Source organism: Gluconobacter sp. P5B12 (genome assembly GCF_018812035.1).
Classification (GTDB): Bacteria; Pseudomonadota; Alphaproteobacteria; order Acetobacterales; family Acetobacteraceae; genus Gluconobacter.
Map to the genome: position 1 here is coordinate 1 of NZ_JACRVV010000005.1, position 55,975 is coordinate 55,975.

Annotated in this window: 56 protein-coding genes and 2 tRNA genes (1 of these 58 cut by a window edge); 27 read left to right on the plus strand and 31 right to left on the minus strand. The window is 55.7% G+C overall.

The features are described from left to right. A partial coding sequence (locus tag KP702_RS16180; protein ID WP_252348652.1) for a VOC family protein occupies positions 1-384 on the plus strand: 384 nt, incomplete at its 5' end. Between the two features lie 86 nt (positions 385-470). On the opposite strand, the gene KP702_RS09755 is transcribed toward KP702_RS16180, so the two are convergent. Beyond that, positions 471-845 (minus strand): VOC family protein, encoded by a 375-nt coding sequence (locus KP702_RS09755; RefSeq protein WP_211569102.1) that lies wholly within the window; start codon positions 843-845, stop codon positions 471-473. A 237-nt stretch (positions 846-1,082) separates the two neighbouring features. Then, a complete protein-coding gene (locus KP702_RS09760; RefSeq protein WP_215768832.1) occupies positions 1,083-1,886 on the minus strand; it encodes a helix-turn-helix domain-containing protein in 804 nt (267 codons plus the stop codon). Positions 1,887-1,962: 76 nt separating this feature from the next. Between KP702_RS09760 and KP702_RS09765 the strand changes: the two genes are divergently transcribed. The 4 genes from KP702_RS09765 to KP702_RS09780 are packed head-to-tail and all read left to right on the plus strand — an operon-like array spanning position 1,963 to position 6,531. Further along, positions 1,963-4,035 carry an FUSC family protein gene (locus KP702_RS09765; protein ID WP_252348653.1) on the plus strand — a complete coding sequence of 691 codons (2,073 nt, stop codon included), beginning with the start codon at positions 1,963-1,965 and terminating at the stop codon, positions 4,033-4,035. Beyond that, entirely contained in the window at positions 4,032-4,247 is a 216-nt protein-coding gene (locus KP702_RS09770) for a DUF1656 domain-containing protein (protein WP_015075069.1), read from the plus strand. The genes KP702_RS09765 and KP702_RS09770 overlap by 4 nt, the downstream gene beginning before the upstream one ends. Continuing rightward, positions 4,244-5,140, plus strand: a complete 897-nt coding sequence (locus tag KP702_RS09775; protein ID WP_215768833.1) for an HlyD family secretion protein — start codon at positions 4,244-4,246, stop codon at positions 5,138-5,140. Before KP702_RS09770 ends, KP702_RS09775 begins: the two co-directional genes overlap by 4 nt. Then, positions 5,137-6,531 (plus strand): TolC family protein, encoded by a 1,395-nt coding sequence (locus KP702_RS09780; RefSeq protein ID WP_373687842.1) that lies wholly within the window; start codon positions 5,137-5,139, stop codon positions 6,529-6,531. Before KP702_RS09775 ends, KP702_RS09780 begins: the two co-directional genes overlap by 4 nt. 134 nt (positions 6,532-6,665) lie before the next feature. Here the strand turns inward: KP702_RS09780 and KP702_RS09785 are convergent, their stop codons facing one another. Beyond that, a complete protein-coding gene (locus KP702_RS09785; protein WP_015074028.1) occupies positions 6,666-6,917 on the minus strand; it encodes a hypothetical protein in 252 nt (83 codons plus the stop codon). Positions 6,918-7,074: 157 nt separating this feature from the next. On the opposite strand from KP702_RS09785, the gene KP702_RS09790 reads away from it, so the two are divergent. The 4 genes from KP702_RS09790 (at position 7,075) to KP702_RS09805 (ending at position 12,660) form a co-directional block, all read left to right on the plus strand. Then, on the plus strand, positions 7,075-7,761 hold the full coding sequence (locus KP702_RS09790) for a LexA family transcriptional regulator (RefSeq protein WP_234931101.1): 687 nt from the start codon (positions 7,075-7,077) through the stop codon (positions 7,759-7,761). A gap of 242 nt (positions 7,762-8,003) precedes the next feature. Beyond that, positions 8,004-8,543 carry a hypothetical protein gene (locus KP702_RS09795; RefSeq protein WP_215768834.1) on the plus strand — a complete coding sequence of 180 codons (540 nt, stop codon included), beginning with the start codon at positions 8,004-8,006 and terminating at the stop codon, positions 8,541-8,543. A gap of 176 nt (positions 8,544-8,719) precedes the next feature. Further along, positions 8,720-9,043, plus strand: a complete 324-nt coding sequence (locus tag KP702_RS09800) for a hypothetical protein (RefSeq protein WP_215768835.1) — start codon at positions 8,720-8,722, stop codon at positions 9,041-9,043. Between the two features lie 89 nt (positions 9,044-9,132). Beyond that, positions 9,133-12,660 (plus strand): Hint domain-containing protein, encoded by a 3,528-nt coding sequence (locus KP702_RS09805; protein ID WP_252348654.1) that lies wholly within the window; start codon positions 9,133-9,135, stop codon positions 12,658-12,660. A gap of 86 nt (positions 12,661-12,746) precedes the next feature. On the opposite strand, the gene KP702_RS09810 is transcribed toward KP702_RS09805, so the two are convergent. From KP702_RS09810 to KP702_RS09820, 3 genes are all read right to left on the minus strand, one after another. Next, the gene (locus KP702_RS09810; RefSeq protein WP_211569094.1) at positions 12,747-12,980 is read right to left on the minus strand and encodes a hypothetical protein; all 234 of its coding nucleotides are present in this window, start codon (positions 12,978-12,980) and stop codon (positions 12,747-12,749) included. A 207-nt stretch (positions 12,981-13,187) separates the two neighbouring features. Then, entirely contained in the window at positions 13,188-13,883 is a 696-nt protein-coding gene (locus KP702_RS09815; protein WP_215768837.1) for a hypothetical protein, read from the minus strand. Then, positions 13,880-14,524, minus strand: coding sequence for a hypothetical protein (locus KP702_RS09820; protein WP_215768838.1), 645 nt, complete (start codon positions 14,522-14,524; stop codon positions 13,880-13,882). Before KP702_RS09820 ends, KP702_RS09815 begins: the two co-directional genes overlap by 4 nt. A gap of 639 nt (positions 14,525-15,163) precedes the next feature. Between KP702_RS09820 and KP702_RS09825 the strand changes: the two genes are divergently transcribed. The 3 genes from KP702_RS09825 to KP702_RS09835 all read left to right on the plus strand — a co-directional run bounded on the left by KP702_RS09825 (position 15,164) and on the right by KP702_RS09835 (position 17,368). Continuing rightward, positions 15,164-15,643, plus strand: a complete 480-nt coding sequence (locus KP702_RS09825) for a hypothetical protein (RefSeq protein WP_215768839.1) — start codon at positions 15,164-15,166, stop codon at positions 15,641-15,643. Positions 15,644-15,833: 190 nt separating this feature from the next. Further along, positions 15,834-16,652 carry an AAA family ATPase gene (locus KP702_RS09830; RefSeq protein WP_215768840.1) on the plus strand — a complete coding sequence of 273 codons (819 nt, stop codon included), beginning with the start codon at positions 15,834-15,836 and terminating at the stop codon, positions 16,650-16,652. Then, entirely contained in the window at positions 16,649-17,368 is a 720-nt protein-coding gene (locus KP702_RS09835) for a hypothetical protein (protein ID WP_215768841.1), read from the plus strand. Before KP702_RS09830 ends, KP702_RS09835 begins: the two co-directional genes overlap by 4 nt. A 51-nt stretch (positions 17,369-17,419) precedes the next feature. Here the strand turns inward: KP702_RS09835 and KP702_RS09840 are convergent, their stop codons facing one another. Continuing rightward, positions 17,420-17,884 carry a helix-turn-helix transcriptional regulator gene (locus KP702_RS09840; protein ID WP_215768842.1) on the minus strand — a complete coding sequence of 155 codons (465 nt, stop codon included), beginning with the start codon at positions 17,882-17,884 and terminating at the stop codon, positions 17,420-17,422. 219 nt (positions 17,885-18,103) lie between these two features. On the opposite strand from KP702_RS09840, the gene KP702_RS09845 reads away from it, so the two are divergent. Then, the gene (locus KP702_RS09845) at positions 18,104-18,289 is read left to right on the plus strand and encodes an AlpA family transcriptional regulator (protein ID WP_211499001.1); all 186 of its coding nucleotides are present in this window, start codon (positions 18,104-18,106) and stop codon (positions 18,287-18,289) included. A 16-nt stretch (positions 18,290-18,305) separates the two neighbouring features. Here the strand turns inward: KP702_RS09845 and KP702_RS09850 are convergent, their stop codons facing one another. Then, the gene (locus tag KP702_RS09850; RefSeq protein ID WP_215768843.1) at positions 18,306-19,514 is read right to left on the minus strand and encodes a phage integrase central domain-containing protein; all 1,209 of its coding nucleotides are present in this window, start codon (positions 19,512-19,514) and stop codon (positions 18,306-18,308) included. A gap of 336 nt (positions 19,515-19,850) precedes the next feature. After that, positions 19,851-20,450 carry a recombinase family protein gene (locus KP702_RS09855; protein WP_215768844.1) on the minus strand — a complete coding sequence of 200 codons (600 nt, stop codon included), beginning with the start codon at positions 20,448-20,450 and terminating at the stop codon, positions 19,851-19,853. A gap of 1,289 nt (positions 20,451-21,739) precedes the next feature. Here KP702_RS09855 and KP702_RS09860 point away from each other — a divergent pair. The 3 genes from KP702_RS09860 (at position 21,740) to KP702_RS09870 (ending at position 24,074) form a co-directional block, all read left to right on the plus strand. Next, complete coding sequence (locus KP702_RS09860) at positions 21,740-22,366, plus strand: hypothetical protein (protein ID WP_252348655.1); 627 nt, start codon at positions 21,740-21,742, stop codon at positions 22,364-22,366. A 356-nt stretch (positions 22,367-22,722) separates the two neighbouring features. Beyond that, positions 22,723-23,361 carry a hypothetical protein gene (locus tag KP702_RS09865; RefSeq protein ID WP_215768845.1) on the plus strand — a complete coding sequence of 213 codons (639 nt, stop codon included), beginning with the start codon at positions 22,723-22,725 and terminating at the stop codon, positions 23,359-23,361. Between the two features lie 266 nt (positions 23,362-23,627). After that, positions 23,628-24,074, plus strand: a complete 447-nt coding sequence (locus KP702_RS09870; protein WP_215768846.1) for a hypothetical protein — start codon at positions 23,628-23,630, stop codon at positions 24,072-24,074. Here the strand turns inward: KP702_RS09870 and KP702_RS09875 are convergent. From KP702_RS09875 to gatC, 5 genes are all read right to left on the minus strand, one after another. Then, complete coding sequence (locus tag KP702_RS09875; RefSeq protein ID WP_252348656.1) at positions 24,071-25,642, minus strand: site-specific integrase; 1,572 nt, start codon at positions 25,640-25,642, stop codon at positions 24,071-24,073. The two genes, KP702_RS09870 and KP702_RS09875, sit on opposite strands and share 4 nt — an antisense overlap. Before the next feature lie 93 nt (positions 25,643-25,735). Then, a tRNA-Ser gene (locus tag KP702_RS09880) sits at positions 25,736-25,827 on the minus strand. 92 nt (positions 25,828-25,919) lie between these two features. After that, on the minus strand, positions 25,920-27,377 hold the full coding sequence (gene gatB / locus KP702_RS09885) for an Asp-tRNA(Asn)/Glu-tRNA(Gln) amidotransferase subunit GatB (protein WP_202207515.1): 1,458 nt from the start codon (positions 27,375-27,377) through the stop codon (positions 25,920-25,922). Continuing rightward, complete coding sequence (gatA, locus tag KP702_RS09890; protein ID WP_064275349.1) at positions 27,374-28,861, minus strand: Asp-tRNA(Asn)/Glu-tRNA(Gln) amidotransferase subunit GatA; 1,488 nt, start codon at positions 28,859-28,861, stop codon at positions 27,374-27,376. Before gatA ends, gatB begins: the two co-directional genes overlap by 4 nt. Further along, a complete protein-coding gene (gene gatC / locus KP702_RS09895; RefSeq protein WP_064275348.1) occupies positions 28,861-29,148 on the minus strand; it encodes an Asp-tRNA(Asn)/Glu-tRNA(Gln) amidotransferase subunit GatC in 288 nt (95 codons plus the stop codon). Before gatC ends, gatA begins: the two co-directional genes overlap by 1 nt. Before the next feature lie 67 nt (positions 29,149-29,215). Here gatC and ruvX point away from each other — a divergent pair, with 67 nt between their 5' ends. Further along, positions 29,216-29,701, plus strand: a complete 486-nt coding sequence (ruvX, locus tag KP702_RS09900; protein ID WP_202207516.1) for a Holliday junction resolvase RuvX — start codon at positions 29,216-29,218, stop codon at positions 29,699-29,701. Positions 29,702-30,069: 368 nt separating this feature from the next. Here ruvX and KP702_RS09905 read toward each other — a convergent pair whose 3' ends face one another. Next, positions 30,070-30,297, minus strand: coding sequence for a hypothetical protein (locus KP702_RS09905; RefSeq protein ID WP_202207518.1), 228 nt, complete (start codon positions 30,295-30,297; stop codon positions 30,070-30,072). A gap of 105 nt (positions 30,298-30,402) precedes the next feature. Between KP702_RS09905 and KP702_RS09910 the strand changes: the two genes are divergently transcribed. Beyond that, positions 30,403-30,645, plus strand: a complete 243-nt coding sequence (locus tag KP702_RS09910) for a hypothetical protein (protein WP_202207519.1) — start codon at positions 30,403-30,405, stop codon at positions 30,643-30,645. 505 nt (positions 30,646-31,150) lie between these two features. Here the strand turns inward: KP702_RS09910 and KP702_RS09915 are convergent. Further along, a tRNA-Val gene (locus KP702_RS09915) sits at positions 31,151-31,225 on the minus strand. 122 nt (positions 31,226-31,347) lie between these two features. Here KP702_RS09915 and KP702_RS09920 point away from each other — a divergent pair. Next, positions 31,348-32,490 (plus strand): acyltransferase, encoded by a 1,143-nt coding sequence (locus KP702_RS09920; protein WP_202207520.1) that lies wholly within the window; start codon positions 31,348-31,350, stop codon positions 32,488-32,490. A gap of 81 nt (positions 32,491-32,571) precedes the next feature. On the opposite strand, the gene KP702_RS09925 is transcribed toward KP702_RS09920, so the two are convergent. The 3 genes from KP702_RS09925 to KP702_RS09935 all read right to left on the minus strand — a co-directional run bounded on the left by KP702_RS09925 (position 32,572) and on the right by KP702_RS09935 (position 36,546). Continuing rightward, entirely contained in the window at positions 32,572-33,528 is a 957-nt protein-coding gene (locus KP702_RS09925) for a glycosyltransferase family 2 protein (protein WP_215768847.1), read from the minus strand. Positions 33,529-33,727: 199 nt separating this feature from the next. Then, positions 33,728-35,602 carry a hypothetical protein gene (locus KP702_RS09930; RefSeq protein ID WP_215768848.1) on the minus strand — a complete coding sequence of 625 codons (1,875 nt, stop codon included), beginning with the start codon at positions 35,600-35,602 and terminating at the stop codon, positions 33,728-33,730. Between the two features lie 11 nt (positions 35,603-35,613). Then, positions 35,614-36,546 (minus strand): mitochondrial fission ELM1 family protein, encoded by a 933-nt coding sequence (locus KP702_RS09935; protein WP_202207523.1) that lies wholly within the window; start codon positions 36,544-36,546, stop codon positions 35,614-35,616. Between KP702_RS09935 and KP702_RS09940 the strand changes: the two genes are divergently transcribed. Next, positions 36,530-37,768, plus strand: a complete 1,239-nt coding sequence (locus tag KP702_RS09940; protein WP_202207524.1) for a DEAD/DEAH box helicase — start codon at positions 36,530-36,532, stop codon at positions 37,766-37,768. The two genes, KP702_RS09935 and KP702_RS09940, sit on opposite strands and share 17 nt — an antisense overlap. On the opposite strand, the gene KP702_RS09945 is transcribed toward KP702_RS09940, so the two are convergent. Both KP702_RS09945 and KP702_RS09950 read right to left on the minus strand, forming a co-directional pair. Continuing rightward, positions 37,765-38,832 (minus strand): glycosyltransferase family 4 protein, encoded by a 1,068-nt coding sequence (locus KP702_RS09945; RefSeq protein ID WP_215768849.1) that lies wholly within the window; start codon positions 38,830-38,832, stop codon positions 37,765-37,767. The two genes, KP702_RS09940 and KP702_RS09945, sit on opposite strands and share 4 nt — an antisense overlap. Then, complete coding sequence (locus KP702_RS09950) at positions 38,829-40,025, minus strand: glycosyltransferase family 4 protein (RefSeq protein ID WP_215768850.1); 1,197 nt, start codon at positions 40,023-40,025, stop codon at positions 38,829-38,831. The genes KP702_RS09945 and KP702_RS09950 overlap by 4 nt, the downstream gene beginning before the upstream one ends. Positions 40,026-40,194: 169 nt before the next feature. Between KP702_RS09950 and argE the strand changes: the two genes are divergently transcribed. Further along, on the plus strand, positions 40,195-41,370 hold the full coding sequence (gene argE, locus KP702_RS09955; protein ID WP_202207613.1) for an acetylornithine deacetylase: 1,176 nt from the start codon (positions 40,195-40,197) through the stop codon (positions 41,368-41,370). Further along, positions 41,367-42,410: a succinylglutamate desuccinylase/aspartoacylase family protein gene (locus KP702_RS09960; protein WP_202207527.1), complete on the plus strand. Its 1,044-nt coding sequence runs from the start codon at positions 41,367-41,369 to the stop codon at positions 42,408-42,410. Before argE ends, KP702_RS09960 begins: the two co-directional genes overlap by 4 nt. A gap of 3 nt (positions 42,411-42,413) precedes the next feature. On the opposite strand, the gene glyA is transcribed toward KP702_RS09960, so the two are convergent. Continuing rightward, entirely contained in the window at positions 42,414-43,718 is a 1,305-nt protein-coding gene (gene glyA / locus KP702_RS09965) for a serine hydroxymethyltransferase (protein WP_202207528.1), read from the minus strand. A gap of 92 nt (positions 43,719-43,810) precedes the next feature. Between glyA and KP702_RS09970 the strand changes: the two genes are divergently transcribed. The 3 genes from KP702_RS09970 to KP702_RS09980 are packed head-to-tail and all read left to right on the plus strand — an operon-like array spanning position 43,811 to position 46,636. Continuing rightward, positions 43,811-45,244, plus strand: coding sequence for an APC family permease (locus tag KP702_RS09970; RefSeq protein WP_202207529.1), 1,434 nt, complete (start codon positions 43,811-43,813; stop codon positions 45,242-45,244). 25 nt (positions 45,245-45,269) lie between these two features. Continuing rightward, a complete protein-coding gene (gene hemB, locus KP702_RS09975; protein ID WP_167626891.1) occupies positions 45,270-46,268 on the plus strand; it encodes a porphobilinogen synthase in 999 nt (332 codons plus the stop codon). A gap of 56 nt (positions 46,269-46,324) precedes the next feature. Next, on the plus strand, positions 46,325-46,636 hold the full coding sequence (locus KP702_RS09980) for a YraN family protein (RefSeq protein WP_255494186.1): 312 nt from the start codon (positions 46,325-46,327) through the stop codon (positions 46,634-46,636). 2 nt (positions 46,637-46,638) lie between these two features. Here the strand turns inward: KP702_RS09980 and KP702_RS09985 are convergent, their stop codons facing one another. From KP702_RS09985 to purB, 9 genes are all read right to left on the minus strand, one after another. Beyond that, complete coding sequence (locus tag KP702_RS09985; protein WP_215768851.1) at positions 46,639-46,938, minus strand: hypothetical protein; 300 nt, start codon at positions 46,936-46,938, stop codon at positions 46,639-46,641. A gap of 192 nt (positions 46,939-47,130) precedes the next feature. Continuing rightward, positions 47,131-47,466, minus strand: coding sequence for a Grx4 family monothiol glutaredoxin (grxD, locus tag KP702_RS09990; RefSeq protein WP_046901638.1), 336 nt, complete (start codon positions 47,464-47,466; stop codon positions 47,131-47,133). An 88-nt stretch (positions 47,467-47,554) separates the two neighbouring features. Then, the gene (locus tag KP702_RS09995) at positions 47,555-47,785 is read right to left on the minus strand and encodes a BolA family protein (RefSeq protein WP_046901639.1); all 231 of its coding nucleotides are present in this window, start codon (positions 47,783-47,785) and stop codon (positions 47,555-47,557) included. Positions 47,786-47,788: 3 nt separating this feature from the next. Continuing rightward, positions 47,789-49,993 (minus strand): phosphoribosylformylglycinamidine synthase subunit PurL, encoded by a 2,205-nt coding sequence (gene purL, locus KP702_RS10000; protein ID WP_215768852.1) that lies wholly within the window; start codon positions 49,991-49,993, stop codon positions 47,789-47,791. After that, on the minus strand, positions 49,990-50,691 hold the full coding sequence (gene purQ, locus KP702_RS10005) for a phosphoribosylformylglycinamidine synthase subunit PurQ (RefSeq protein WP_215768853.1): 702 nt from the start codon (positions 50,689-50,691) through the stop codon (positions 49,990-49,992). The genes purL and purQ overlap by 4 nt, the downstream gene beginning before the upstream one ends. Then, a complete protein-coding gene (locus KP702_RS10010) occupies positions 50,688-51,077 on the minus strand; it encodes a Rap1a/Tai family immunity protein (protein WP_215768854.1) in 390 nt (129 codons plus the stop codon). Before KP702_RS10010 ends, purQ begins: the two co-directional genes overlap by 4 nt. Further along, the gene (purS, locus tag KP702_RS10015) at positions 51,074-51,316 is read right to left on the minus strand and encodes a phosphoribosylformylglycinamidine synthase subunit PurS (RefSeq protein ID WP_046901643.1); all 243 of its coding nucleotides are present in this window, start codon (positions 51,314-51,316) and stop codon (positions 51,074-51,076) included. Before purS ends, KP702_RS10010 begins: the two co-directional genes overlap by 4 nt. Then, on the minus strand, positions 51,316-52,077 hold the full coding sequence (gene purC, locus KP702_RS10020) for a phosphoribosylaminoimidazolesuccinocarboxamide synthase (protein WP_046901644.1): 762 nt from the start codon (positions 52,075-52,077) through the stop codon (positions 51,316-51,318). The genes purS and purC overlap by 1 nt, the downstream gene beginning before the upstream one ends. Before the next feature lie 143 nt (positions 52,078-52,220). After that, complete coding sequence (gene purB, locus KP702_RS10025) at positions 52,221-53,552, minus strand: adenylosuccinate lyase (protein WP_202207531.1); 1,332 nt, start codon at positions 53,550-53,552, stop codon at positions 52,221-52,223. 81 nt (positions 53,553-53,633) lie between these two features. Between purB and KP702_RS10030 the strand changes: the two genes are divergently transcribed. Together KP702_RS10030 and KP702_RS10035 are read left to right on the plus strand one after the other, a co-directional pair. Beyond that, entirely contained in the window at positions 53,634-54,245 is a 612-nt protein-coding gene (locus KP702_RS10030) for a YjbE family putative metal transport protein (RefSeq protein ID WP_202207532.1), read from the plus strand. Beyond that, positions 54,226-55,975: the 5' portion of a lytic transglycosylase domain-containing protein gene (locus tag KP702_RS10035; protein WP_202207533.1), read on the plus strand. It continues 125 nt past the right edge of the window; 1,750 of the gene's 1,875 nt are visible here — the first part of the coding sequence; it begins with the start codon at positions 54,226-54,228; its stop codon lies beyond the right edge, outside the window. Before KP702_RS10030 ends, KP702_RS10035 begins: the two co-directional genes overlap by 20 nt.

A 55,975-nucleotide genomic window follows, 5' to 3' on the forward strand; every position in this document is an offset into this window, starting at 1 on the left:
CTCTACAGCCACGATACTGAGGCTGATCGCGTAATGTTCGAACAGTATTTCGGCCTGCGCACTCTCGTTGTGCGTGGGATCAAAATGGCCATCATGCAGGACAATGATGGGCTGGTTCTGATCGTCAATCATTTCGATAACAAGCTCGAAGGCTTTGATTACCCCAGGCAATTCGACGTCCTGCACATTGGTTTCATCCAGAAGTCTCGCGAGGACGTCGATGCTCTCTATGAGCGCCTAAGCGCCGATGGCTGGGAGGTGAAGGCTCCATGCAACGCACATGGCGCGTGGTCCTTCTACTTTCGAACGAAGGGTGGTTATTTCATCGAAGTGACGACATTAACGCCGGTTCGCCCCGAAGAACCATATCAGAAAAACTCATAATAATGCCCGCCATGAGCAGCTGAGTAATTGGCCGAGCTTCATCAACGATACGGATTATACGCCCCTTAACCCTAACGGTCAGTGAACTAGGTGGTGGGCTGGGTACGAGCCGTAAGCTTGTTTCCATCTGGATCGCGAAGGTAAGCAACGAATGCTCCGTTTGGGCGCTCAATGGGCGGGCTTTCTATGCTGGTTCCGCCATGGGCGATACCGGCGTCATGCCACGCAACAACATGGCTGGGACTGGCGGCGGCAATGCCAATGGTCCCGCCATTGGCAGCCGTCGCGGGCTCTCCGTTTATTGGCGTTGTGATCATCAACCGTCCCCCATTGTGTCTGTAGATGAGACGACCTCTGGAATCCATTTCGCCAGGGACGCCCCCTAAGGCGGCAAATGTTGCGTCATAGAAAGCTCTCGCCCGTTCGAGGTCATTGCTGCCAATCATCACGTGGGTGAACATGACTCTACTCCTGAACTGAAAATAACAGAATATCCGATATCAGTCCGCCAAAGCATCCTTAATAGATGGATGTGCCATTTCTGGGTGACAGGATCGAGGAACTATCAATGGGACTTTTTGAGGCCTGTTTTTTGACTTAAAAAAAAGCCTTCATGGTTTTGGTTGGTAAGTGCAGTCTTTGTTTGGGTAAATCCAAAATATGACTGGTAACCTGATCAAAATTCAGTTCTCCTGCGATCAGGAAAAGTGCTCGCGACCGTTTGCACTAGGCAAATACCGCGAGGGCGTACTGCCAACAGCCTTTCGAAACATCGTAATAAACGCATTGACGGACTCATAACCGAGCATGGCCGCGACCCGCTGCACGCTCGTGCCGCTCGCCAGTTCACGGAGCGCGACGACAAGATGAAGCTGTTGTCGCCACCGACCAAATGTCAACCCGGTTTCCTGAACCATCAGTCTGGCCAGAGATCGTTCGCTCATCGCAACACGTTGTGCCCAGTCGGCTACTGTACTGCGATCTGATGGCCTGGCGGCCAGCGCGTCAGCAATGGCACGAATTTTGGTATGCTCTGATACGGGCAGGTTAAGACCCTGTCGTGGCATCTCGGCCAATTCATCGAGCATGACGCGCGCCAGCCGGGCGGCATGACTATCCGGAGGATAATCTTTCGACTCAGCAGCCAGACGATCAATCATCGTCCGGATCATCAACGTGATCTCCAGCGCACAGCAATTATCGGGAAGGCTACTCGCACCACTTTCAACGAAGAGATAATCGACCCGGGCGTTCGCAGTCGCCCGGGCACTATGCGGCACCCCGCCCGGAATCCAGATTCCGCAGTTCGGGGGAACGATCCATACATTTTGAGCGGCGGTGCAGGTAACGGCGCCATAAGATGCCAGAATCAGCTGTCCTTTTCGATGGATGTGCGTCGGCACTTCGGATGCATGATCAGCAAAATCGAGCCTGTGGGCGATTGCGGTTGCATCTGAGGTGTCCGGGTCCACGGAAGCGATAGCTGAGGAGCGGTACGGCATCGGATTGGCAGCTTTCAGGGATTGATTGTCTGGATACCTAATTTACCCTGTTGTTGCAACTTATTATCAACAAGGCATGACATTCAGGCCCTTCTGGCAGGACGGGTGGATCAGACCCGCGTTGATTCTGCCGCAACTCATCGCCCTGCTTCGTAACCCAACCCTCAGGGCGGACGGTGAAGCACTGCTCTTTTCCGCCAAGAGTTTCGCTGCCGCGATGCTGGCTTATTTCATAGCGCTTCGCATTGGATTGCCGCGCCCTTCCTGGGCGATCGTCACCGTTTATCTCGTGTCGCAACCCACGGGGGGCGCCTCGCTCAGTCGTGGTCTCTACCGTCTGATGGGCACTCTGGCCGGGGCGCTCGCGACCGTCACAATCGTTCCGACCTTCGCCAACGAGCCAGTGGTGTGCAGTGCGGTGCTCGCAGGATGGATCGGTCTCGGTCTGTTTCTGTCGCTACTCGACCGCACGCCGCGCTCTTATGCCTTCGTGCTATCCGGATACACCACCAGCCTGATCGGCTTTCCTGCAGTTGCGGCGCCTGGCGCAGTCTTCGACACCGCCATCGTGCGCGTACAGGAGATCGCACTGGGCATTTTGTGTGCAGTGGTGATCCATCGCTATGTGGTCCCCCGGCCGATGACCGGCCAGTTTCAGGCCAAGCTGGCAGCGACGCTGCATGATGCCCGAAGACTGGCCTGCGATGTATTGAACAATGTCTCGGAAAGCTCATGTCGCGATGATCGCTACCGAATGGCTCTGGATATGCTTGCGCTCCGAGGACTGGCGACGCATCTTCCTTATGATCCGGTTACAACACGTCTACGCGGCCCAACGTTGCGCGCTTTACATGATCGTCTGGCTCACCTGTTGTTGCTCCTTGCCGATGTTGAGGAACGGATTTCCCTTATTCATGCGCCTGGAATGCCTGAGGAGCTAGCGCAGCTTTTATACAGAGTTCGCAGATGGATCAGTCTGGACACGCCGAATGATCGCGGAACAGAAGCGCACAGATTGTTCCAGAATGCCCGTTCGCTCGACCATGCCGATGACGCCACCTTGATCAATGGCCTTGTCGCCAACATAGCCCGTCATCTCGCCGAGCTCGTCGGTCTCCTTCATGATATCGAACGGCTCGGCGCCGAAGCCAGCGCAGTAGAGTGTGCAACAGAGTCATTTCAGGGCGCGGAGAAAACGACGGGCTATATCTTCCATCGCGATCCGATGATGGCGGCGCGGGCAGGTCTGGGTGCCGCTTTGGGAATCCTCCTCGGTTGCTTTTTTTGGATTTGGTCTGCGTGGCCCGATGGAGGGCTGGCCGTATCGGTATTGGGTGTCACGTGTGCCCTGTTCGGCAATGTGGACGCACCGGTGCCGTATGTCCGAAAATACATGCTTGGCTCGGTCTATGGTATCGCGATCAGCCTGATCTACAGCTTTATCGTCCTGCCGCGTGTCTTCGAGTTCTCGGTGTTGATCGCGGTCCTCGCACCGGCGCTTCTATTCGGAGGATCGTTGCAGGCTCGGCCGTCGACCGCCTTCATGGCGCTCGGCATCACGCTGACTGTCCCGATCCTCGTCGGGTTGGGTCCTGTTTATGGCGGAGACTTCGCTGAAGCCATCAATAGTAGCATCGCTCTGTTGATGGGAGTTGGTTTCGGAGCGGCAACTATGACGTTGTTCCAGACCGTCTCCCCAGATACCGCGATCAACCGGTTGCTGCGGCTCGGCCGCCGAGACGCGGCCTATCGCGTCCGAAGCAGGGTTTCCACCAAAGCCGTCTGGACCAATCTGACAATCGATCGCATCGCCCTGCTGCGACCCCGTCTAAGTCTTTCGGCGCGGCCGACAACGGAGACGATCGACATGATCGTGCGTGACCTTCGCATCGGTCACGCAGTGAGCCGTCTTCGCGAGCAATTCGACCAGTTGGAAAGTGAGCCCCTCAGTGCCATCCAGGTACTGCTGCTCGATCTCGCGCACCATTTCGACAGAGGTTCACCATCGGTCGACGAACTGAATACGCAGGTTGAAGAGCTGATCGCACGCATTGTCGTCGGAACGGGCGCGCACCGTCACCTGCTTGATCCACTCATCGACCTGCGTTTCGCGCTTTCTTCCGTCCAAAACAGCGAGGCCAGAGCATGATTCCGGACCTCTGCATCAGTGGCGTCTTTGTTCCCGGCTTGTTGGGAGGCGCCTTCATCGCCTTGGTAACCACCGTTGCGTTGCTACGTCTGCTCACCGTCCTCGGCGCGTGGAGAGTGTTTTCTATCCGGCCGCTCGTCGAACTTGCCGTCTTCACCATTCTGTTCAGCCTGCTCGCGCAGGGTCTCTCCACCATCGGATCCCTCCCATGAAATTCCTGCTCACCTTTCTGGGGCGCCATGCCTTGACGCTTGGGCTCGTCGTCATCGCCGCTGCCGTCGCGCTTCATCTGTGGGAACGCAATCAGCACACGCCCTGGACCCGTGATGGCCACGTACGGACTGACGTCGTACGGGTTTCGACCGATATTGGCGGTCTCATCACTCAGGTTCTGGTCCATGACAATCAGGTGGTGCGCCCTGGACAACTCCTGATCGTCCTTGATCGACCGCGTCGGGCCGCGGCGCTCGGACGTGCAGAAGCCGCCATAACGGAGGCAAGGGCGCAACTCGATCTGGCGCGCAAGGAGGAACGACGCGACTTGGCCTTACGCGATCTCGTCGCGACGGAGGCTCACGAGCAGAACATCGCAAAGGTCCGGACGGCAGAGGCAGCGCTGACGCGCGCACTCGCTGACCGGGACGTGGCCCAGATCGATATGCAGCGCAGTGAAATCCGCGCAACAGTCGGGGGCACCGTCACCAATCTCGACCTTCATCCTGGTGATTATCTGGCCGTTGGCGTCCAAGCCATGGCACTGGTGGACGCCGAGACGTTGCGCGTGGAAGGATATTTCGAAGAAACCAAACTGCGCAGTGTCTCCATCGGCGATCGCGCGCGCATCCATCTGATGGGAGACGATGCCGATATCGTCGGTCATGTCGAGAGTATTGCCGCCGCAATCGCCGACGACCAGCGCGACAACACCGGAAATCTTCTGCCCAAAGTCGCGCCAACATTCTCATGGGTGCGGCTCGCTCAACGCATTCCTGTCCGTCTGCACATAGACCGCGTACCAGCGGGCACGAAGCTAATTGCAGGACGAACAGCGACGGTGGAAATCCTGCCCTCTACCCCCTTGAGCGTGGTTGGGAGGCACCTGTGAGATCTGTTTTTGCCCTATGTATGGCGCTTCTGATGACGGGCTGCGTTGCTGGGCCGGATTATCGCGTTCCCGACGTGGCCATTGCCAATCGTCCTGGAGTGACGCAAGCGCTCCTTGGCGGCAGGAACGATGGCGTGGTCCCGGCGCCCCTGCCACCGCATTGGTGGCATCTCTACGAGGATGCCCGGCTCGACGCTTTCGTTGCCGAGGCACTGGCTACAAACACTGATCTTCGCATCGCAGAGGCCAATCTCGGGAGAGTTGACGCGCTTGTACGCGAAGCAGAGGCAGCACACACTGTAACCACGGATCTCAGTGGGCAAACTACTGGCTCGCGGATCGGAGGTCCGACCCGGTTTCTACCAGCGCCTTTCAGCTACGCGTTGGGTATGAACGTCAGTTATCCTCTCGATCTGGCGGGGGGCATCCGTCGCGCAATCGAAGAGGCTCACGACCAGTCAGAGGCGGCGCAGGCAGCACGCGACCAGGTACGTGTGATCGTAGCTGCCACTGTCACGCGCAATTATGCTCGCGTTTGTGCTGATGGCGTAGCGCTGGCCGCCGCGAGACACGTTGTTGCAGTGCAACGCGCGACACTTGATGTCGCGTTGCGTATGGCCAGCGAGGGGCGCGGCACGCGCTTTGATAGTGAACGCGCGCGAACGGCAACATTCGCCAGCGAAGCAGCCATTCCAGACATCCTCGCTGATCAGAAAACAGCGTTATTCGCATTGGCAGCTATCATGGGGCGCATTCCATCGGACTATCCGCGCGATCTGGAGGCATGCACTACTATTCCGTCGCTTGCCCTGCCGCTGCCGGTTGGCGACGGAGCCGCGCTATTGAGGCGTCGCCCAGACATCAGAAAGGCAGAACGCCTTTTCGCAGCAGCGACGGCCGGCATCGGCGTCGCCGTAGCCGATCTCTATCCCCAGGTCAGCCTTGGCGGCTCGGTGGGGAGTACCACGTCGATAACGCATGCCTTGACGTTCTCGTCGTTCGGTTTGAGCGTCGGTCCATTGGTCTCATGGTCGTTCCCTAACCGGGTATTGGCAAACGCGCGTATTGCGCAAGTCGGCGCAGAGGCCCGTGCTGCGCTTGGCACGTTTGATGGAACGATTCTACTCGCATTAAAACAGACTGAGACCGCCCTGTCTGTCTACATGCAAACACGTAAGCGTCTGGGAGACCTGGAGCGGGCGGCGAATTCCGCCGGCAAGGCGAGCGCCGATGCCGAAACACTGCAACGCTTCGGCCGCACGCCATTCCTCGATGTCCTTAACGCGCAGGCAAATTACGCCGACGCGCAGGCACACCTGTCATCCGCTCGGATCGAGCTTGTCGATCGGCAGATTGATCTGTTCCAGGCGCTCGGTGGTGGTTGGGAGTGATAGTGGTCTGTCTGGACATTATGTGCCGCGTTTAGAGCTCCCGTTGAGGACAATCGATGTCTTCTTCTGAGCATTCCTGCGCTGGAAGCGGACAGACCGTTCCCCGACGAATCTTTGCTCTCGTAGCGCAAGCCTCACAACCGCCCGACCTCCCGGCATATCCCCAGAAGATGCGCGAGCTTCTGATTGAGCACAGCGCCCAGAACAATGACGCCTTCCAGAATATGGGCCGCCTCACTCTCGGCCTTCAGACCATCAAGCCGCCCTCGAAGCAGATAATGCTCGAGTTCCACCAGTCGCACCACCTCATGCAACCCTGCGTGCAACTCTTCCAGTCGAGGGTCCCGGTGAGAGGACAGGGACAGGCCATGCGCATCGTCGGTCATGAAAACCCCTTGGACAGAACAGTCGGGATATGCGAGCATCCCGCGATGACCTACGAGGCTCCGCGTCACCGTTTGATGCAGAAATATACGTTTATTCGACTATATATTCAAGCGTATTTTCGCCTAAATACAGCCATCTCTGTTTCAGGATGTCTGCATGGCCCGATCACGTCCCCGAAAGCGCCCCCTCATGGATGACCAACTCACCCTCCTCCGCGAGCGCGGCGAGCGCCTGCGTCAAGCCGCCCAAAGCATCGGCATCACCCACGCAGCCAAGGCCGCAGGCGTCCCCTATACGACCCTGCGGGATTATATGGGCGGTAGCGAGATGAAGCTGTCCGCTGTCGCCTCCCTCGCCCGGGTTTGCGGCGTCTCCCTGGACTGGCTTGCTTTCGGCGTTGGGGATGCCCCCATCACAGCGCCTCATGCAGCAGGCTCCTCTGAATCCCCGACGCGTGGTGGCCACCAGACTGTCATCCCCTGGATCGATGATCGCGATGAGGGTCTGCGCGTCAGCAAAGCCTGGCTTGAAACAACCGTCGGACGTGAGACGACCGGATTAAGACTGATCAGCGTGACAGGCGACGCCATGACACCCACCCTGCGCGAGGGCGACCTCGCCATGATCGATACGTCCAGCATCAACGTTCAGGGCGGCGCTGTCTTTGCCTTACGGGTCGAGGGCAACATCCTCATCCGTCGCCTTGAACGACGCCTGGGCGGCGGGATCCGCGCACTCGCCGATCATGATCGCTACCCCCCGCAGGATCTCTCACCAGACGAAGCGCAGGCCCTGACACTTCTGGGGGAAGTGATCTGGTCAGGCGGACCGCTGGTCAGTTAGGCTTGCCCAGGCAGACATAAACGCTTTGTGCGATTTATCGCGCCATTCTATATACGAATAATCATTGACTAAGACGATTCGTCGCCTATTATGGCCTGAGATTCACCACCCTATCGGGTATCTCAGGAGGCTGCCATGATCGTTATCCTCTCTCTCCCCTGCCCGCTGACCGAGCTGTAACGCTCCGCCTGCCCTTTCGCTATTTCACGAGAGCATGTGGAACGTCTGTTTCGGAGAGCGTCATGGACCAGAAAGATATCGACTTCGAGAAGATCAAAGAGCGGCTTGTGCTCTTTGCACGACGGCCTGAAGAGCTCCTGATCGCCTCCGTGATCTGTGTCATTCTGGCCGGACTTCTGCCCTGTGCTCACCGCCATGTCGAACGCGATATGGCGTCCTATCAGCAGATTGGCTTCAGCGGCTTTCATGTTCTTGGCTTCCTGCTCTGGATCACGATTGCCGCCTTCGCAGCATCCACCCTCAGCCGGATGCGGGCAAGCTTCAATGTCCCGCGTCAGTACTGCGACCGCGCCTGCTATGCGCTGTCCCTGTTTTGCCTGGTCAGGATCTACATCTTCCTGCAATCCGTCCAGACGACCACAAGCGGATTTTTCTTCTTCTTTTCGACCTTCCAGCTTTATTTCACGCCCGCCATCGGTGCTGTGTTTCTCCTGATCGCCCCGGCCCTGCTCTGGCGGGCCACGCATCTCGAGAACGAACAGGTGCAGGCGATCTCGCAGGATCAGGCGGAGACGTCGCCGCCCGAAGGCCCTGACATCTGACCTGACGCTTTTCGACCCGTCAGATCTCAAAAACCCCGAATTTCCAGACACAAGGATTGGCAGAGCTGGCTCCTTCCCAGGGCCTGCTGCCTGAACGCACCTACACAGCCAAATGGTCTGATTTCGAAATGATTTCCCTCATTTCTGTTCGGACATAAGTAAAGGAACACACGATCATGAAGACACCCTCAAAATATCCCCTCGCACTGTCAGGTTTGCTGATGATGGCAGGCTGCACACAGATGCAGCCCAATGACGCGATCGTGCCGCTGCAGGCGGCAACAGCACAGATGATCGGACTGGCCTCTTCCGATGAACTGACGATCAGCAATGTTCAGGCCACCAGCCCCGACGGACTGGGCGGGCAGCAGCTGTCCTATACAGCCACAACAGTGCGTGGGCGTGTCTTTTCCTGCTCTGCGCTGATGACGCCAGGCCTGCTTACAGAGCCACCCAAAATGTCAGCCCCCCACTGCACACCTGTCCTCGTCCATCAATAATCCGGCGCTGAACCGCATCGGACGACGTCTGATCACATCCCTCCCCTGAAACACGACGCCTTCACGCCCCAGATGCAAGGTTGCTCTCCATGTCCGATACCTTTCTGTCCTCAGGTCAGTCTTTGAACACTGTCACGATCGGTGATGGTGACAGCGTCTATGTCGGTTCCGGGGCCAGCACCTCGGATCTTGAACTGGAGCCTGGTGGCAACGAATATGTCATGGCAGGCGGGCGGGCCCTTGGGACCGTTGTAAGCGCAGGCGGCTTCCTTTTTGCAGCAGGCGGAACCGACGCAGCATCAGCCATCGTCTCCGGAGGCACAATCGACGCAGACGCCGAGGCCGTGATCAGCGAGAACGGTGTTGCCTCGTCCGTACATGTGCAAAGCGGTGCCCTCCTCAGTGTCGTCAGCGCGGGGATCACAACCGGCAGCATTCTCTCCTCTGGCGCTTTCGAGACTGTCGCATCTGATGGGACAGCCAGTGCAACCGACATTCAGGACGGAGGAACTCTGGTTATCACCCCGGGAGGAACGGTCACGGACACAATGCTTGCCCCGGGCGGGCACGTTGTTTCGAAAGGCATTTTCTTCTTTTCATCAACCAACCCCGTTACCGTCTCCGGTATGTCCACCACGGATCAGCCCGTAAGCGGAGCCGTCCTGAGCTCCGGCGCGCACGCCATTTTACTCCCAGAGGGCGTTCTCACGGATGCGGACATCCAGTCAGGCGGAGCCGTTGCGGCCCTCACGGGAGGCACCCTCTCCGGCGGGACGATCGAGGCGGGAGGTTCGGCGATTATCGGTGATGGGGCCTCTGCGACCGATGTCACTGTCGCTAACGGAGGCTGGCTGGTCCTGTCTGGACAGACGGAGGCTGCCGGCCTTCCAGAAGAGACGACACTGAAAGGCATAACGATCGAGAATGGCGGCGCGATTGACGTTGAAAACGCAGATGTTTCTGCGTCTCTCTCGGGGGATATTCTCACCCTCACGTCCGGAGCCCTGACGACAAAGATTGAACTGACAGGCGATTATGACCATGCCTCCCTGACGATCTCAGGGGACAATAATGAAGGCACCCTCATCACCCTTGAAGACGGAACGCCCTGCTACGGCCGTGGCACGCTGATTTCAACGGCAGACGGTGAGACCTCTGTTGAAGACCTGAACATCGGTGATCTCGTCCGAACCGCGTCTGGCGCCCTCCGCCCTGTCCGCTGGATCGGCCGACGGTCTTATTCCGGCCGGTTTGCGTCAGGCAATCGTGACGTTCTGCCTGTGGTCTTCAAGTCAGGAAGTCTGGGGAACGGCCTGCCAAGACGGGATCTGTCCGTCTCACCGCTTCATGCGATGTTTCTCGAAGGCACGTTGATCCCGGCCGTTCTTCTCGTCAACGGCGTGAGCATTCTTCAGGCGCAGGCCATGGACGAGGTCAGTTATTTCCATATCGAACTGGACAGCCATGACGTCCTTCTTGCGGAAGGTGCGCCGTCAGAAAGCTTCATCGATGATGGCTCCCGCGTCATGTTCTACAATGCCGCCGAGTATCAGGCTCTGTATCCGGACGCTGCACAGTCCCTGCCCCAGTACTGCGCCCCACGCCTGGAAGAAGGGCAGCCTCTGGAGGAGATCCGCTCCCGCCTGAACGCCCATGCAGGACTGAAAACGCTTCCGAACACGGATCATGGTCCCATTGAGGGCTATCTCGATACGGTCACACGAACAGGGCTGACAGGCTGGGCGCGCAATCCCCTGTCAGATACTCCCGTGCGGCTGCGCCTCACCGATAACGGGATCACACTTGCGGAGATTATTGCGGATCAGCCTCGCCCCGATGTCGGTGGCCCCTGTGGGTTCAGCATCACCATACCCGGTGGCTTCTCCCCGAACGAACGCCATGTCCTCGACATACAGCCCGTGGGCAGTCAAGCAAGGCTGGGCCATACGCCCTGGATCCTGGATCTCCAGCAGGAGGTCCCCACACTATCGTCAGAGGCGTTGCCGCCTCGAGGCTGGATCGATATCGCCTCACGCGACAGGATCTCCGGCTGGATCTGCACTCCGGATGATCTGGCCACACCGGTGGCCATCCAGATCATCGTGAATGGTCAGCTTGCCTCTCGCACCGTCGCGAATGCCAGACGTCCGGATGTTGTCCAGACGGGGCAGGCTTCAGAGTTCTGCGGCTTTGACGTGCTGTTCAGTCCCCCGCTCCCTCCTCATCGCCGTCATACTCTCGAAGTGCGCCGTGAAACCGACGGCTATCGCCTGTCCTCACCCGTCGTGATCGAAGCAGCGAACCGGTTTGATCCCGCCGTGGCACAGCTGCTCCGTCAGGCGGTGGCCTCGGCCGAAGATACCCAGACGCAGGCCAATATTCTGTCCTTTCTGCTCGCACAGACAGAAACACTGAAGCAGGCCCAGGCCGAACGTGAGTCCGGTCGCGCGCGGATCGAACTGACAAACCTCAAAGCACGCCGTGGTCTGATCACAGCCGAGTTGCCTGTTCTACGCGCCCTGATCATTGACAGCCGTATTCCTGATCAACATCGGGATGCCGGTTCGGTGGCCATCCTGTCTCACATGCGTGCCCTGATCCGACTGGGTTATGCGGTCTCGCTCGTCAGTGCGGATGGCTCCGCACAACAGGCCCAGTCTCTGGCGTCTGACATCACTGTTCTTGGCCCTCCGTTCGTCTCATCCGTCGAAGACGTTCTACGCCGGCAGGCTGACAGTTTTGACGTCGTGTATCTTCATCGCCAGGAGATCGCCACCGCGTACCTGCCCCTTGTCCGCCGTTATCAGAGACGGGCCCATGTCCTCTACGGCGTTGCGGATCTTCATCACCTGCGTCTCAGCCGACAGGCCATCCACGAAGACAGGCCCGAGCTTTACGCCCGGGCGTTGCGTGTCCGGGCAGCGGAATATTCGGCCGTCCGTCAGGCTGATGCCGTGCTGACGCATTCCAGCGTCGAAGCCACGCTCCTGCGCCGCGACCTGTCAGGCGTCAATGTTCATCAAGTGCCCTGGGACGTTCCGACACGGGGATGCGTGCCAGGTTTTTACCACCGTCACGGCATCGCGTTCATCGGAAATTTTGCGCATGCTCCAAATATCGATGCAGCCATCTGGCTGGTCGAAACCATCCTCCCCCTGGTCTGGGAAACCGCTCCCCACATCTCCTGCGTGATTGCCGGAGCGGAGATGCCAGACCGCATCACGCGTCTGGCTGCTGGACCGAATGTTGAGGTCATCGGCGCTGTTCCCGATCTGGCAGACGTGCTTGATCGCGTACGGCTGACCGTCGCCCCTCTGCGCTATGGTGCGGGTGTCAAAGGCAAGGTTCTGGACAGTCTCGCAGCCGGTGTGCCGTGCATCATGACGCCCATAGCCGCTGAGGGTCTTGATCTTCCGGAGGCCTTGTCTGGACTCATCGCGGACACTGGAGCGGATATCGCGGCACGCATCATCCAGCTGCATAAAACACGCAGGCTTCATGCCGCAGCGGCGCGTTACGGCAAGGCCTATATTCAGGATCATTACACTGAAAGCTGCGTCGATGAGCGCTTGCGCTCTGCGGTGACGCCTGCGGCCCGGAGACAATCCGCAGGCTAGTCGCGCTTCTCTCCTGATGGAGACGACGCTCTCTCCCTGCAGAAAAAGACACAGGCAGGCGCTCCTCCCGGAGCGCCTGCCTGTCCTCAGAAACGATTTTGAAAACAGCTGACGGCACGCTCAAGGCGCAGCAGCGTATCTTCCAGAACAAGCGTGAGGCCCTCGAGTGGATGACTGAGGGTGTCATCCTCCTGATACACCTCGTCCATTGCGCGTTTGACGCACGGCAAAACCACCTGCCGCACCAGCAGCTGCGCCTCAACCACATGATTGAAACCGGCTGAGAATGATGTCTGCCCGGATGATCCAGAGGGTGTCATGATGTCTTTCCTTACAGCCCCCATCCAGAAGGGTTTGGCGTCCGCAGAGCGTCAGAAACGATCTGGGAACCACGCACCGTCTTTGTCCTGATGGGGAAATTTGGTCCCATGGCCCGAAAAGACCGACCGGACTTTCAGGGACATTTGAGACACGGAAAACGTAAAAGCCTGCACACAGCTGATGCGCAGGCCAAGACGTCGATAGGCTTAGTCAAAGTCGTGGAAGAACAATCCGTCCATATCGTCGTATTGCACCACATCCCCCAGACAGCCAACGCGTTCGGGCGGTGGGACAATGGCCGCTGACACTGCGACCATCATGTTGGGACGGCACCGATGCAGGAGATCCGTGGCCAAGGTCTGCACGGCCCAGAGCCGGGCGAACTCATGCGTCGAGAAAAACGTCTCCATCTCCCGAGGCAGGATATCGCTGGCAAGATTGGCCAGCCCATAACTCTCCCGCTCCGGACACAGCAGACGCGCGTTTCGGTAGAGACAGAGCCAATGCGGCGGGCTGTCGCACACCCCTCCCAGCAGCCGCTTCACAAAGGCCACATGATAGGCCGCCATAACCAAGGGCGGTGGGACATCCGGTGGCATGACGGACTGGAAGGCTTCGTCGCTGACAACCAGTGCTGGCCTCCCCTGATCATCCAGAGTCTGCTCAAGTCTGCACCGGGCGATCCGGATCTGGGCACACCACCAACTCAGCGCAGAAGTCTCATCAACGCTTTCAAAAAAGCCATCCCGTGACGCCACGATCACGTCACGCCCGGCCACCAGGGGACCTGCTTCACAGGGGACGATATCGACGATGCGGATCCGGCCCATGGGCCAGCGCGGCAGAGACGCCGGCCGTTCTGCACGGCGACAAAAAGCTGCAGGAAGGGACACCCCGCTCATGACCGTGCCTCCCCGCGGCGAAGAGACTCGATTACCCTGCGATACTCCTGCTGCAGTCCGTCCAGATCCATCAGATGGTCCAGATAGAGGCACATCGGCTCAATGCCGAGTTCCGCATAGAAGTCCAGGCGGCGATCCAGCCGGTCGAGCCATTCTTCTTCCAGAGGGTTTCGGACAATGCGGTCAGAGCCACACGCGCCCACCACTTCGAGATAGGCCGCAGAGCGCTTGAAGCGGATTGTCAGATCAGCGCGATAGTCTCCGTCTTCCGGGCTGATCGGCTGATGCAGGTCGAGTTGAAGGCCCCGTACCATGAGCGGACGCAATTGCTCATACGCCAGACGCTCGGGCAGAGAGTCCAGCACCGTGCCGTCTTCTGCGACAGGACCACCGACCGGGAGGTCGGGCCAACGCGTATAGACTTTGCGGAGGAAACGCGCCCACTCCGATGTCCCGCTCTCGCCGATGAACACGAGGTGGTCGGCTTGCGGTCCGACATAGCGCAGCATTTCGGAATTCGGGGGGACACCGAGATCCAGTGTCAGGCGTCGATAGAGACGCAGGTCGGCTTCGGTGGCATGATAGGATGATGAGACCGATCGCTTTCTGGGCGAGTAGGAATGAACACTTAACGTGGCCATACGAGAGTAATCCTGGGCGTGAGAAACTCCCCCTGACGCAGACGCGGCTCAAACCCTGATCAGGGCGCCATGCTGAGACATCCGGCTGCAAGCTGCTTGATGGGGAGAGAGGTCAATGGACCTCACCTCATGCCAAACTCTTCTTGGTCCTCTTTACAGCTGACTGAAAGCCGACGACATCCTGAAAAAGCAGTGATGCACCGACACGGAAACAGTGTCGCGATGGCAACGCCAGCGCGTGCATAGATATAAATAATATATCCATTTCTCAAATTGTTAGACTGTTTTCGCCCCCTGGCTGGCATGCCTCACGCGTGAGGCATACTCCCAAATTTCTGTGCCTGCACAAAATTTGCGGTATCGTGCCTTATTTGTTTCGAAAGTGCATTGTAAATGCTTGGTTTTTAGGGTTTTGGAGCTGTTTTTGGGCGTTAGAAAAGGCTCATCGAACAAGAATATGTCACGTTTTTGTCCGTAATTCAGGTCTATTTTGTCTCGCTTTTGGGTCTATCTCGTCTTCCAATCGTCTCATGGATTACTCGTTTTCAAGGCACTATTTTCTCGTCTCCTGATCCCCGTTATGTGCTAGTCCACGAGCTGGGTACATCAATAAGATGATGGTTTTTTAGGGAGTCAGCCATGACCGGGTCAGAGCAACCGTCTCTAACGTTGCTGTTTGAACAGGCACAGCAACGTCTGGATCGTCACTACCTGACGGAGTGGCTGGACCATCATCATGATGAACTGGTGGATCGTCTTGCAGGCCGACGGGTCAACTGGCCTCTCTGGCTTGAGGTTTTCAAGGGGCAGCATCTTGTCGATCGACGTGGCAATCCGCCGACAGTCCATACGGCCCGTAAAGCCTGGTTGCGCGTACGGTCCAGACGCGCGGGCGCAAACAAGGCCCTCAGTCATCAAAAGGATCACGCGAAAGCATTGTCGCGGGTCAACACTCAGCCCCACTCGCCTGAATCTCTGGCACCCGCCCCGCAGCGGCCTTTATCAAGTCCTCGCAAAAGGCAGCCGGGGGATATGACAGGGGCTTTAGAGATTCTCAAAAAACGGGACACACCGATGCCGGATATTCTCAATCCACGTGGTACACGAAAAAGTGATTGAAATGAATTTCAGATCAATTCTATGCCTCTAAAAGTATCATGGAGCATCATAGAGCTTTATGGAGATATGTTATCTCTGAGTAATTTAACTAAAAACTTTAAAAACCAGTGATCCTAAGAAGATAATTTTATTTAATTATTATAAAATAAGTGTCTTTGCTGTTCCTGTTCTCAATATCGAGGATAAGGACATGATAGAGACAACCCAGATTCAGGCGCTCCCCAGTGCAAACCTGACACACCCCACAATCGTCTTTTTTAACGGAAGAGGAGGCACGGGCAAAACGACACTCGCGCGTCTTCATGCAGAATGGGCCATCCAGCAGGAAACTGATTTCCGGATCCTTGATCTGGACCGCACAAATGCAACGTTCAGCGCCTTCTTTCCTGAACACACAGATCGGCCACCAAGCGCTGACGATAACGACGTGATGAACTTCCTGCAGAAGGCTATTGATGAGCAGACGGCAAGACGTCATCATCTGATCGTCGATTTTGGCGGTGGTGACCTCATTCTAAAAGCCCTAGCCAGGCGCGTCAGACTTGTGCGCTTCTTTGAATCTTATAACATTCGTCCGGTCATGGTTCATCATTTTGGCGCGGACCCTGATTATCTCGCCTTCATGAAATATTTCGAAGACGGGGAATTATTGGCGCCTGAAGCTACAATTTTGGTTCTGAATGCGCATGTAAAGCCCCAGCGCTTATCAGTAACTGCAGCTTTCGAGCAAACTATTGAGCCTCATGAAATATTTTGCGGAGCTATAAGTCGCGGAGCAAAACTCGTAGCAATGCCTGATCTGCCGTGTGCTCATCAGATCGATCGTTATCGGCTTATGTTTTATGAGGCATATGCGGGCCGAGATAATGTCAGCAACTGTAGGCCACCTGCGTTGTCGCCATTCGATAGGGCAGAATTGGGAATGTGGTTGGAGGACCTGGAAGCCCAGTTCTCCAAATTCTCAGACTGGCTTCCCTGGCTCCCCGTGTCAGGAGGTCTCCTGTCATGACAACGCAAAATGTGCGGCAGGCGCGTGGACTGAAATCGAGGGAGCAACAATTCCTGCAAAATACGTCCAGTGCATATGAAAAGAGTATTTTGCAGGCAGGCTTTCGACAGGGGGAGCCTATTACGCAGATGTTGATTGAAATTGGCAGACTGGTCGAAGACTTTGATGCTCGGCTGGATGCGCACGAAAGCCACATATCAGGGCATCACCAGTTGATGGTCGCTTGTATTGAGCGGGCTCGCAAACAGATAGCCTCACCGTCAGAACCGGCTCAGGAAAACCCAAAAAAAATTGCGAGTGAAGCGCCGCCACCTGGTTTGCTCGACGACGTTGTTGCGCTTTTCTGGCGTTTTTTACGTGATTGGCAGCGCCCACTCCTGTGGTTGGTGATTATTCTTGGAATAGTGATGGTCTTGGATCATTATCATTTACAAAGTCAGTTACAGTTCAAAGACGCGGCTTTGGCACAGAAAGAACAGTTGTCGCATCAACATAACGTGGAACTTGCAGAACTGGAGGCCTATTTGTCCGCGCACCCAGAAGAAATCAGAGCGGCAAAAATTGTCACCAAAGACAATATTTTGAACGGTCAAGAATTTATAACAATATGTAACAAAACGATAGCTATGGAAGCTTCATCCCTTAGACGTTTTTGTCGACCAAAAATCTATATTGATGCCCCCACGCCCGCTACAAGGACAAGAAACAATGACTGAAGAGGCCCTTGGCGGTGCCCCGATGTGAAGGCACCGCCAGAGTCTACTCGCTCACGGCAATAGACGATAGGTGACCTCGCTGACACTGCCGCGTCGCTTATCCTCCTGCGACTTTATTAGCGTTACAATTCCCTGATCCCCAACCTGGCCGTAGTTATAGGTCCATTGGCCGTAACGCGGCGGCTCTGCGGCTTGTATTAGTGCCCCCCGGGTAAGGTCCGCACATTTCAGCGTGCCATCATGATCTTGCAGCAGAGAGATCTTGCTGCCGACTTCAAGGGAGAGGTGCGGAGCTGAGATCAGGACGACCCAGCGCGTCCAATCGACAACGCTGCGATTTCCCCGGGCATCTGTGCAAAAAACGAGGCCGGCAGTCTCAAAAACCCTGCGAAGCATTTCGAGTGTTCTCTCTTCTGGCAATACGCTGGATTGTTCAAGGCGGGCGATCGTAACGCGGAGAACGTCACTCCGCTCTGCGAGTTCGGCCTGGGACCATCGGAGAATCGCTCGAGCCACCCGGCAGTCAGCCGGTGTTAGAATCGTTGTTTCAGGGCCCGATATACTTTTCCGCATACGGCAGATCATCCTCCTCAAAAAAAAGAGAGAAAAACTCCTAGGGAATTCCCTTTGATTTTTTCTACGCTTTGTACGGTATATCGAACAGAGATTTTTTTTCTTGCACAAACAAAAAATAAATAAATATGATCTATGTGTATAGAGAAAAGGACAAAAACCATGCCTGAAAAATTACTCACACTTGCGATGGTCTGCGCGCGCGTGTCGCTCTCCCCCTCTTATGTGCGCAAGCTGATTCAACAGGGAAAATTTCCACGTCCCTCCCATGTTTTTGGGGCGCGTGCCGTTCGCTGGAGCGAAAGCAGCATCAACGACTGGATCGAGAAACACTGTTCTGAAACATAAAGAGAAACAGTTAGGTCTAACGTTTTCTGTGCTGCAAAAGGGTGGCGGTATCCTCTAGTCCCTCCATTAAGAGATCCGCCCAGATCTGGGCCAGCACTCTTCGACGCTCCATATGAAGAGCGCGATTATAAGCTCCTTCCACCCGGTCTTTATTGATATGAGCCAGCATGAGATCGATGATTTGGCGGTCACCGGGAAAACGTTCGTTCATGATGGATGAAAAAGACGCGCGAAATCCATGGGGCACCTGCCGTCCAGCATACCCGGCCCGCTGCAGGAGATATCCCAGTGCGTTTTCGCTCATTGGGCGATGAGCCCAACGGGCATTTGGGAAGACCAGTGGTCCCCGACCTGTCACCGTCGAGACGGCGCCTAGAATATCCTGTGCCTGGGTCGAAAGGGGCACGACATGCTCGCGCCGCATTTTCATCCGCTCCGCGGGGATGATCCACATCCGTCGATCTTCTGAAACTTCATGCCAGGCCATGGCATGCACTTCTCCGGGCCGCACAACCGTCAATGCCAGAAATCTCATGGCGAGAAGGGTCACGGGATGCGCGGGGATCGCTTCGACATCCCGAAACAGCGTCCGAAGTTCATCGAGGTTGATTAGCGCGGGTTGGCGTCCCTTTTTTAAAGGAGCGAGCGCTCCTTTGATAATAGCGGCAGGATCGTGACTTCCCAACCCATGGGCCATCCCAAAAACAAAGATGGCACTTAGTCTTTGCCGAACCCGCCGTGCCGTTTCTTTTGCACGTGCGGCCTCGATCCGACGGATGACCTCCAGCACCATGGGAGGTGTGATGTCATCAAGATTGATCCGGCCAAGTGTCGGCCATACGAAACGTTGCAGGCTGGTTGCCACATCGTCTCTATGGCGCTCCGTCCACTGAGTGCATTGAATCGAGATCCACTTTTCTCCGACACTTTGTAGCTGCCGGTCTGCTCGCTCTGCTTCAGCCTGACGCTGCTTCCTGGTCAGGGCAGGATCGCGATCGGCTCGGAGCTCGCTTCTGGCTGCGTCCCGAGCATCGCGGGCCGCTGCCAGACTGACTTCCGGATATGCGCCAAAAGAGAGCAGCTTTTCGCGACCGCCGAAGCGATACTTCATGCGCCATAGTCGCGAGCCGTTGGGCTGTACGAGAATGAACAGACCCCCCGTATCCGCACGTTTGTAAGGCTTTTCTGCTGGCGTAAGGCGGCGCAGCTGAACATCCGTCAGCATCGATACCCCCACGCGTAAAATGATACCCCCATATATACCCCGAGGCTGCATGAGCTTGAAGGACCATCACAGAGCATTATAGAGTGCACAAACAGCAGAAAACTGCCAGATCTATGACACTAAAAGCACTATGAATTGTTATGGGTTATATATAATGGCGGAGGGGATGGGACTTTCCGCTATAAAGATCAAAAACCGCAGAATATCAACAAAAATTAGTCAAAAACCACTACCGGCAGAGCCTCTTCCGTGTTGGTAGTACCGACAACCGAAGTCCAAACTATCTCAGCAGGATAGTGAGGAACGCAAAACAATCAAAGACTTTGCCTCCTGCCCCTATGCTTCTTTCACGGTGTTTGTCTGTTTGTAAGGCTCCTTTAGCTTCCCAAGGCACCGATAGACGCTCGTGCGGCCCATCCCGAGCTTCTCAGCGATCTTTGACGGACTCATGCCTGAGGCTGCCAGAGCCTTCACTTCCTCTGCCTGATTGCGGGCTGTGGGCTTGCGTCCAAGGTATTTGCCATCAGCTTTTGCTTTGGCGATGCCTTCAGCCTGCCGTTCCTTCATCAGATCCCGCTCGAACTCTGCGACCGCTGCAAGCATGGTGAGCATCAGCTTGGATGTGGGGTTGGTAGTATCGAGTGTCATGCCGGACATGGACAGGATCACCAGACCACAGCCCTTTGCCTTCACCTTCTCCACATAGCCCAGAAGGTCCGAGGTCGAGCGTGCAAGACGGTCTGGCTTTGTGACCACCAACACGTCACCTTCCCGCATGTGGTCCAGAGCGGCTTCTAGCTGGGGCCTGTGAGTGGATGCACCGGACACCTGCTCTGAGAAGATGCGTTCACACCCATGATCTGTCAGGTCACGGCTCTGGGCTTCCAAACCTGCAAGCTGCTCAGTCGTGCTGGTGCGGGCATATCCGATCTTCATGGTCAGGTGTCCATATGTTCCAAAAGGTCTAGACCCTTTAGCGGGATCGTTCCAGAACGTCAATATAGACCCTAATGGAACACATAACTGTTCCACGCCCATCGTTCCGATAGACCTTGCCCTATTGGAACATAAGCAAGCTGAATAGAGCCGGTTGATAGATGCGGATACTCATACCCTGAGATGCCTAGAAGGGCTTACATAGGTCCCAAGGTGCTTCATAGCGCCCATTTTCCACGGACCCTTCCACTCTTGGGACGCTCATAGCACCTTGGGGCGTCCAGACGCCTTGGGACTCCAAAACGGGCCACCGCGAGCCATTTCAGCACCTGATTGACCTTCAAAAATTAGGGCCTAAAGCTCATGATGTTTTTGCTGTTGAGCTGAACCTAGCGGTGTTGGTCCCTGAGAAAATCCCAATGGTTTCTACCCCGCTCCGCCCAATGTTTCACGAGTGTTTCACAGGGTCCCATAAGGATAGTTTGTGTTTCGCTAGGATTGGCAGTTTTCTGAGGGTTCCAGAGAGGTTTTCGTCTAAAACGTCCAGCTCTCGGATAATCAGCCCTCCCCGCCCCTTAAAGATCCCTGAGCAGGAGGAGTGCGGAAGCACTTCCCTATAAGGATACTATAAGGACCTTTAAGGCTCTATAGGACCTAGTGCTCCCTCTTATGTTTCACAGGGCCTACTAGGGTCCCATAGAGGATAGTTTGTGTTTTGAGATTATTGGCAGTTTTCTGTGGGTTCCAGAGCGTTTTCCGTCTAAAACGAACACCTCTCGGATAATCAGCCCTCCAGCCCTATAAGATCCCTGAGGAGGAGGAGTGTGCGGAAGCACATAGAACAGGAGACCTAAAGATCCTTTAAGGTCCTTTAAGGGAAGAGGCTACCGCCTCACACACCTAATCCTAGCAGCTCCTATAGTATCCCTCTCTGGAGCTTGGCTTTTGCCAGCATTTATCCATCCGCTCCGGGGGCGCTTCCAGCGCTTGGTGACCAAAGGTGCTTTCAGTTTCTTTGTTCAACACACGTCCCTGAGAACTCAATAGCCGTTTATTAGGACCTATTTGGTACTAATTATTCATCACGGCATATGAACGCCTCCAAGCACTTCCTCAAAATAAATGACTGCCCAGCGGTGAGTCCGCTTTTCCTCCGTCCATCGACAGGGCGCAGGGGTGGTCGTTCCTTTGAGGCTTAGGCAGCCCAGCGCTTAGAGCCCCACGTCACCTAAGCGCCCCGAGCGTCACTCGCATCACAACCCCAAAACTTCAAAAGGAACCAAATCACTATGACACCCGCATCAGCGGACGATTTTGCACGTCCAATGCCGATCCCATCGACTATCGCTCCAACCGCTCCGAGCCTTCCCGGTCTCTCTCAGTCACCTGCACCTCAAGCGTTGAAATCGCCTCGTAAGGTGAGATCAGACAAAGGTATTCTCAAAGGGCCATACAAACCCCGTCAGCCCACCAGAGGCACTCTCAAGGGCGATTACTGGGAGATCCCGCTCCGAGGCGTTCATGGAGAGGGCAAAGTCCTGAAGGTGAACCCAGAAGACTATGAGCTTCTGATGGAAATGTCCGAGAATGGGACACGTCTTTATGTGGTGCCTGATGCCTCAGGATGCTTAACGGTCCGCCTGCGAGGACAAAGTGCTGCATGTTTTGCGGATAACTCTAACCCAGATCATTGCCTCCCAGTCACTCGGTTCTTGACCGGAGAACGACATGGCGGCCTTGTGCTTCGGCACATCAATCATGATCCGATGGATTGTCGCCGGGCAAACCTCATCCATGAAGTGAAAGCCAAGAAGACACGTCACCCTATCGACTGGGAGAAGGCCCAGCGAAAGCGTGAAGAGCGCATGGAAGTGGTCAGAGCGGCTCAGGCACCCCAAGCTCCCCTCTTCTCTTGACCTTCTCACCAAGGCGTCTGGACGCCCCAAGCGATTACATCGCCCCAAACAAAGCTCAGTCGCCTCAAGAGACCCGCATCCGTCTCTCCATCATGGACCTGATTAGGGACGGAAAGGCCTCACTCAAAGATGCTCAGGACGCCCTTTACCGGGAGGACCCTGAGCTGGTCTCAAGGCTCCACAAGGCCGTCACAGAGAGTCGCTGGGGCCGTTCAAGGCTCACTATGGGTCGCATGGCTTTATATGAGGACCTCTCTTTCCCGAGGTTCTCTAGTGGCTCTGATAGGCCGCGCCCCAAGCGATTGCATGTCAATGAGCTTGACCCTCGCCCCAAGCGGAAGGAACGTGGCGTCACTGTGAAGGAAATGGCCTCAGATGTTTCTCTCTGGGGTGCTTGTGCAGTTATGCCGGACAGAGAAGCCCTCACCCGGCTTCTTCAGTTCCATGGCTGGATTGAATGGGCTCCTTTCGGACGTGACCGTTCCCGTTGGTTTGCCTCTGATGAAGCCGTTGAGGGCGATTATGGGCAGACCGTCGATCCGTCTGAAAAGAGGAGCTTCGCAATCGGAGGTCCAGAGAGCTGCTTTCCTTTTCCTTCGTTCTATCAGAACAAGGTGAAGGATATTGTGTGGACGCTGGGCTGGGACACAATACTCGACCACCTCGGAACTCTTGCCACCAAGAAAGATCGTCTTGCGTGGCTGATGGCACAGCACGGCTATCTCCCTGCCAAAACCATTTCAGAGCTTGCAGGCGTGGGGATAGCCACAGTCAAACGATGGAAGGCTAAAAATGATACTCAGGGGTTATATAAAGAGAAGACTTCCAGCGCTTCAAAGGTCACTAACGCTTCCAGTGTTCCGATGAGAGTGAACTTCCGAACACCTTCCCCTTCAGTGCCCTATGATCCTGCTATGCTCATTCATCCAATCCTCTCCTCGCTTGTGGAGGAAGAGTGTCAGTGTCTAGAGGCAAAAACTGAAAATGATACCTAGCGGTTATAGATAGAGATCTCTGAGGAGTTCCCAAGCGCTGGAAGCGCCCCAGAGCGGATACCTTCAGGTTCTTTAGGATAGTCTGAAGAAGAGGGAGTGTGCGGAAGCACCGATAGAAAGGAAACCTTTCAAGATCCTTGAAGGCAATCCTGAGCGAGATGTGCTCCCGCACACTCCACCTTCCTTCAAAGTGCCGTCCAAGGTATCCGCTCTGGACATTCAAAGACCTCTAACAGCTCCCAACATGAGAAAGGAACTGGTCAGGCATGGCAAAGCCAAAAGCCCCCAAAGTGAAATGGAGACTTGAAGATGCTGAGAACCGCCTCTGGGAAGTGGGGATAGAAGTCTCCACTATTGAGAAGATGCCCAGCGGCTGTGGTTCAATCATCAGGACCCGTGATGGCCGGATAGTGTGTGTCTATGACACGGGCTCTCTAACCTGTCAGGGCAAGCTGATGGCTGATACGAAGCTCCTTTTTGAAGATCCTCCTTCAAGTCTCCTGAACGCCTCCATAGGAGCTCCCTCAAAGTCTGTGGAGAGCTTGCCGCCGTCTGCCTGCACCAACCCACTTGAGGGGCCTATAGCGCCTTCCAGCCCTCTTGGTGAGGCGTATTCCAAGGCGTCTGGATGCCCCAAGCGAGACACTCGCCCCAAGAGTCGGGTCATCACCTTGGAGGGAGCAGACCCTGACGAAGTGATGCCTTGGGACTAGAGAGCGCCTCTCACAGCTTCAGGTATTCCCTTCTCCACCATGCCCAGAATTGCCCGGCTATAAAGGTTCCACCCAAGATCCTTTGCGGCATAGGTGTTTCCGGCAAGTGATTTGGACTCATGCCCGATCAGGCGATCCCGAACCATCTCTGTGCAAGCTGCTGCACCATTGGCATTGGCCTGCTCAAAGAAGGTGATGAAGCTCCGCCTGAAGCTATGGAAGTTTACAATCTTGTCAGACTCTCTCCCCAATACCCATCGGCGAAAGTCAGGAAACCTCTTGGCGAAATAGTAGCCACGTTTCATCCCCGGTCCGCCGGGCACGCAATCCGGGAAGAGCGGAGCGTCTATGTTCTCCTCTCCAGCCTCTCTGAGACGCCTTGCAATGATGGGCTGCACAAGGGGATGGAGTGGGATGCGTCTGACAGAGTTCTTCGTCTTGGCCTCCTCATCAGTCACTTGGATGCCCCAAAGCTCCCCTTCAGCCCCATCGCGGTTGAGGATGCGTCCCACAGTGAGAGTGGCGAGTTCGTTCTGTCTTGCGCCTGTGAAGAGAGCGAGACGCATCATATCGCTGATAGCCGGACCCCATGCCCATCTCTTGCACTTGGAAGGATCGGCTTGCAGGAGCTTCAGCAGCTCTTCTTCAGTGAAGGGGCGAACGTCAGGCTTCTGCTTCCCGGCCTTCCTCTTCAGCCCGGCGGTAGCACCTACCCATGGGTTCGGACCTTTGAGGATATGCTTCTGGATGGCGAAGTCCCACATGACCTTCAGAGGCGTGATGCGGTTCCCTGCGGTCTTGGCACTCAACCCTCTGTCATCCATTAGCCACTCAGAGAAGCCCCCCAAGACCATTTCAGGCACCTCTTCGACTATCTGGGCACGAAGGAAGCCTATGAGATCGTCAGGCTCTCCAAGGCCCTGAGAATGAGCCAGATAGCGGGAGAAGTGATTTAGGGTGGCGCGGTCTAACGATATGATAGAGTGAGACGCATAGCGTTCTCGATCCTTCATCCAACGGTCCAGAAGCAGGGAGAAAGGTGTCTGGTTTCCCAGAGCGATTTCCTTGAAGCGAACCCGGTAGTGATCTCCGTCTTTCCCTGCCCGTTCAAGCTCCAGAGCCCGGTCTTCAAGCATACTATCCATGCTCTCGATAACCCGATCTCTAGGGCTATCAGAAGCACCTGTCTGATTGTCGTAGAAGTCATCGCTATCGGAGACAGAGTCAATCTCTCGCCGGGCTTCTAACGCCTCAGTGAGCAAGCGGTCTTCATTCATCCAATCGGGCTGCCAATGGCCGTGGATAGGCAGGAAGCCAGCCTTCACCAGCTTGGCGTCCAAATCCTCTCGCATCGCTGCAAGGGCCTTGTCGCGCCTCTTGATGGCTTCTTTAGCATCTTGGGTTCCGAGAGACCGGATAACTTCCTGCTTGATGCCTGATGTGGTCCCGAAAGCCTTCCCGGCATCCGCCCAGCGATCACGCGGAATAGACAGTCGAGCAGACCATGTGCGGCCACCTGTCCGCCTCAAGCCGTGCATATCATCATCTTGTAGAGCCTTCTTGGTCATGGAAGGACTACCGACGAGGTGCTACCAGCATGGTAGTGGACTACTACCGGCATGTGGTCATAACTGACTGATTTCATTGATATTTTTGAAAAGTGGCGGAGGGGATGGGATTCGAACCCACGATACGACTTACATCGTATAACGGATTAGCAATCCGCCGCCTTCAGCCTCTCGGCCACCCCTCCGCGTGGAAAGCAGTTTTTATACTGCGTTCGTGAAGGCGTTCTTAAGGGGGAACGGCCTCGCCGTCAAACCCCTTAAGAACAATTTTTTTATCTCATTCGGAAAGAAGCTTTTTCAAGGTTTCATTCACCAGAGCCGGGTTCCCTTTACCCTTCATGGCCTTCATCGTCTGGCCAACAAAGAAGCCGAAAAGCTTGTCCTTGCCGGATTTGAATTCAGCAACCTTATCCGCATTTGCTGCCAGGATATCGCGGATGGAGCTTTCGATGGCTCCTGTGTCAGTCACCTGACGAAGACCTTTCCGCTCAACAATAGCAGAAGCCGATTCGCCAGTTTCTACCATGTCTTCAAGGACTTCCTTCGCAATCTTGCCGTTAATCGTCGAATCCGAGATCAGGCTTAACAGCTCACGCAGTCCTTCTGCACTGACTGGACTGTCTTCAATTGAGCGACCAGTGCGGTTCAGGGCAGCAAAGAAGTCTCCGAGCATCCAGTTGGTGGCAAGGCGCGCATCGGCGCCCTTTGCAACGGTCTCGTAGAAGTCTGCGACAGCTTGCTCTGCGGTCAGGACACTCGCTTCATAGCGACTAACGCCGTATTCGCGTTCCAGGCGGTCCCGCTTGGCTTCTGGCAGTTCGGGAAGAGCAGCTTCTAGTTCGTCAACCCAGGACTGCTCGATGATGAGCGGAAGAAGATCCGGGTCCGGGAAGTAGCGATAATCGTGCGCGTCTTCCTTGGACCGAAGCGAGCGTGTTTCGCTGCGGACATGATCGAACAGGCGCGTTTCCTGATCGACTTCGCCGCCAGCTTCCCAGATCTCGATCTGGCGCTGTGCTTCTACTTCAATCGACTGCATGACATAGCGGATCGAGTTGACATTCTTGATCTCGCAGCGGGTCCGATATCCCTCCTCGCCCGGCTTGCGCACGGAGACGTTCACGTCAGCGCGCATGGAACCTTCTTCCATGTTGCCATCGCAGGTGTCGATATAACGCAGGATCTGACGGAGCTTCCGCAGGTAGGCTCCGGCTTCTTCCGGTGAGCGGATGTCTGGCTCACTCACGATTTCCATGAGGGCGACGCCCGCACGGTTCAGGTCAATGAAGGAACGCGTTGGGTCCTGATCATGGATGGACTTGCCTGCATCCTGTTCCAGATGAAGTCGCGTCACGCCGATTTCACGTGTGCTTCCATCTGCGAGATCAACCAGCACCTTGCCCTCACCCACGATGGGATGAGCAAACTGGCTGATCTGATAGCCAGTGGGGAGATCGGCATAGAAGTAGTTTTTGCGATCAAAGCGGCTGAAAAGATTGATCTGCGCGTTCAGGCCAAGGCCGGTACGCACTGCCTGCGCAACGCATTCCTGGTTCAGAACCGGGAGCATACCCGGGAAACCCGCGTCAATCAGGCTGACATGCGTATTTGGCTCGCCGCCGTAAGAGGCGGAGGCGCCAGAGAACAGCTTCGCTTTGCTGATGACCTGGGCATGAACTTCCAGCCCGACGACAATTTCCCATTCGCCGGTGTTGCCGGTGATACGATAGCTCATGCCGACACTCCTGCATGGATGGCGGGTCTGTGGGTGAAGGACGCAGCCTGTTCGATGACGTGCCCTGCTGCGATCAGTGTTTCTTCGTCAAAGAACTTGCCAATGAGCTGAAGGCCGAGCGGAACGCCCTGTGCGTCCAGACCGGCTGGAACAGAGAGCGCAGGAACGCCTGCCATGCTGGCTGGAACAGTGAAGATGTCATTGAGGTACATCTGCACCGGGTCTGTCGGCTTTTCGTCCTGAGCGAAGGCACTGGACGGCGCCGTTGGCGTCAGAAGGAAATCCACCTTCTCGAAGGCATTCAGGAAGTCCCGCTGGATCAGTGTACGGACCTTCTGTGCGCGCAGGTAATAGGCATCGTAATAACCCGACGACAGAACATGTGTTCCGATCAGGATACGGCGCTTCACTTCTTCACCAAAACCTGCGGCGCGGGTGGCTTCGTACAGTGCATCAAGGGAATCCCCCTTCACACGTTCGCCGAAACGCACGCCGTCATAACGGGCAAGGTTTGAAGATGCCTCTGCGAGAGCTGCGATGTAGTAAGTTGGAAGGCCGTACTTCGTGTGCGGAAGAGACACTTCCACCACTTCTGCGCCTGCGGCCTTCAGCCAGTTGATACCCTGCTGCCAGAGGGCCTCGATCTCGGCTGGCATGCCTGGGGCATGATATTCCTTGGGAATACCAACGCGCAGGCCTTTGACGCCTCGCGTCAGCGCTGCTTCGTAGTTTGGAACAGGGGTATTGACGCTTGTGGAATCCCGCTCGTCGAACCCGGCCATGGATTCCAGCAGGATTGCGCAATCCTGAAGGTTGCGGGCCATCGGGCCAGCCTGATCCAGCGAGCTTGCGAAAGCGATTGTGCCGAAACGGGAGCAGCGGCCGTAGGTCGGCTTGATGCCAGCAATGCCGGTGAAGGCGGCCGGCTGGCGAATGGAGCCACCCGTATCCGTACCGGTCGCGCCCAAGACCAGACCTGCGGCTACGGCAGCGGCAGAGCCACCGGAAGAACCGCCCGGAACCAGCTTGGCGTCAGAGCCATTGCGCTTCCAGGGGTTTTCTACCGGGCCAAAGGCTGAGTTCAGATTGGCGGAACCCATAGCGAATTCATCGAGGTTCAGCTTGCCAAGGAACACGGCGCCGTCACGCAGAAGGTTGGACGTCACCGTGCTTTCGTAAGGCGGGACAAAATTGCCGAGAATCTTGCTGGCCGCCGTCGTGCGGACGCCGTTCGTGCAGAACAGATCCTTGATGCCGAGCGGAATGCCGGTCAGTGCGCCGCCCTCACCTTTCGCCAGAACGTCGTCCGCAGCCTTTGCTGCTACGCGAGCCTGATCGGGCGTACGGGTGATGAAACTGTTGAGGCGGCCATCCAGACGCTCGATGGCATCCAGGTGGGCGTTCGTCAGTTCAACCGCGGAAATCTTGCGAGCCTTAAGGGCATCCCGGGCGGAAGCCAGCGTAAAATCGTGCATGCCGGACATTATTCGACCACCTTCGGAACCGTGTAGAACGGACCTTCACGGTCCGGAGCGTTTGACAGCACGTCATCGCGGCGATTGCCGTCCGTGACGCGGTCTTCCCGCAGGCGTGGCGTGGCGAGGCCTGTGCCAATCATGGGAGGGACATCTGTGACGTCCACTTCATTAAGCTGTTCCACCCAATCAATGATGGAACCCATGTCCTTCCCGAGAGAGTCTACCTCCCCCGGTTCGAGACCAATTCTCGCCAATCTGGCGATGCGCGTGACCGTTTTCGCGTCGAGCGACATGAACATTCCTGAAAAAGAGGAAATTATGGTAGCTTTTCAGCCGTCAGACAGATCATAACGCCGGGTTATGTCCCTGTTCAATCCACAAGACCTCCGTAATGTTCTTCAAACTGATCAGCGTATCCTTGGGCTGGACCCAGGATCGAAGACGATCGGCGTTGCCCTGACAGATGTTTCCCTCATGCTCGCCTCACCATTCATGGGGTTGAAACGGCGGAAATTGGGGGAAAATGCCAAGGAGTTGGCAGAGATCGTGACGCGTCAGAATGTTGGGGCGCTGGTGGTTGGCTTGCCCCTGTCACTGGATGGATCTTTTGGCCCAGCAGCACGTGCAGCATCGGATTGGACGACTGCTCTCTCGGAGCGATTGGGTATTCCGGCATGTCTGTGGGATGAGCGGCTTTCTTCCAGCGCTGTTAATCGCTTCCTGATTCAGGATGCAGATATGACGCGCGGGAGGCGAGCTGAAGTCGTGGACAAGATGGCCGCAGCCTACATGCTGCAAGGCTGGCTTGATGCAACGAAACCCGATCTTGAGAAGAAATATTTATAAAGAAAGGCAATTGGCTGAGCTCACATGAAACTCACGCCAATCAGAATCCCGAGAATAGAAAGCCCAACCAAAATACACAAAGGCAACATAAGGGTGGAGAGTAGAGACTCTCCCTCTTGCGTTGCATCCAAAGCAATTTCGTCTTCGGTATCATCGATGTCTGTCTGATCAGTCATGATCGGACAGTACGATATCACGCCGGTACAGGCGAGAAAATTATCTCATTACTCCATCAAAAGCTAAAGTCCGAAGAGGTGGATTTATGAAATGGAAAATTTTCAAAATCTGTTTGAGGGGCTGATATTCACCTCTCAAACAACGTTGAAAAGATCAAACTTTGTGGTTTTTATATATTTAACAGAAAAAAATCAGATGTAATTTTTATTATACGTTATTTTTAAGGCTTCAATCCGAAGATTTATTTCCTGTTTCGGATTTTCTTTCATTATTTTACATGGAATATTAATGGGAACATCACGTTTTTGTTGGGAAATCATCATATCTGAATGTCGCGTGCAAACTTCGAGTGTTGCCGCTTTCATGGAAATGCTCACGCGATCATGTAGTGAAGGGTTTCTTGATGAAGGGTCAGACATGAATTCGGTCCTTCCTTAATTCGGACTGAATTTATCCTGTTTTTCCGACTGTGGCAATTGATACTGTTTTCAAATAAGCTTTTCTCCTCACAGGAGGGCCCTAAAATGGCTGATGAAGAAATTGCTGGCTATCTTATTCGCCGTGAACTTGAAAACGGGGACGATGAATTCTGGAACCCTACAGAAAAATGGGTTTCTGATCCGGGTGACTCAGAGCTTTATGAAGACGAAGATGAAGCGAATGCCGTTGCTGATCTCCTGAGCGAAAATGACTCATTGGCGATTACCGTCGAAGAAGTATATTTCGATGACGGAGAAGAGGAAGATGAAGCCACAGACGGAGAATAAAATTTTCTCTTAAATGGTGAAGGCCGCACTGCTTTTTGTAGTGCGGCTTGTTTTTCGTATTTCGTCCTTAATTCGATAGTATTTTCTAATTTTTGGTATATTTCTTTTTTATATTTTAGAATACCAACAACCCAAAGGGCGTTGGATCAGAAATGCGCAAATCAATAAAGAACTTCAACACGACGCTGAGCGTCTGAATCTTTTAGCTAGCAAATCATCAATACCGGATGATATCAAATATATACTTGTGGCTCGAGCCAACAAATTGGCGGGTTACCGTCCTTGTTTGATTGGTTTCAGGCTTCATCACAAGAACAGGTTGAGCTCGAGAAACTTTCGACTTTAAGCGAGGTATTTGTAGAGGTCATTCCTCATGACCCGGCAGGCATCCGAAGTTTCCCCCCGAACATGCCGAAAATCGCATGTAAAGAGCGACATTGATTTATAGAAATTATACTCTGCTCTACAGCAGCATTAAAAAATAAATCTTTTCAAGGACTTAGAATGGTGGGCGCGACAGGGATTGAACCTGTGACCCCTGCCGTGTGAAGGCAGTGCTCTACCGCTGAGCTACGCGCCCATTCATTGAGCGGGCTTTTAACAGCGGCTGTACAGTCTGACAAGACGCTTTTTTAAACACCTCTTCGCCTTTGTTTGAACTTATTGCGCTTCCAGAAATACTTTGTCTGACTCGGAGCGACAATGAAACGGAATGCTGCCTTGGATTGCTTGCGAGGAGCAGCAATCCTTCTTGTGATCAGTAATCACATCGGAATACGTATTCCTCTCCTCCACACCGAATTAGCGAGCTTTCTGCCGCACCAATTTCTGGTGAGTGTGAACTATAACGGGGGGGAAGCCGTAAGCATCTTCTTCGCTTTATCCGGCTTTCTGATCACTACCAGAGTTATGCAGGTCTTTGGAGCACTTGATCGGATCCAACCAGCTACATTTCTTATTCATCGCGCCATTCGTATTGTTCCCTGCCTTGTACTCCTGGTGTGCGTTCTGGGAGTTCTCGATTATATCGGCTTTGAGGATTATCGGTTCTCCAAGCCGGGTCAGAGTTTTATCGGTGCCGCGATGGCAGCTTTCGGGCTTTACTTCAATATTTGGCAGGCGCGGCATGGATGGAGTGTTGCAGGCTGGACGGTTCTGTGGTCGCTCTCGATTGAAGAGCTCTTTTATCTGCTGTTTCCGTTTCTCTGTCGGCTGAATGCCCGGCTGCGCATAGGGCTACTTGTTATCCTCGCCGCTGCAGCGCCAGTTTATCAGGCGACACTTAAAGGCAATGAAATCTGGAAAGAGCAAGCCACTCTGACTGGGCTGGGGACGATAGCCTTGGGTGTTCTTATGGCCATTATAGCAGCACGTTATCGTCCAATCGGACGTTGGCCTGTCGCTATGGGGCTGGCGGGCATGGTGATGATGCTGTTGGAGATGTGTGGCCCCTCATCATGGTGGCCTCTGCTGTCCGATGGCTGGTTTGCTGTCCTCTATTTGGGCATTGCCATGTTGGTTCTGGCGTGCGGCTGGCGTTCCTTTGAGGGGGCTCAATGGAGTTGGTGGATCCGCAGAATGGGGCAACTGTCATATGAGGTTTATCTGTCTCATATGTTTGTTGTCATGGCAGTCGTTCGGATCTGGAGACATAACCACTGGCCTCAAAGTCTGGGGTGGATCGTTTATCCAGTTTGCCTGATGGTGATCTGGGGTTTGGGTGAAACTGTTTCGCGGTTGTTCACCAAGCCGATCTCTCGAATTCTGGAGCAGGCACTAACGTCTCATATTTATCAAAAATCCCCTGCCGTTAACTCGGTCAAAATATCTGGGGTACAGCCTTAAAATACCTCTTCTCTCGCCGCCGATATTCCATTGCCAGCATGAGTAGACTGCATGGTGATTTCAGAATTCTCGATATTTTGACTACTCCCTGAGCAAGGGAGGCGCTGGCAATGAGAGGTAATGCATGCGTTTCTGTTCGCGTCTGCCTAATGTGATGCTATCCAGAATCAGGCCGCACACCAGTGAAAGTGCCGCAAGGATCATACTGCCTGTGGCAAGGAGTGCTGTAGGGAGGCGCGGTACCAGTCCTGTGTGAAGATAGGTCAAAACGACAGGAAGCCCGAGACTTAGGCCCATAATGGTAAAGAGGGATGCGAGGGCTGAAAAGAACATCAATGGGCGCTCCTGCTTCACCAGATTGATAATGGTTTTCAGAATTAGCAGCCCATCTGAGTAGGTGCGCAGCTTGGAGGCAGAGCCAGGTGGGCGCTCAATATACGTTGTCGCAACTTCCCCGATGGGCATCCCTAATTCAAGGGCATGGACTGTGAATTCGGTCTCTGTTTCAAAACCGGCGGAAAGAGCAGGAAAAGACTTCACGAAACGACGTGAAAATACTCGATATCCGGACAGCATATCACTCAGACGCCGACCAAAAACAAACGTTACCAGGCCTGTAAGCACTTTGTTGCCCAGTACGTGGCCGCGCCGATAAGCCGCTTCCCGGTCTGTCACGCGGGCTCCATTTACCATGTCCAGCCCTTCTGACATGGCGGCCTTGAGCATGATGGGCGCTGCGGCGGCTTCGTAGGTGGCGTCTCCGTCGACGAGAATATAGTAGTCTGCATCGATGTCTGCGAACATGCGGCGGATGACGTGCCCTTTGCCTTTCATCCGTTCTGTACGGACAATTGCTCCGGCGGCTTTGGCGATTTCCTTGGTGTCGTCTGTTGAGTTGTTATCATACACATAAATATTGACGCCCGGCAGTGCCGCACGAAAATCATGAATAACCTTTTGAATGGTCACTTCTTCATTATAGCAGGGTACAAGAACAACAATGCGGGACGAAGAAAATGGATCATTTTCAGAAGGCATTTAGGTGTGACCAATATTGAGAGTGTTTGAAATACCGTATTTGGAATTTATAGATTTCTTCTGCCTGAAACTCAAAGGCTGATATCGTTTTGTATAAACGATGCGCATGTCATCATCTGGCCGATTGCCGCAAAAGCAATGTTCTATGCTGAAGAACAGAATAACAATCCGCTCTTCAGCATAAGTGTAAGTGGAGCTGTCAGAAACCAAACATATGATCGAGGGAGAAGCCGCCTTCCCCATTTTCCAATCCGTGATACCCGAACAGTCGGCATGTCAGGTCGCGGATCAGGATATAACCACCGACACCTGCGCGTTCCAGAAGAGCATTCTCGAACATCTCATGCGGACGAACTATGTATGAACCCGATGGCTGGATGTGGATGGCTGTTTCAGCCACGAGAGTACCATCAACTGCGTGGAGGAGTAGAACCGTCTCGGATGGATCTGTTCCCTCAATAGACGCTGGATGGATCAGGCAACAAAAACTACGCAGATGATCATGCCCAAGCTTCAGGAAGAGGCGCGTCGTCAGGCCCGGCGGTGGACCGGAGTAGGATTGCGGTTCGGAACGCCATGTCATGAGCGTGTTAAAGATGTGGGCTCCAAAGCTGGTTTCTGCCGCATGATCGGTTTCACGGTTGCGATAGCGCATGAGCGCATGAAGCCAGCCGTCAGCTTCTCCTCCGTCTCGGAAGTCATATACCAGATCTGCATGCCCTGGCCGGTCTGTCAGGTCATGCAAGGCGATGGCTGTTGAGTGGCTGCGCGGAAGATTGCCAAGGAAGTGGGAGCCTACCGGCTGGCCGGCATCATCGAAAATATCCAGCCGCACAGGAAGCGTTTCCAATGCTTCGGACATGGGGTTTGGTTGGATAAAGCTTTCAAATTTTGCAGGGTCCAGAATGGGAAAAGGCAGCAGAAAGCCTCGGCCTAGCGATGGTGCGAAATTTCTGATGGCTGGGTCTGGGCGAATATTGTCCCGCTCGACATTCAGGTGTGCAATGCGTGTGCGTCCACGCTGAGTTATTTCATAGCGCGGCCGAACCAGATGACGTCCTGAGCGCATTTCGAGCTGGGCAGGCCATGCGAGTTCGGGAAAGATTTTTCCAACATCGACTGCGACCGTCTCAAACGGGCCGATCGCCTGATCTACGCCACGATGTTCTTCCACGCCCATGGGGTTAAAGGTAATGCCTCCCGCCGGGATCGTGGTGGCATGGCTGTTCTGGACCCAGACGGTAAGGGTCTCATCTGCTTCCGGAGCCGGTAGCGTGGCATAACGGACAGATGGCCAGGCATTGGCGTCATGCGTGACGGACAGGCTTGGGTCACCGTTTCTGCCCCAGACATCCAGCGCGTACTTGACGACGTCATGCCCGCGTGCGCCGATCACATGAATGAAAAGCTGCCCCATAAACGGTGGCAGGTTGAAACGTTCACGTATTTGGGCGCTATCAATCGTGATGCCTGCGCCAGACTGGGTAACAGGTTGCTCCCACTGGGCGATGACCTGCCCGGACTGGTCATAAAGACGTAGCCAGTAACGCAGATCCTGCGAGCCATAATTGGACCAGTAGTTGGCCGTCACGATCCGCGTGGAAAACTGATCGTCATCCCGAAAAAAAGCAAAATTTGTCGCGAAATTGAGTTTGTCGAGATAGGGGCGACCACGGACGATCATATCATCGGGTAGGCGTGCCGGGGCGAGAGTGTGCAATGTGCGCCCGTTCAGGAGCTTGCCCAGACGACCGCGCATTTTCGCGTTATCGAACGAGAGCGCCAGAATGATATCTGCATCAGTGTCGGGCAGTTCCAAAAGGGCTTGCTTCGCCCCACCAAAGCCGTCGGGTTGGCCAACCTGCTCGGTATCATGAACCAGCAAGACAGAAGGTTTTAGTCCCGGATAAAGGGCAACCAGCGTTCGGACGGTGTCCTCGGGGTCGTAAATGACGATTGTCTGCCCGGCGAAGGCCTTCTCCATGCGCGTCAGCGCCTCGGCTGCTAGCGGGTGGGCCAGCGCCTTGTAGAGCACGTTTCCACCCTGTGGACCGAAAGTGCGGATATCGAGCATAGAGGGCCCTTTCAGAGCTTCAGTCGTCGGCGCATTTCTCTCGCCACAGTGGGGGTGTCGTCAAGCGGCTGGACAGACCATGATGTCAAGGTCGGGTTGAATATGCGGACGCGCCCTGCTTCCTCAAGGGTTTGCACAAACCGGCCAATGCGTGCTGACTTGCCCGGAAGCGGAAGAACCATCACCGGTGCAGTCGTAGCGGCAGCTTCAGAAATCATGGAAACACTGTCTGTAGTCACGGCAATCATATCTGCGCAGGCAAGCATCCCGAAATAAGGATTGTTATCTCCCTGCCCCTCAAGAATGCGGATACCGGCTGGAACAAGCTTTTCCTTCAGCACGGCAAGAGCGGCTGGGTCCGTCCGGCGTGAGGGGGTCAGGACAGCCTGCATTTCATTCCGGTTCACGAAAGCGATCAGTCCTTCTGCCATTTTGACTGCTTCCGCCACCCCAAGAGAAAAGCGCCCGTTTGTGCCGCCAACCAGAATGGCAAGCAAAGGCCGCTCGTCATGTTTCAGACGATCAGCCCATAAGGCACGGGCATAATCCAGCTTCTGGGGCGTGACGGGGTGCAATGCATTGCGAGAGATCAAAACATTCGGGCCATTAATGCCGTCATGGCTGTTGGCAACAATAAGATTAAATTTTGTGAGGTCAGTTCGGGGATTTTGAATCTGCACCACGGGCAACCCTTCCCGTTTGGCAACTGCTGCCCCTGCAATACCTCCCGTCCCACCAATACTGATGATCAGTTTTGTGTCAGGCGCTATGGTGATGGGGGCAATGCGCTTTAAAGGAGACGGCCAGTATCGGGCCGGAACATGGTTCCAGGGTTTGCGGATCAGAACGGGTTGAAAGTCCCAGTCCATTCCTGCTTTCTCCGCGAGACCGGCACCTTGCGCACGCATCCCGGCGAAGTCTTCGGCGATGATCGTGGCCTTCATGGTTGGACTCCAAAAAAAGACGCTATTTCCCGAAACGGAAGAAATTTGGCAAGAAGCGGATATGACGATGCCTGAAACACCTTCCATTTCCAATTCTGACGGTTTTGCCGAGTTTGGACTGATCCCCCCTCTTCTGGCCACGCTGGAGCAGGTTGGGCACAAACGCCCGAGCGCGATCCAGTCTCAGGCCATCCCGCCGCTTCTGGCCGGGCGCGATGTGCTTGTCGCATCCCAGACAGGAAGTGGCAAAACTGCTGCTTTCGTGCTCCCCATGCTGCAGAAGCTGAGTGAAGGGGAAGCTGCGCCGGGCCCGCGCGCTTTAATTCTTGAACCCACACGGGAGCTGGCCGCGCAGACTGCGGCAGTCTGCCGTCAATTAGGGCGTCGCCTGTCTTTGAAAACGCGTGTGATCTGTGGCGGAACACCCCGTGATCAGCAACTGCGCACGATCCGCGATGGCGTCGACATTATTGTAGCCACGCATGGACGACTGCTGGACCTGGTGATGCAGGGTGAACTGGTTCTGGAGTATTTGACCTACCTCGTGCTGGATGAGGCCGATCGCCTCCTGGATGAAGACTTCTCCGAAAGCATGACGGCGCTGACACCGTATTTTCCCGATGTACCGCCGCAAACCGTCTTTTGCTCTGCTACGTTGCCGGAGCCGGTCATGGCTCTGGCCAAGCGTGTAACGCGTGATCCGGTTCGCGTGGATGTTGCTGCTGAAACCTTCACGCCAAAGAAAATACGCCAGCGCGCGATGTTTGTGGAAAAAGACGACAAGCCTGAAACTGTCGCACGTATTCTGGAGAGGTTTCCGGGCCGCAGCATGGTCTTTGCCCGCACAAAAGTGAATGTCGATCTGATGGCCAAGGTGCTTCGCCGTCATGACATCAGGGCGGAAACCCTGCACGGTGATCGGACACAAGGCGCACGAAACAAGGCTTTGGATCTGTTCCGGCAGGGCCGCGTGCCTGTGTTGGTGACCACGGATATCGCCTCACGTGGGTTGGATATTTCCGATGTTGATCTTGTCATCAACATGGACATGCCGGAAACGCCTGAATCGTATGTTCACCGCATTGGCCGGACGGCCCGTGCCGGTAAGAAGGGCGCTGCGTTCTCTCTTATCAACAGTGATGAGCGTCTGTTTCTGCGCGATATTGAAAAGCACATTGGCTATCGCATTCGTATCGCGACAGAAGACGCACTCGACACCTAAGGGAGGTAGCGATCCAGAATATTTCTTCCCAGTTCCTGCCACGCAATTGTGCTGTCAGGAATTGGAGGAATTGGTGGTGGATTTTTCAAAAGGACGGTGATTGCCTGAGCGATTGCCTCCGGCTCCGGTTCACAGAGTACTGCCTGTGAATTGTCAGCAAACTGCTCCGTGAGCCCCCCCACATTTGTCGCAACGATATAACGCCCTCCTGCTGCGGCCATTGCGCCAACGCCACTTTGAGAGGCTTCCCGATAGGGAAGCAGCAATACGTCTGCCCAGCCAATCAGCTGTGACAGCTCATTTTCCGGAACCCACCGATTTTCGACCTGAACTCCGTTGATCTTCTGAAGCTCGGCTAGTTCAGGACTATCGGGCCCCTGCCCGATAACGCGACATTCGATAGAAACATCAACCTGCGGGAGTGCCGCAGCCAACAGGTCCAGTCCCTTATAGGGCAGAAGACGTCCAAACATCAGCAGCCTGGGTTTACCCTGATGGCTGAAAGGCGGAGCGGCGTTCGTCCCGATAAATGGTGGATGGGAAAGTGAAAGGATCCTTTTTCCCTGACACGATGCGTCGCCCGACAATGTTTGGGCGACGTGCTGGCTAAAGGTGACCAGACTGGATGACTGTCTGATCAGAATGCGTTGAAGAAACATCTGTAACGGGTAGCCGTCTCCCGGATGGGCACGGGCATCGTGAATGATCGTGATGACCGGCACCCCGGCCCGCCGCAGAGCATGCGCCATGAGAACATCAAGCGGCCCTGGCATTGCACAGATGGCGATATCGGGCCTGTTGCTCAGAATGGCCATGAAAAGACGTGTGATAATCACCGGTGCCTGCAGGAATTTGCAGAACAACCCGAACGCAGAGCGATACGTCCTGAATGTCAGGACATTCGCAGGGGCGTGATGACTATGAAGGATTTCCGCTTGGTCTGAAAGCGAGAGCTGAACACTGGTTCGGGGAAGTGCAGCAAGCCCATTGGCAAGGTCCACCGCGATTCGCGGCCCCGCGCCCCGTTTCCCCCACTGCCAGACAAAAACTTTCCTAGCGGTCACCCCTGAACTCCTGACGCCTGTACCGCTTGCAGAAGGCTCTGGCCGTTCAGTCGATCCTCCACACGCTTCATGGCGGCATTCCCCAGGCGTTCCCGAAGGGCAGGATTATCTGCGGCTTCTCTTAATGCCTGTGCTGCGGATTGAACGTCAGGGTTGGCCCAGCTGGTTTGCGGCATGTCGAGAACACCCCGTGGGTCACGGGCGGGAGACAGACTGTAGGCGACAGGGAGTCCGCATGAAGGATCCATGAACTCGGCCGTTGCGGACCAGTCCGTGGCGACAACGCAGCGCCCCAGCGCCATAGCTTCCGCCACAACCAGTCCGAACCCTTCGCTCCTGTGAAGGGAAAGAACGATATCAGCGCAAGCCATGAGCGCCAGCGTGTCTTCGCTGCTGTAATGCGCTGTATTGAGGCGAATATTGGGAGCCCCGCCGATCGCTGCCTGAATGACAGCCATATCGCCTGGGTAGTTCTCTGTATGGCCAATCTTCAGCAGTAAAATCCGGTCCGGACGGATGCCGAACGCCTCACGAAAGGCCCGAATGGTATCGATGGGGTTCTTCCGAACCATGCTGGATGCAAGATTAAACGAAACAAGAACAATGAGGGCATCAGCTGGCAGGTTGAATGCCGCCCGGTCTTTCTGAGAGGGTTTTTGACCCGCAAGGCCAACAGGGTGTTCCACCACGCGAACCGGGACATTGAGGGGCGCGATCGCATCAGCGGTAAAGCGGGACGGCACCCAGATTTCATGGACATATCGCCGAGCGTATGTCCATGTTTTTGGAATGATGGGCAATTCCCATGCCCAATAGCCGATCACTTTCCGGCCGTTCCGAAGAGAGCGCGGCATTCTGAGAAGGACAGAGGGGAGCATTGGCGCATTGACGTGAATGACAAGAGGTGCGCCTGCCCCGACTGCATCCCCTTCAAGTCGCCGGGTGTCTATATCCCAGGTCGCACAGGGAATGTTCAGCTTGCGCAAAGCCTGCACCATCAGACGGGCCCCTTCGCCCAGTCCTGAACTGCGGCTCAGTTCTCCAGCCACAATAATGCCGGAAGCACGGGATGGATAAGTCTTGCTGATGCTGGGCGCGACGAGGGCTGTTGCCCATGCAAAAAACCGTCGTCTCGGTTCCTGAGGCAGTTTTTGCCAGATCCTGTGAGCTACAGAAAGATCAGGGTGGCTCACGGCATGTCCTTCAAGGCGTGTTTCGTACGGAGAAAAATCGGTTTCAGTTTAAAATCAGCTGCCGTCACGCCTGCTTCTTTACAACATGTTTCCTGCCTTGAGCATCAGCATCATAAAGCCGTTACAAGCTCTATGGCGACTGGCCAGGAACGTGCTTACACTACAATCCATGACCGATCCACGCACCATTCCTCCCCGGGTAGAGACGATTCTTGCGGCATTGGTCTCGTTTGATACGACCAGCCGCCATTCAAATCTTTCGATTATCGAATGGATCGAAGGTTATCTGGCTGCCCATGATGTCGCTTTTACCCGGTATCCGGGTGGAGATGGCGGGAAGTGGAACCTGCATGCCGTTATCGGTCCAGAAAAAGCTGGGGGAATGGCATTCGCCGGGCATGTGGATTGTGTTCCGGTTGACGGTCAGGACTGGTCGTCTGATCCTTTTGTTCTCAGGGAAGAGAACGGCCGCCTCTATGGGCGTGGCGCAGCAGACATGAAGGGCTACGTCGCCTGCATGTTGGCCGCAGTGCCCGATTTCAAGGCTATGGATCTCCCTAAGCCCATCCATCTGCTTTTTACCTGCGACGAAGAAATTACCTGTGATGGGGCACGACACCTGATCGAGGACATAAAGCAGGCGCATCTGCTCCCTGCCCTCTGCATGGTGGGCGAACCGACCATGATGACGCCCGTAATCGCTCATAAAGGGCGCTTCGCTGTTCGCGTGCGGCTAACTGGAAAGCCGGGGCATTCCTCCCTGCCGCAGGGTGGGAGGAATGCCTTGCATGCCATGGGGCGAGCTATCGCTATCTGTGCCGACGAGGCTGACCGCCTTGCTGTGGAAGGTCGGCGGGTTGATGGGTTTGTTCCGCCGTATACAACCATGCAGGTCGGGCTCGCATCCGGTGGCAGTATCCTCAACATCATCCCGGAACAGGCCGAATTTGACGTTGAATGGCGGAATGTTCCCGGCGATGAGGGATGCGTCGAGTTTGAGAAGTTACGTGAGGCCCTCTCTCCGCTGGATGAAAGTCTGAGAGAAGATAACCCCGGCGGCGGCATCAGCTACCTTCTTTTGGTGGACTTGCCTCCACTTGCCCTGGCCGCCGACCATCCTCTGGCAGAACTGACGTGCCAGATCACCGGCAGCAACACGACGGGAAAAGTGTCTTATGGAACTGAGGCTGGGATCTACCAGCGTGGTGCCATGGAGAGTATTGTCTGTGGTCCGGGAGATATTGCTCAGGCTCATCGTCCGGACGAGTTTATTGCGAAGGAACAGCTTGAGCGCTGTGAAACGGTCATACGGGATTTTGCACGGAGAGTAAGCGGGGCGGCATGAGTTGTAAGGCAGGACAGAGGCACCATCCGATACGGCTTCGTCAGCCGCGCCTGACTGAAGACCTGCCCGGAAGCGGCCGTCCGGCTTTTCCTTTGAACGTCTGCCTGAATCCGCCTGATCTCTCAGCATGGAGAAATCCTGCATCTGGCATTTCGGGCGTCATGATTTTCGAGTCCGGTCGAAGTGGGCCGGAGGTCGTTATTAGCGGGATGGTTCATGGTAACGAGTATGCTGGTGGCCATGCCCTGGATAGGCTCAGAAAGACACTTCCCGTTCCGGAGGTTGGTCGTGTCACGCTGATTCTTGCCAATCTGGAGGCTTTCGACCGCTTTGATCGTTCTGCCCCGATGGCTTCTCGCTACAGAGAGGAAGACCTCAACAGACTCTGGCATCCATCACGTCTGAACAATGATGAGCAGTCCTGTGAACTGGCGCGAGCCCGGGAGCTGCGTCCTTTTATTGAGCGTGCTGATCTCTTGCTGGATCTTCACTCCACACTCTGGCCGTCCCACCCGCTTTTCATTGTTCCCCCCAGGCGGCGGTCCAGTGATCTTGCCTGCGCATTAGCCTCAGAGGCCGGATCACCGACGCTGGTGCTGACTGACCTTGGACATCACGGCGGCTCTCGCCTGATTGAGCATGCGCGCTTCATGGCCGTTGGGGGCACCGGACGATCCTGCCTGCTGGAAGCGGGATTACATTGGGAGCCGGAAACCGTGGACGTGATGGAGAAAGTGAGCCGCCGATTTTTGGCTGAAGCTTTGAATGTGCATATTCAGGGCATTGCACAGGATAAAACGCAGCCAGCAAGGCTTGCTGTTGTGACGGATAACGTCACAGCCAAAAGTGGAGAGTTCAGCTTTGTTCAGCCTTGGGTTGGCAATACCTGCATCCCAAGAGCAGGAACTGTAATCGCTAGGGACGGTCATGACGCAATCTGCACACCCTACGATGACTGTCTGCTCATCGTGCCTAATCTGCGCCCTAAACAAGGGCAACTTGCGGTGCGTCTGGCCAGACGCACCGCAAGTTCACCTTAACTCTTAGGCAGAAGCGCGATCATAGATCGGGAAGCGACGGCAGAGTGCCTTCACTTCTTCATGGACACGGTTGGTCGTGTCATTGACGTCGCCCTCTTCCAAAGCTGCCGTCAAAACTTCGTCCATCATGCGGGCAATGGTGCGGAATTCTTCTTCGCCGAAACCACGCGCCGTTGCAGCCGGGCTGCCCAGACGAATGCCTGACGTGACGAACGGCTTTTCCGGATCGAACGGAATGGCGTTCTTGTTGGCCGTGATGCCAGCGCGTTCCAGAATTTCTTCTGCAAGCTTGCCCGTCACTTTCTTGGGGCGAAGATCAACCAGCACCAGATGGCTGTCTGTGCCGCCTGTCACGATATCGAAGCCACGTAGCTGAAGTTCGTCGGCCAGTGCCTTCGCATTGGCTACAACGCGCTTCTGGTAGTCGCGGAAGTCGTCCTTCAGGGCCTCACCGAAGGCAACGGCCTTGCCAGCGATGACGTGCATCAGCGGGCCACCCTGTAGACCTGGGAAGACCGCAGAGTTGATCTTCTTGGCCAGCTCGGCGCTGTTCGTCAGGATGATGCCGCCACGTGGGCCACGTAGCGTCTTGTGCGTCGTGGACGTCACGATGTCAGCATGCGGCAGCGGGCTCGGATACAGGCCAGCGGCAACCAGACCGGCAAAATGAGCCATGTCCACCATCAGATAAGCGCCAACCTCGTCAGCAATCTTCCGGAAGCGCGGGAAGTCGATCACGCGTGGATAGGCGGAGCTACCTGCAACGATGATCTTCGGCTTGTGTTCGCGGGCCAGCTCTTCCATCTGATCGTAGTCGATCAGGCCGTCCTGCGCCCGCACGCCATACTGAACGGCGTTGAACCACTTGCCGGAGTAGTTCGGAGCTGCACCGTGGGTTAGATGCCCGCCAGCCGCGAGGCTCAGACCCAGAATGGTGTCGCCTGGCTTTGCCATTGCCATGAAGGCTGCCTGATTGGCATTGGCGCCGGAATGCGGCTGCACGTTTGCAAATTCTGCGCCGAACAGCTTCTTAAGGCGCTCGATGGCGAGGGTTTCAACGCGGTCCACGTCAACGCAGCCACCATAGTAGCGCTTGCCCGGAAGGCCTTCAGCGTACTTGTTGGTCAGAACAGAGCCCTGCGCTTCCATCACGGCAAAAGATGCCATGTTCTCGGACGCGATCAGCTCGATACCATCCTGTTGACGGGTCAGTTCGTCATTCAGGATTGCGGCAACTTCGGCATCAGCCTCTTTTAGAGGCGCGTGGAAAAAAGGATTCAGCGTGGACTGGCTGGCGTGTTCCGACATCGTGGTCCATTCTCCAGGGTGAGTTCGCCCCGTCACTACCGCAGAATGCGCGCGTCGGCAAAAACAATCCGTGTTTCCAACGAGGATCTTTCATGACCAATCCGCTCTGGCGGACCAAGCCTGTGTCTTCCGCTGCGTCTGACAATACAGGCCTGAAACGTGTTCTTGGCCCCTGGCACCTGATTGCACTCGGTGTAGGTGTGACCATCGGTGCCGGCCTGTTCTCCCTGACAGGCGTTGCAGCAGGCCAGAACGCAGGCCCTGCCGTCACGCTGTCCTATCTTATTGCTGCCCTCGCCTGTGGATTTGCCGGCCTCTGTTACGGCGAACTGGCTGGGATGATCCCGTCAGGCGGGTCAGCGTATTCCTATGCCTATGCGTCCATGGGTGAGTTGATCGCCTGGATCATCGGCTGGGATCTTGTGCTTGAATATACAGTAGGTGCAGCCGCTGTGGCCTCGAGCTGGTCGGGCTATGTATCCTCCCTGCTCTCAGGCTGGGGCATTACGATTGATCCGCGGCTTCTGGCGACACCCATGACACCCGTGACACTGGCGGACGGGTCAGTTGTCAGTGCCTGGTTCAATTTTCCGGCGGTTCTGGCTATCTGGGTCGTGACTGCTTTGTTGATGCGTGGTGTCAGCCAGTCTGCTGCGGTGAATAATGTTATCGTAGTCATCAAGCTGGCAGTGATCGCTCTGGTGCTGGTGTTCTGCATCCCGCATATCAAGCTGGCAAACTATCATCCGTATATTCCGCCGAATGACGGCACCTTTGGGCATTTCGGCTTCTCTGGCGTAATGCGGGCCGCCGGGATGGCATTCTTTGCCTATCTGGGATTCGATATCGTCTCCACAACCGCGCAAGACAGCAAAAACCCGGCCCGGGATATTCCGGTCGGCATTATCGGAAGCCTGCTGATCTGTGGTGTTGTTTATGCAGTGTTCTCTGCGGTTCTGACGGGCGTTGTGAACTATAAAGTCATGGCGAATGATCCAAGCCCGGTTGCAACAGCGATTGATGCTGCTGGTGCCCCCTGGCTCGCCAGTCTCGTTAAACTGGGGATTACAGTAGGATACGTTTCTGTCCTGTTTGGGCTTCTTCTGGGTCAGGCGCGTGTATTTCTGGCCATGTCGCATGATGGGCTGCTTCCGAAAGTCTTCGCGAAGCTGAACACGCGCACGCATACGCCCTGGACGTCCCATCTGTGCTTTGCTGCCCTGACAAGCGTTCTGACTGCAGTGCTGCCGATCGGTGAGTTGGGCAACATGACATCAATTGGAACGCTGCTTGCGTTCATCATTGTCTGCGTCGGCGTTCCACTCTTAAGAATAAAAGAGCCTCAGGCCCCACGCCTTTTCCGTGTGCCCGGTGGGCCGATTATTCCGGTTCTGGGCGTGTTGTCCTGCGGTGCGGTCATGGTGTCTCTGGATATGCTGACCTGGGTTCGGCTGGTGGTATGGCTCGTGATCGGGCTGGCGATCTATTTCTGTTACGGAGTACGTCACAGCCTGCTTTCCAGATAGAAAATATAGGAGCATGATTGGGGGCATGACGAACGCATCATTCCCCCTCTTCCGCCCGCGGCGTAATCGCCACGATGCCTTTACACGTCGGCTGGTTCAGGAAAATCGACTGCACGTCGATGACCTGATCTGGCCGATTTTCGTTTGTGAAGGCGAAAACCAGCGCCAGAAAGTGTCCTCCATGCCCGGTGTTGAGCGCGTCAGCCTCGACAATCTGGTGGAGCATGTCCGTCCGGCTGTTGAGCTTGGCATTCCGGCGGTTGCCATCTTTCCCATCACGCCAGTCGAACTGCGTGATGCAACCGGCACTGAAGCCCTGAACCCGGACAATCTGATGTGTCGCGCCTCCCGCGTCATCAAGGAAGCCTTTCCGGAGCTTGGTGTTATCGGTGACGTGGCGCTCGATCCCTACACGGATCATGGTCATGACGGCGTTATCAAGGATGGCCGTATCCTCAATGACGAATCTGTTGAAATCCTTCGTCAGCAGGCGCTCAATCAGGCTCGCGCTGGAAACGACATTATTGCGCCGTCTGACATGATGGATGGTCGTGTGCAGGCAATCCGCGAAACACTCGATGCCAACGGCTTCGAGACTGTCCGAATCATGGCTTACACCGCGAAATACGCTTCCGCCTTCTACGGCCCGTTCCGTGATGCGTTGGGATCAGGTGGCCTTCTGACGGGTGACAAGAAAACCTATCAGATGGACCCGGCCAATTCGGATGAAGCTCTTCGGGAAGTGGAGCAGGACATCCGGGAAGGTGCGGACATGATCATGGTCAAGCCCGGCATGCCGTATCTGGATATCATCCGCCGTATTCGTGACCGTTTTTCGGTGCCGACCTTCGCCTATCAGGTTTCTGGTGAGTATGCGATGCTAGCCGGCGCTATTCAGAATGGCTGGCTTGAGCGGGATCGTACCATCATGGAGAGCCTGATCGCTTTCAAGCGTGCTGGCTGTAATGGCATCCTGACGTATTTTGCGATTGATGCTGCCCGTCTTCTGAAAGAAGAGCGCTGATTAACCGTCGCGCGAAAGGCGTTCAGGCTTATTACGGAGGCCTGAACGCTGAAGAGATCGCTAAGCGCCATATGGTGGAGGCAGGGCTGGAAATTCTGGCTCAAAGGCTCAGAACACCATATGGCGAAATTGATCTTCTGGTCGCGGATGAAGACTGGATTATCGCTGTTGAGGTGAAGAGCCGTTCCACACTCAGGGATAGCGCGGAAGCTCTCCGTCCTCGTCAGGCGGAGCGCCTGATGGCAGCGTTTGAGTATGTCCTTGCGACCAAACCTGAATGGTCGCGTCCGAACACGCGCTTCGACGTTATTGTTGTCAATCGCGAGGGGCAGGCGCGACGCATCGTGGATGCGCTACGCCTTACATAATATCAGGTGCGACGGCTGCGGACGTGACGATGAGCTGTTGTTGCGGCAGCTGCATGCGGGCGGTAAGCCACGTTACGGATCACGGCGCGATGTCCGCTCCATGCCATCGAGTGGCTTGCGGAGTGACGAGCAAAGTGAACAACCGGGCGGTGGTAAACCGGGGTTGCTGTCAGCGCGTCAAATGTCAGCTTGCTGGCTTCGTAATCAGTGATGGCTGCACGGGCATGAGCCTTTCCGGCTCCCATGCATAGTCCAACGCTCATAATGCCGAGAGCAATTCGGCCAGCCCACTGTCGCGCCATTGATGTGTTTCCATCCCTGTTTTGATGGAACTACCGTATGACGTAATCAGAGGGTTCGACAACCCCGATGGGGAAAGTTTTAGAAAAAATCAAGGTCTTGCCACTTTTGGACGCATCATGGCTGAATTGTGGCGTCTGCAAGCCTTGAAAAAGGTTGAATTCCGGCCGTTTCAGCGGCCGGAATTAACGAAATCAGGCATTCGCCGTAGCGATTCCTTTTTCGGTCAGCAGAGTCTCAAGTTCACCGCTCTGGTACATGTCCGTCACGATGTCGCAGCCACCAACGAACTCACCTTTGACGTAGAGCTGCGGCACGGTCGGCCACTGTGAGAAATCCTTGATGCCCTGACGAAGCTCAGCGCTTTCAAGAATGTTGCAGGTCTCGAACGGCACGCCAAGGTGGTTCAGGATCTGCACAACGCGTGCAGAGAAGCCGCACTGCGGGAAGAGTTTGTCACCCTTCATGAACAGCATGACCGGGTTTGCGTCGATCAGGTTCTGGATATGCTGGAACACGGTCTCAGACATTGGTTTTTCCTTTTGTCGGCATCAGGGAGAGGCAATGCCCTCCCTGGCTGTCAGCAGTCACTTCAGAAGGGAATGATTCCCCCTGAGTTCAAGGGGTCAGGGTTTTGAGAGCCATCGCATGCAGCTCAGTACCCATGCGGGTTCCGAAAGCATCATAAACCAGTTTGTGCTGGCGTACACGAGAAAGCCCTTCGAATGCCGTGCTGACCACGGTGCAGGCGTAGTGATCCCCGTCCCCGGCCAGATCCTGAATTGTGATCTGGGCATCGGGAATAGCGGCGAGGATGGTCCGTTCGATTTCGGATGCTGTCATAGGCATATGTCAGGCGTCCTCACCCATGAATTTCGGGAAGAATGCTGCGTTGATGTCGCGCAGTCTGCTGGCTTTTAGTGCAATACCATCCGCAAGCTTCAGTTCATTGCCGCCGGAATGACCCAGCTTGCGGGCGGGGACATGAGCTTTTTCGGCTGCGGCAAGAAGAGCCTGAGCGCTTTTGGTCGCCACAACATAGCACGCCTGATCTTCACCGAACCAGAAAGCATGCAGTGGGATGTTGGATGGGGGGGCATTCAACACGCATCCTACGTCTCCAGCCATGACCATCTCAGCCAGTGTCACGAGAAGACCGCCATCTGCAATATCGTGGCAGGCCGTAACTGAACCGGCTTCAATCTGTCCGCGCACAAAGTCACCGTTCCGGCGCTCTGCAACAAGATCAACATGAGGTGGAGCACCGTCTTCGCGATGGCAAATTTCACGGAGCCAGAGGGACTGCCCGAGTTCCCCACGGATTTCGCCGATCAGAACCAGATCATGATCTGTAGGCATGGACAGTCCGATGGACCGCGATGCATCTGCAAGAACACCCAGAGCGCCGATCGCCGGTGTCGGGAGAATAGCCTGGGCCAGACCTGATGGTGAACGTGTCTCGTTATACAATGAGACATTGCCACTCACGACCGGGAAATCCAGCGCACGGCACGCCTCACCCATGCCTTTGATGGCTTGAGCAAACTGAGCCATGATTTCGGGGCGTTCCGGATTGCCGAAATTCAGGTTGTCCGTCACGGCCAAAGGCTTCGCACCTGTTGCCGTAATGTTGCGCCATGCTTCGGCAACAGCCTGTGCTGCTCCGGTTTTCGGGTCAGCCTGACAGTAACGCGGGGTGCAGTCTGTCGTCAGGGCGAGGCCCAGACGCGTTCCTTCCACGCGCACAATGGCAGCATCTGCCGCACCTGGGCGGCGCGCCGTATTGCCGCCGACGGATGCATCGTACTGGTTCCAGATCCATGCGCGGGACGCCAGATCGGGGCAGCCGATCAATGTCAGCAGAGCATGCTCAATCCCTACCGGGTCTGCAGGTGGCTGGATGTGCCGTGGGGCCTCCAGCGGAACAGTCGGGCGATTGTAGATCGGAGCTTCATCGGCCAGCGGTGCCAGCGGAATATCCGCTTCGATCTGTCCGTTGTGCTTGATTGTGATGCGGCCACTATCTGTCAGCTGCCCGACGATCGCGAAATCCAGTTCCCATTTTTCGAAGATGGCCCGGGCCTGCTCGGTGCTTTCAGGCTTGAGAACCATGAGCATACGCTCCTGGCTTTCAGACAGCATCATTTCGTAGGCTGACATGCCGGGTTCGCGCTGCGGGACGGAATCAAGGTCAAGCTCAATTCCGACGCCACCCTTGCCTGCCATTTCAACGGCGGAAGATGTCAGGCCAGCAGCACCCATGTCCTGAATGGCGACGATCGCATCGGTGGCCATCAGTTCGAGGCACGCCTCGATCAGCAGCTTTTCGATGAACGGGTCACCCACCTGAACGGTTGGACGCTTGGAGGCAGCCTCATCGTCGAACTCGGCGGAGGACATGGTAGCGCCATGAATACCGTCTCGACCGGTTTTGGAGCCAACATAAACAACCGGATTTCCAATGCCTGCAGCAGCAGAAAGGAAGATCTTGTCCTGCTTGGCAACACCGACTGTCATCGCGTTGACGAGCGGGTTGCCGTCATAGGCCTTGTGGAAATTGACTTCCCCGCCGACCGTCGGAACGCCGACGCAGTTGCCGTACCCACCTACGCCGCGAACAACACCATCGACGATACGGCGTGTCCCCGGATTTTTTGGGTCACCGAAGCGCAGGGCATTCAGGTTGGCGACCGGACGGGCTCCCATGGTGAACACGTCACGCAGGATACCGCCCACGCCTGTCGCTGCGCCCTGATAAGGCTCGATGAAGGACGGATGGTTGTGGCTTTCCATCTTGAAGACGGCAGCCAGACCTTCGCCGATATCAACAACACCCGCGTTTTCGCCCGGCCCATGAATGACCCATGGAGCCTTGGTTGGCAGCGTCTTGAGATGGATGCGGGAGGATTTGTAAGAACAGTGCTCGGACCACATGACCGAGAAAATGCCAAGCTCCGTAAAGCTGGGCGTGCGGCCCATGATGCTCAGGAGCTTGTCATATTCCGCAGGTGTCAGGCCGAAAGACTGGGCCAGTTTGGCGTCGATTGTAACACTCATCCGACGAGAGCCTCCACCAGGCCTTTGAAGAGCGGCACGCCATCAGTCGCGCCGATTTCCGGGTCAGTCAGGTTTTCAGGGTGCGGCATCAGGCCGCACACACGGCCATTTTCGCTCAGGATACCAGCGATCGAGCGCGCGCTGCCGTTGGGATTGGAGTGGCGATTGCCCTCTGAGACCTGTCCATCAGCAGTACAATAGCGGAATGCAACCCGGCCTTCTCCTTCGAGACGCTCAAGCGTTTCAGGTGAGGCCGTGTAGTTGCCATCGCCATGCGCAAGCGGCGCACGGAAAATGTCGCCGCTCTTCCATCCCTGTGTGAATGCCGACGCGGCATTTTCAACTTTCAGGTGGCAGTCCTGCGACAGAAAGCGCAGGCCAGCGTTGCGAAGCAGTGCGCCTGGCAGAAGATGCGTTTCCGTCAGGATCTGAAAGCCGTTACAGACACCGAGAACATGGCCACCTTTCTCAGCGAAAGCTTTGACTTCGCGCATGATCGGAGAATGAGCAGCCATGGCACCACTGCGCAGATAATCCCCGAAGCTGAAACCTCCCGGCAGAACCACGAGATCCAGATCACCAAGGGATGTATCCCGGTGCCAGATCATTTTCGGGGTCTGGCCGGAAACCAGCTTCAGGGCGTGCACCATGTCGCGCTCCCGGTTCGTGCCAGGAAATACGACGATACCTGCCTTCATTTCTGAGCCTCCGCAGCCGTATGGCAGGGGTAAGCATCATGCAGGGCACGGTAAACGGCCTTGCCGCCTGACTGCGTCAACGCATCATTATGAGCATGAAGCCAGGAAATCAGCTTGCCGCGAACCTGCGTTGTCGTTTCGCTGACCGGAACACAAAACGCGACAGGCGCGCCAGCATCATCGGCGTAGCTGTCGTATTTCTTGGACCAGACTTCGCTATCCATGACGCCTGCAAGATAAGCGTCACAGAGAGCGGTAGACTTGCTGGCTGAGCACATGTTGCCCAGAGCTTTTCCGGAGACCTTGGAAACGCGCTGTGCATGAGCAGGAGCCGCGGCTACGGTCACGAGACCGGCAGCCAGAAGAGCAGCGGAGAAGAGCTTCATGCTGCCACCTCGACGCTAAAGTCTTCAATGACTTCGTTAGCCAGAAGAGCGCGGGCCATGGCCTCACCCTCCGCAAGAGCTGCAGCATTGTCCTGCGCTGCAACGTCCAGTTCGATCACGCGGTTAACGCGGACTTCACCAACGCCTTTGAAACCAAGGGACTCAAGAGCATGGCCGACGGCTTTGCCCTGCGGGTCAAGAACACCATCTTTCAGAGAAACGAAAACGCGGATTTTCATTATACTGCCTCCGGACCCTTGAGGTCTCCATTACTGGCTTCGGGCAGGATCCCGAGACGCCGTGCAACTTCCTGATAAGCTTCTTCGACGCGGCCCATGTCCCTGCGGAATCGGTCCTTGTCCATTTTCTCGCTGGTTTTGCTGTCCCACAGGCGGCAGTTATCGGGAGAGATTTCGTCAGCAACGATAATCCGCATCTCCTCGCCTTCCCAGAGACGGCCGAATTCCAGCTTGAAATCAATGAGGGTGATGCCAACGCCCATGAAGATGCCCATCAGGAAATCATTGGTCCTGAGAGCCAGCGTATTCATGTCGTCCAGGTCCTGTGGTGAGGCCCAGTCGAACGCGGCAATATGTTCTTCAGAGACCATCGGGTCCCCGAGAGTATCGTTCTTGTAGTAATATTCGATGATCGTGCGCGGCAGACGGGTCCCTTCAGGGATGCCAAGGCGCTTGGCGATCGAGCCCGCCGCAACATTGCGGACCACCACTTCGAGTGGAATGATCTCGACTTCGCGGATCAGCTGCTCACGCATGTTGAGACGGCGAATGAAGTGCGTTGGAATGTTGATGTCGTGCAACTTCATCATCAGGTATTCGCTGATGCGGTTGTTCAGGACACCCTTCCCTGTGATCACGCCACTTTTGGCGCCGTTTCCGGCGGTAGCGTCATCCTTGAAATACTGCACGAGCGTTCCGGGCTCGGGCCCTTCGAAAAGAACCTTGGCTTTGCCTTCATAGAGCTGGCGGCGGCGGGCCATGAGCAATCCTTACTGCGTTGCGCCGTCCCGTTTGTCAGGGATGCGGAAACGGCTGGTCCAGCGACGGTTTTTCGGTTCCATAGCATTGCGGAACCGGAACCGCGAGAGTGCGGGAAAACTATTCCCGCCCCCGTTTGTCCAGATTAACCGAAAATGCGGTTAAAGATGCGATCAACCTGGCTGAGATGCTGCGCCGGATCGAAGGCCCGGTCCAGAACTTCCGCACTGACACGGCCGGCAACTTCCGGATCTGCTTCAAGATTCTCGCGGAACGTGCGGAAGTCAGGGTGGCCCAGCTTCGTCCATGTCTCCATGGCGTTGCGCTGGACAATCCGGTAGGCGTCTTCGCGGGAAATGCCAGCGCGGGCCAGAACCAGCAGCACTTCACCCGAATGGACAACGCCACCGAGGCTTTCCATGTTGGCGATCATCTGGTCTGGATAGACCATCAGCTTTTCCATCATGCCAGCCAGGCGCATCAGAGCGAAATCAAGCCCGATCGTGGCGTCAGGGCAGATGTTCCGCTCTACGGCTGAGTGGCTGATGTCACGTTCGTGCCACAGGGCAACGTTTTCCAGTGCAGGCGTAACGTGGGAGCGAATCAGGCGGGCAAGGCCTGTCAGATTTTCGGATAAGACCGGATTCCGCTTGTGCGGCATCGCGGAGCTGCCCTTCTGGCCTTTGTGGAAGAACTCTTCCGCTTCGCGCACTTCCGAGCGCTGCAAATGGCGAACTTCAACAGCGAGGCGCTCAATGCCGCTGGCAATCACGCCCAGGGTGCAGAAAAATGCTGCGTGGCGGTCACGGGGGATAACCTGTGTGGAGACGCTTTCGGCAACAAGTCCCAGTTTTTCAGCGACGTATTCTTCAACTGCCGGGTCAATATGAGCATACGTACCGACCGCACCGGAAATGGCACAGACAGCGATTTCTTTGCGGGCCTGAAGCAGACGCTCTTTGTTGCGCGCGAATTCTGCATAATGGCCAGCCAGTTTCAGGCCGAAGCTGGTCGGTTCCGCATGAATGGCGTGACTGCGGCCGATCGTCACGGTCAGCTTGTGCTCGTATGCGCGCGTCTTGAGGGCCGCGAGAACGCGCTCCAGATCTTCAAGAAGAAGGTCCGAAGCCTGTGTCAGCTGAACAGACAGGCATGTGTCCAGCACATCCGAAGACGTCATGCCGAGATGAACGAAGCGGCTGTCCGGGCCGACTTTTTCTGCCAGCCATGTCAGGAACGCAATCACGTCATGGCGCGTTTCAGCCTCGATCTCGTCAATCCGGGCCAGATCAGCGTCGGAGAATGCGGCCATTGCAGCATCCCCTTTTTCGCGGATCGTTTTGGCTGATTCGGCAGGGATTGCGCCCTGTTCCGCCATGGCTTCACAGGCCAGGGCTTCAATTTCGAACCAGATACGGTAACGGTTGGCGGGCGACCAGATTGCGGTCATCTGGGGGCGGCTATAACGCGGAACCATGAGAACTCCGGAGGCGAGTGGGGCTTTACGGAGGCTGCTTAGACCAAATACGAGGATATTGCACGGACCCCTTTTGGAAGAATGACAACCTTGCTCCCTGATACTTTCGTTCACGGCCTGTTTGCGCTGGCACAGGTCACCCTCATTGATATCACGCTCGCGGGAGACAACGCCGTTGTCATCGGGATGGCGGTTCGTAGCCTTCAGGGGCGGCAGAGGCGTCTGGCCATCCTGATCGGCACGGCCTTTGCTGCCGTCCTGCGAATTGGGTTGGCACTGGTCGCAGCCCGTCTTCTGGCTGTTGTCGGCCTGACGCTCGCAGGTGGCTGTCTTCTGCTCTGGGTCTGCTGGAAGATGTATCGGGAGCTCCGACACAATGATGCGGATGTCGAGGTTGACGCCCCTTCCCGGCTTGGGCCTGCCATTCTCAAGATTGTCATTGCCGATCTTTCCATGAGTCTGGACAATGTCCTCGCTGTCGCAGGGGCTGCTATTGGTCATCCATGGATTCTCATGGGCGGTCTCGCGTTCTCTGTGTTGCTGATGGGCGTTGCCGCGTCGTTCATTGCCGGGCTTCTGGCCCGTTACAGCTGGATCGCATGGTGTGGTCTGTTTGTCGTGCTGGGTGTGGCGATTGAGCTCATCATCCGCGGCGGAGGAGAAATCTGGCATCATGTTGTGCTGCCGAACTGACCGACCACTTCTGCTGGCTGCCGCCCTGTTTCTCGGGGCGGCAGCTCCCTTGCCTCCTACACCCTCGGTTCAGGACCGATTGGCTCAGTGGCTGTCACTTGTTGCGCCTTCAGCCACGGACCGACCTGCGGACGACTATGCCGCTTTTCTTCTGGAGACGCCGGTCTGGCCGCAACGCGCCAAAATTCTGTGGCGATATCAGAATGTCCTTACGCATACGTCTGATCCTGACGCGTTAAACCGTCTCTGCCCGTCTCTTCCCCTGACACTCGTCTCGGCTTTCCTGAACTGTCAGGATCATCTCCCCAGTGCAGTAAATGAAGCGCGTAGGCTTTGGGTCTCTGGCGCAGGAACTGCTCAGGAAGAAGGTGCTCTTTTAGCGAGATATGCCACTGTCTTCGGTGCGGATGATCAGTGGCAGCGTTATGAGCGTCTTGAAGCCAAAGGCCAGTTTTCGGCAGCGGGACGTCAGATCCCTCGCCTGCTGCCCGAACGTCAGGCTCTTGCGCGCGCGAGACTCGCTGAACGATCCGTTTCGCCTGCTGCCGACAGCGCATTTGATGCTCTATCTCCTGCGGAGCGTGCAGATCCCATTTTAATTCGTTATCGCCTGCGGGCTCTCCGGCGCGAAGACCGCCTGGATGACGCTTTGGCGCTCTGGAATGATATGGGTTCACGTCTGCAAGCCGCGGCCCCTTCTCATGAATGGTCCAGTGAAAGAGCAAGTCTGGCGCGCGCCCTGCTCCTCGCAGGTCGTGTGCAGGACGCTTATGCCCTAGCGCAGGACACAACACTGCCGCTTACCGAAATCGACCGTCAGGAAGCGCAAAATCTCTCCGGCTTTATTGCTCTTCGGCTCTTGAACACTCCCGACCAAGCAGAGGAGTTTTTCAAGCCGCTCCAGCAGGCTTCCTCACTCACGATGCAGGCTCGAGGCTGGTACTGGACTGCGCGCGCCCGCCAGGCCGCAGGGCATTCAGGAGACGCGCAGGACGCATTTGAGCATGCGACACATTTTCCCACGACGTTCCATGGCCAGCTTGCTCAGGCAGTTCTTTCCGGGGAGCAGTCTTTTATTTTGGCCGGGACGACGTCTCAGGAATTCGATAGTGCGCTCCAGCAAAGCTTGCACTCTCTTCCGTCGGTGGCATCAGGAGACTTGCAGCGACAGGATCTCGTCGAGGCGGCCACTGACCTGATGCAGTCAGGAGATCAGGAACACGCTAAAGACTTCCTGCTGCTTCTTCTGATCGCCAATCCGACGCCGCAAGGCCAGAAGGCTGTGGCAGACCTTGGCTCACGTCTTAATGTTCCTGCCGCTGAAGTCTTTGCCGCTCATGCCTTGTCACGAAAAGGCGTTGCCCTCTATCCGCAGGGGTTCCCTAATCCATGGCCGGAAGCATCGACTATTCCAGATGGTTTGCTTCCAGCTGTTATCAGGCAGGAAAGCGGGTTCGATTCTGCTGCCATCAGTGGGGCTCACGCTATTGGTCTGCTTCAGATTTTACCCGGGGCTGCGACCGATGTGGTGAGGCGCGCCCATCTTGGGGGCATTAATGTTTCTGCAGCTGCACTTTTGGATCCTCAGACCAATCTGACCGTCGGGAATGCTTACGTATCCCAGTTGCTTGCGCGCTTTGATAACGTCATTCCCTATGCCTTGGCTGCTTATAATGCTGGGCCGCATCGGGTGGATCTGTGGCTCAAAGCAAATCCACCCGCCGATCCTT

Coding starts and splice junctions, on each gene's coding strand:
- KP702_RS09850 (WP_215768843.1), bottom strand. CDS start 19,514: ATGCTGACGGATGTTCAGCTGCGCCGCCTTACGCCAGCAGAAAAGCCT.
- KP702_RS09830 (WP_215768840.1), top strand. CDS start 15,834: ATGATAGAGACAACCCAGATTCAGGCGCTCCCCAGTGCAAACCTGACA.
- KP702_RS09935 (WP_202207523.1), bottom strand. CDS start 36,546: ATGAAGGCCACGATCATCGCCGAAGACTTCGCCGGGATGCGTGCGCAA.
- KP702_RS09785 (WP_015074028.1), bottom strand. CDS start 6,917: ATGACCGACGATGCGCATGGCCTGTCCCTGTCCTCTCACCGGGACCCT.
- hemB (WP_167626891.1), top strand. CDS start 45,270: ATGACGAACGCATCATTCCCCCTCTTCCGCCCGCGGCGTAATCGCCAC.
- KP702_RS09775 (WP_215768833.1), top strand. CDS start 4,244: ATGAAATTCCTGCTCACCTTTCTGGGGCGCCATGCCTTGACGCTTGGG.
- grxD (WP_046901638.1), bottom strand. CDS start 47,466: ATGTCTGAGACCGTGTTCCAGCATATCCAGAACCTGATCGACGCAAAC.
- KP702_RS09845 (WP_211499001.1), top strand. CDS start 18,104: ATGCCTGAAAAATTACTCACACTTGCGATGGTCTGCGCGCGCGTGTCG.
- KP702_RS09760 (WP_215768832.1), bottom strand. CDS start 1,886: ATGCCGTACCGCTCCTCAGCTATCGCTTCCGTGGACCCGGACACCTCA.
- purL (WP_215768852.1), bottom strand. CDS start 49,993: ATGAGTGTTACAATCGACGCCAAACTGGCCCAGTCTTTCGGCCTGACA.
- KP702_RS10030 (WP_202207532.1), top strand. CDS start 53,634: ATGACAACCTTGCTCCCTGATACTTTCGTTCACGGCCTGTTTGCGCTG.
- KP702_RS09970 (WP_202207529.1), top strand. CDS start 43,811: ATGACCAATCCGCTCTGGCGGACCAAGCCTGTGTCTTCCGCTGCGTCT.
- purB (WP_202207531.1), bottom strand. CDS start 53,552: ATGGTTCCGCGTTATAGCCGCCCCCAGATGACCGCAATCTGGTCGCCC.
- KP702_RS09810 (WP_211569094.1), bottom strand. CDS start 12,980: ATGACACCCTCTGGATCATCCGGGCAGACATCATTCTCAGCCGGTTTC.
- gatB (WP_202207515.1), bottom strand. CDS start 27,377: ATGAGCTATCGTATCACCGGCAACACCGGCGAATGGGAAATTGTCGTC.
- KP702_RS09795 (WP_215768834.1), top strand. CDS start 8,004: ATGGACCAGAAAGATATCGACTTCGAGAAGATCAAAGAGCGGCTTGTG.
- gatA (WP_064275349.1), bottom strand. CDS start 28,861: ATGTCCGGCATGCACGATTTTACGCTGGCTTCCGCCCGGGATGCCCTT.
- KP702_RS09770 (WP_015075069.1), top strand. CDS start 4,032: ATGATTCCGGACCTCTGCATCAGTGGCGTCTTTGTTCCCGGCTTGTTG.
- KP702_RS09995 (WP_046901639.1), bottom strand. CDS start 47,785: ATGCCTATGACAGCATCCGAAATCGAACGGACCATCCTCGCCGCTATT.
- purQ (WP_215768853.1), bottom strand. CDS start 50,691: ATGAAGGCAGGTATCGTCGTATTTCCTGGCACGAACCGGGAGCGCGAC.
- ruvX (WP_202207516.1), top strand. CDS start 29,216: ATGTCCCTGTTCAATCCACAAGACCTCCGTAATGTTCTTCAAACTGAT.
- KP702_RS09765 (WP_252348653.1), top strand. CDS start 1,963: ATGACATTCAGGCCCTTCTGGCAGGACGGGTGGATCAGACCCGCGTTG.
- KP702_RS09825 (WP_215768839.1), top strand. CDS start 15,164: ATGACCGGGTCAGAGCAACCGTCTCTAACGTTGCTGTTTGAACAGGCA.
- KP702_RS09800 (WP_215768835.1), top strand. CDS start 8,720: ATGAAGACACCCTCAAAATATCCCCTCGCACTGTCAGGTTTGCTGATG.
- gatC (WP_064275348.1), bottom strand. CDS start 29,148: ATGTCGCTCGACGCGAAAACGGTCACGCGCATCGCCAGATTGGCGAGA.
- KP702_RS09940 (WP_202207524.1), top strand. CDS start 36,530: ATGATCGTGGCCTTCATGGTTGGACTCCAAAAAAAGACGCTATTTCCC.
- argE (WP_202207613.1), top strand. CDS start 40,195: ATGACCGATCCACGCACCATTCCTCCCCGGGTAGAGACGATTCTTGCG.
- glyA (WP_202207528.1), bottom strand. CDS start 43,718: ATGTCGGAACACGCCAGCCAGTCCACGCTGAATCCTTTTTTCCACGCG.
- KP702_RS09960 (WP_202207527.1), top strand. CDS start 41,367: ATGAGTTGTAAGGCAGGACAGAGGCACCATCCGATACGGCTTCGTCAG.
- KP702_RS09755 (WP_211569102.1), bottom strand. CDS start 845: ATGTTCACCCACGTGATGATTGGCAGCAATGACCTCGAACGGGCGAGA.
- KP702_RS09925 (WP_215768847.1), bottom strand. CDS start 33,528: ATGCCTTCTGAAAATGATCCATTTTCTTCGTCCCGCATTGTTGTTCTT.
- KP702_RS10010 (WP_215768854.1), bottom strand. CDS start 51,077: ATGAAGCTCTTCTCCGCTGCTCTTCTGGCTGCCGGTCTCGTGACCGTA.
- KP702_RS09820 (WP_215768838.1), bottom strand. CDS start 14,524: ATGGCCACGTTAAGTGTTCATTCCTACTCGCCCAGAAAGCGATCGGTC.
- KP702_RS09870 (WP_215768846.1), top strand. CDS start 23,628: ATGGCAAAGCCAAAAGCCCCCAAAGTGAAATGGAGACTTGAAGATGCT.
- KP702_RS09910 (WP_202207519.1), top strand. CDS start 30,403: ATGGCTGATGAAGAAATTGCTGGCTATCTTATTCGCCGTGAACTTGAA.
- KP702_RS09855 (WP_215768844.1), bottom strand. CDS start 20,450: ATGAAGATCGGATATGCCCGCACCAGCACGACTGAGCAGCTTGCAGGT.
- KP702_RS09875 (WP_252348656.1), bottom strand. CDS start 25,642: ATGACCAAGAAGGCTCTACAAGATGATGATATGCACGGCTTGAGGCGG.
- KP702_RS09860 (WP_252348655.1), top strand. CDS start 21,740: ATGACACCCGCATCAGCGGACGATTTTGCACGTCCAATGCCGATCCCA.
- KP702_RS09920 (WP_202207520.1), top strand. CDS start 31,348: ATGAAACGGAATGCTGCCTTGGATTGCTTGCGAGGAGCAGCAATCCTT.
- KP702_RS09985 (WP_215768851.1), bottom strand. CDS start 46,938: ATGGCGCGACAGTGGGCTGGCCGAATTGCTCTCGGCATTATGAGCGTT.
- KP702_RS09815 (WP_215768837.1), bottom strand. CDS start 13,883: ATGAGCGGGGTGTCCCTTCCTGCAGCTTTTTGTCGCCGTGCAGAACGG.
- KP702_RS09905 (WP_202207518.1), bottom strand. CDS start 30,297: ATGTCTGACCCTTCATCAAGAAACCCTTCACTACATGATCGCGTGAGC.
- purS (WP_046901643.1), bottom strand. CDS start 51,316: ATGAAAATCCGCGTTTTCGTTTCTCTGAAAGATGGTGTTCTTGACCCG.
- KP702_RS09930 (WP_215768848.1), bottom strand. CDS start 35,602: ATGCTCGATATCCGCACTTTCGGTCCACAGGGTGGAAACGTGCTCTAC.
- KP702_RS09805 (WP_252348654.1), top strand. CDS start 9,133: ATGTCCGATACCTTTCTGTCCTCAGGTCAGTCTTTGAACACTGTCACG.
- KP702_RS09790 (WP_234931101.1), top strand. CDS start 7,075: ATGGCCCGATCACGTCCCCGAAAGCGCCCCCTCATGGATGACCAACTC.
- purC (WP_046901644.1), bottom strand. CDS start 52,077: ATGGCCCGCCGCCGCCAGCTCTATGAAGGCAAAGCCAAGGTTCTTTTC.
- KP702_RS09835 (WP_215768841.1), top strand. CDS start 16,649: ATGACAACGCAAAATGTGCGGCAGGCGCGTGGACTGAAATCGAGGGAG.